Consider the following 57,671-nt stretch of genomic DNA (forward strand, 5'->3'; position numbering starts at 1 on the left):
AGGAATGGTGCAATAACCTGCCCCGCAAGATCTTAGCCTACCACACACCCGATGAATTATATGAAAGAAGATTAGATTGCATCTATCAGATCAAGTAGGGTGTTCAACTTAAAATTGCAATTTTCGATATTTTATTATCAGATTTTGATTCAAGCAAAATTCAGTCAATTATTACTGATAAAATGCCATCTAAAGATATAGCAAACAATATTGTTAATAGTGGAATTGAGCTTATTGTCACTTCAAGTCATTAAAAAAAGTCCTTCACTTTCGAAGGACTTTTTTAATTGGCTAAACTTTGTGCTATTTCATGTAGTTTTTGGAAGCGGTGGTTAGCACCTGACTTGGAGATCGGACCATCCGGCACCTGCTGCGCCACTTCTTTCAAAGATAATTCTGGATTGGCCATACGCAAACGCGCCAGACCCTGCAACTTTTCGGGAATATTGTCCAACCCAAGCTTGCGCTCAATCAGTTCAATATCCTCAACCTGCTTGGCAGCAGCTGTTGCGGTCTTCTTTAAGTTGGCAGTGTCACAGTTGACTAGGCGATTGACTGAATTACGCATGTCGCGCATGATGCGCAAATCCTCAAAAGCCAGCATGGCATTCAAAGCGCCAACAATGTGGAGGAAGTCACCGATCTTTTCGGCCTCTTTGAGATACACTATATAACCTCGCCTACGCTTTGTGCTCTTAGCATTGAGATGGAAGTAGTGGTTCATCAGCTCAAGCAAGTCATCATTATGGTCTTCATATGCTGAATAAATTTCGAGGTGGTAGCGACTAGTTGCCGGATTATTGACACTGCCACTAGCCAGAAAGGCCCCGCGCAAATAAGACATGGCACCTTCACGCGAAGCAGTAATCCGACTAGGTATCCGGGTTATAAGCCCCGAAGAAGGCTCCAATATTTCCAAGTTGCTCAATACCTCACGCACGTGTGTCTGTAACCGCACTAAATACTGGTTATTCTTTTTTAATTTCATCTTACGCGAAACAATTAACAGCGGTTCTATTCGGTAAGCGCTCTTGATCAGCGAAAAGATGCGTCGAGCAATTGCTGGGTTCTCGGTAGTGATATCCAAGCTAAAGTGATGATCATGAAAGTTCAAGACGCCATTCATCCGCAAAAAAGCAGCTAGTTCTGCTTTAGCGTGTTCGGAACTTATTGGTAGTGCCGTCAATTCTTTTTTCACATTGCTTGCATAGCTTGCCATTATTCTTATTCCTTTCTGCGAGCCATTGCGGCAAAAGCCAGGTTGATGATTTCCCGAGCCACCTTTTTGCCATCATGGAATACTAATCCGTTGCGCTGGTCAATAAAGTCATCGGTTATTACCCGACAGCCTTCCGCCCGCAAACCCACAAAGTCATTCTTAACGGGCTCCATGTAGGCATCATAATCATTGGGGTTAAACTTAGACATATCAATCTTGGCCCCATTGACCAGGGTCGTATTGATATAGTGACCACCCAAGTGCTCGTTAATTACTGTAACGTGGTCCCGGTCAGAAAAGTGATCAGTCTCACCTAACTGGGTCATGATATTACAGATATAAATCACTTCTGCTCGGGTTTTGCACACCGCTTCACGTAAATTAGGAATTACCAGATTGGGCAAGATTGATGTAAACAAGCTTCCTGGCCCTAAAACAACGGCATCAGCCTGCATAACTGCATCTATTACTGGAGCTACAGCTTTAGGCTCTGACATTGAATAAGTATCAGTAACCCAAATTCGTTTGATCCGCTTGTCCATGTCCGTGATCTCTTTTTCGCCAGCTTGAATGCTGCCATCAACAAATTCTGCATTTAAAGTCAACGGTTCATTTGAGGCTGGATAAACATGGCCATCAACATTCATCATCTTTGACAAGGACTGCACAGCATCAAAAATGTTGCCATGCATTTCATTTAGAGCAGCAATAATCAAGTTGCCAATCGCATGACCTGAAAAGAAGGCATCCGAAGAGTCAAAACGATATTGAAAGACAGCTTTCTCTTCTTGTGGAATATCACTCAATGAGACTATCACATTACGAATATCACCAGGCGGAACAACGTTAATGAAGTTGCGAATGGAACCAGAAGAGCCCCCGTCATCTGAGACAGTCACGATTGCTGTGATTTCTGCATCCTTATCTTTTAAGGCATTTAAAACTACTGGCAGGCCTGTGCCGCCACCAATAACAACTACCCGGGGGCGTCTGCCTCTAGTTAGCTGCATATTTTCTGCATCCTTATAATTCATCTTTTCACCTTTTTCTAGTGTAGCGCCTAATCTCACGGTGAGTAATATCCACCGCATAACTTTGGGCAAGATCGTGCGCCAACTGCTGTGCAATCGCAACGCTGCGGTGCTGGCCCCCTGTGCAGCCAATAGCAATTGTTAGTTTGCTCTTTCCTTCTTTAATATAGCCTGGCAAGGCACTTTGCACGAGATCAAGCAGCTTTTGATAAAAGCTCCTGGTCTCCTTCTTATCCATCACATAGTCAAAAACCCGCTTGTCTAAGCCAGTGAAGGGGCGTAGTTCAGGAATATAAAAAGGATTGGGCAAAAAACGGACATCCATCACAATGTCAGCATCAATCGGCATTCCATACTTGAAGCCAAAAGACATCACTTCAATCGAAAAGGGCTGCTTGTGTCGTTCGCTAAACTCATCGATGAGCTTTTGCTTCAATTCCTTAGAACTCAAATTGGAGGTGTCAATAATGTCATTGGCCCGGTTCCTGATACCGGTCAAAATGCGTCGTTCATCTTGGATACTGTCAAGGAGGCGACCACCAGTAGCTAGTGGTGGCACCCGCCGCGTTTCCTTATAGCGAGCAACCAGGGTGTCATCAGACGCATCTAAAAAAACAATCCGGGTTTGGACGCTGCCATTATCTTCCAGTGAATTTGCTTCATTGAGCAAGTCTTTGTAAAAACTTTTAATTCGCAGGTCAACCACAACTGCCACTTTGGTAAAATCATCAGAATTGACAATTAGATTCCAAAAGCTCGGAAGCAGTGTCGGAGGTAAATTGTCAACCACAAAATAATTCATATCTTCCAAAGCATGTGCGGCCACAGTTTTACCTGCACCACTCATGCCTGTCACAATCAACAATTGTTTTTTATTTTCAGCCATTTTTCCAACTTCCTATCACCCAAATTATAACATACCGGGCGTTTCTCCAGTTTTTTATGCAAAAAAAAAGCTCTTTTCGAACTTTTGTAATTGCATAATTATTTTTAGCGGTTGAAAAAGGCCGCGATGACTTGGTTGATTCCAAAAATCAATAACCAGAACGAAATTAGCCAAATTAAGGTCAAAGCAGACAAACCTGGGTTGAACATCAAGCTAATCGCAATCAGCAAGCCAAGAACATTCAATATGATATTCATCCATGAATAGAAGCTGGAAACATCCCGCAAGTGCCATGAAAAGATGATTCCTGAGATAGAATCAAACAAGAACCAGAAGGCAAATAGGTACGCGATGGTCAACCCAGCAGTATCATATGAATAAAGGAATAAGATACCTACAAGGATATCTAAAACTCCCGAAACAATTGATAGCCAGCTATTGGGAACCACGTAACGAAAGCGGCTATAAACCACTAACCACACAAAACCCTGCACAATTGATAAGATTGCAAAAAGCAGCACAAATGCGCGCAAGGCCGTACCCGGGTGACGGATTAAGAACAGGCCAGCAATTATCATTAAAACACCAGAGATGAAAGCGGCCCAGTTAAAGCCCCGTTTCTCCCTGTAACTAAAATTATCCATCTTTATTCCTCCTTGTCGACTATTCTACTCTTTATTCCAATTAAATAAATACTATTTGTTTGATTTTTTACCCGTACGTTTAGACAGGGCCGTGTCTCGTTTTAAGACGGGCTTAAGGTACTTACCGGTGTAACTTTCCTTGACCTCTGCTACATGTTCTGGTGTTCCACTGGCCACGATTTGGCCCCCGCCTTCGCCGCCTTCAGGACCAAGATCAATTAGCCAGTCAGCATTCTTAATAACATCCAAATTGTGTTCAATTACCAAAACAGTGTTGCCCTGGTCCACTAGACGCTGCAAGACTTCGAGCAAGCGCTTAATGTCATCCGTGTGCAGACCAGTGGTTGGCTCATCCAAAATATAAAAGTTCTTGCCTGTGGATAGCTTTTGCAGCTCAGCAGCCAACTTCATCCTTTGGGCCTCACCACCAGACAGCGTGGTAGCCGACTGGCCCAACTTGACATAGCCCAGTCCAACATCAACAATCGTCTGCAGCTTGCGCGCAATTTTAGGAATGTTCTTGAAAAAGTCGCAAGACTCGCTAATTGTCATATCCAAAACTTGGGCAATATTTTTCTTGCGGTATGTGACTTCCATTGTTTCAGAGTTGTAGCGGCTGCCATGGCAAACCTCACAGGGCACGTAAACGTCCGGTAAAAAGTTCATTTCGATTTTAATAATTCCATCGCCATGGCAAGCTTCACAACGTCCACCTTTAACGTTAAAGGAGAAACGGGCCTTGGTGTAGCCCCGTAGTTTGGCCTCATTGGTTTGGGCAAATAGAGCCCTGATATCATCAAAAACACTGGTATAGGTGGCAGGGTTGCTGCGGGGCGTGCGGCCGATTGGACTTTGGTCGATGTCAATAATCTTTTCGATGTTTTTATAACCTGTGATGCTCTTGTACTTACCCGGCTTAGTCTGGTTGCGATTCAACTTTTGTGCCAGAGCCCGTTTTAAAATCATGTTGATTAAAGTCGACTTACCAGAACCTGAGACGCCTGACACGACTATGAACTTGCCTAGTGGGAAGTCAACTTTCAGATTTTTCAAGTTGTTTTCGGCTGCGCCGGTCACGGTGATCTTTTTGCCGCTGCCTTTTCGCCGCTTGAGAGGTACCGGGACAAATTTTTGCCCAGCTAGGTATTGCCCCGTCAACGACTTAGCCCGCTCTTCAATCTCTTGCGGAGTACCAGCATCCATTACTTCGCCGCCAAAAGAACCAGCCCCAGGACCCATATCGACAAGATAATCGGCTTGTCTCATGGTCTCATCATCATGTTCGACTACAATCAAGGAGTTGCCCAAGTCGCGCATCCGTTTTAGAGCTGCAATCAAGCGGTCATTATCGCGCTGGTGCAGTCCAATTGACGGCTCATCGAGCACATACATGACTCCAGACAGGTTAGAGCCAATTTGCGTAGCCAGACGAATGCGTTGGGCTTCTCCACCTGACAGAGTGTTAGCAGACCGTGACAAAGTCAAATAATCAAGCCCAACACTGTTTAAAAATGATAAGCGGTCACGCACTTCCTTTAAGATCGGTTTGGCGATAGCTGTTTCCTGGTCGTTGAGCTTGATGGTCTCAAAAAATCCAAGTGAACGGTTGATCGATAATTCAGATGCCTCTGCAATATCCTTGCCCATCACCTTAACAGCTAATGCCTTGCGATTTAACCGCTTGCCCTGACAAGTTGTACAGGTCAATTCTGTCATATACTTGCCCATTGCATCCCGCATGAACTTGGACATGGGGTGCAAGTAGCGACGCTCTACATTTTCAATTACTCCTTCAAAGGGTGCAGTCGTGTCATTAACCCCAAAGTCGCCAGTGACGTGGAACTTGATCTTCTTGGTCGACCCATGCAAGATCATCTCCTGCTGCTTTGTTGTGAGCTTACTAAAAGGCTTGTCTAGCGGAATCTTGAGTGCCTGACAAGCTTGCTCAAGCATGGTGGAATAGTACTTGGAATTTTTCCAGGGTACTAAGGCCCCAGCAGCTAGTGTCTTGTCCTTGTCTGGAATGACCAAGTCTTCATCAACGGCTAATTTGACACCTAGTCCGTCACACTCAGGACATGCACCAAAGGGGGCATTAAAGGAAAATAGTCGTGGTTCCATCTCCCCTACGGTAAAACCACACTTGGGACAGGCATAATATTCAGAGAAATTGAGCGTTTCACCGTCAATGACATCAACGTTCATATAACCATCAGACAGGTGCAGTGCTGCTTCAACAGAATCAAAAAGACGTGAACGAATTCCCTCTTTAACAATCAAACGATCAACCACAATATCAATGGTATGCCGTTTATTCTTGTCCAGGTCAAAGTCTTCCCCAATTTCGTGCATCTTGCCATCGACAATGACGCGGACATAACCAGCACGCTGAACCCGCTTAAATACTTCCTTATGTGCACCCCGCTTAGAGCGGATAACTGGTGCTAGAAGCTGAATTCGGCTGCGCTCTGGCAATTGCAAAATCCGATTAACCATTTGTTCGACAGACTGACGCTCAATCGGCGTGTTATCGTTAGGGCAGATTGGATGGCCTACGCGGGCCCACAACAAGCGCAGATAGTCGTTGATTTCCGTGACAGTTCCTACAGTAGAACGGGGATTGTGTGAGGTTGTCTTCTGGTCAATCGAAATTGCTGGATTCAGTCCGTCAATTGCATCAACATCGGGTTTGTCCATCTGACCCAGAAATTGTCGAGCATAGCTCGATAAAGATTGAACATAACGTCTGCGCCCTTCGGCATATAAAGTATCAAAGGCAAGAGAGCTCTTGCCAGAACCTGACAAGCCAGTAATTACCACCATCTTATCCTTGGGAATGGAAAGGTCAATATTTTTCAAATTATGTTCACGTGCACCACGAATTACAATCTTATCATTTACCATTTAGTGTTTTACCCTTTTTCTTAATCGGTTTACGCGTGGAGCTTTCAAGCTCCATAATCGCATCACGCAGCGTGGCTGCACCTTCAAAGTCCAGTTTCTTAGCTGCTTCCTGCATTTGCTTGCGCAGGTCTGAAATCATTTCCTTCTTCTGCTTGGCAGTCAGCTCATCAAAGTTCAGGTCTGCAAAGCTGTCACTGGTCAAATCGTCATCCACTGCTTTGGTTGCTGAAATAACGTCTCGAATCGGCTTAACAATTGTCTTGGGCGTGATCCCATGATCCTCATTAAACTTAAGTTGAAGCTCGCGCCGTCTTTGCGTTGTCTCAATCGCTTTACGCATCGAGTCTGTGATGGTGTCAGCGTACATGATTACTTGGCCATTAGCATTACGTGCGGTCCTACCCATTGTCTGAACCAGCGGCCGATATGCACGCAAAAAGCCTTCCTTGTCTGCATCAAGAATCGCTACCAGCGAAACCTCTGGCACATCAATCCCTTCACGCAGCAAGTTGATGCCAATCAGAACATCATACTTGCCCAAACGCAAATCACGCAAAATCTGCATCCGTTCCAATGTTTTAACATCTGAGTGCAAGTACTGTACCTTGATGCCAAGATCCTTGAGGTAGTCGGTCAAATCTTCGGACATTTTTTTCGTCAGCGTAGTGATGAAGACCCGCTCATTGCGTTCAATCCGCTTATTAATCTCGCCCACCAGGTCATCAATCTGCCCTTCCACCGGTCTAACTTCAATCTTAGGGTCCAGCAATCCAGTTGGCCTGATAATCTGCTCCACCTTGTGGTCTGTCCTAGCCAGTTCGTAGTCCCCAGGCGTCGCCGAAACATACATAATCTGATTGACATGCTGCTCAAACTCCTCAAGCTTGAGTGGACGGTTATCAAGAGCCGATGGCAAGCGAAAACCGTAATCAATTAAAGTCTTCTTCCGGTTACGGTCACCATTATACATGGCCCGAATCTCGGGCATTGTGGCATGGGATTCGTCAATCAGAATCAAAAAGTCATCTGGGAAGAAGTCAAGCAGTGTATAAGGTGGCTCGCCCTCTTTGCGACCTTCCATATGACGAGAATAGTTTTCAACCCCATTGGTATAGCCTACTTCACCCATCATTTCCATATCAAAGGTTGTTCGTTGCTTAATCCGCTCGGCTTCAAGCAACTTGCCTTGGCCTTCAAAGTCCTTCACCTGGATTTTCATCTCTTGCGCAATGGCTTTGAGGGCGCGGCGCAATTGATCATCATTTGTCATAAAGTGTGTCGCAGGAAACAAGGAAATGCTTTTGCGCTCGCCAATTACTTCCCCGGTTAGCGAGTCCACCTCAACGATTCGATCTATCTCATCACCAAAGAATTCAATCCGGTATGCATGGTTTGAATTGCCAGCTGGAAAAACTTCAACCACATCTCCGCGCACGCGAAAACGCCCCCGTTGAAAGTCAATGTCATTGCGGTCATATTGGATATTGACCAGGTTGCGCAGCAAGACATTTCTGCCATAGTCATCACCTTCATAGATGGTAATCACACTTGCGGCATACTCATGGGGGTCACCCAAACCATAAATACAAGAAACAGAAGCAACGACAATAACGTCATTTCGTTCCATAAGATCACTTGTTGCCTGGTGACGCAACTGGTCGATCTCATCATTAACTGCCGAATCCTTTTCAATATAAGTATCGGACTGGGGCACATAAGCTTCAGGCTGGTAGTAGTCATAGTAGGAGACAAAGTAGTCAACTGCATTGTTGGGGAAGAATTCCTTAAACTCGCCGTACAATTGGCCAACTAATGTCTTGTTATGCGAAATAACCAGCGTCGGCTTATTCAAGCGGGCAATAACATTGGCCATCGTGAACGTCTTGCCCGTACCGGTGGCACCTTCAAGAATCTGTTCCTTATAACCCTTTTTAAAGCCGTCTGTCAGTTTGTCAATCGCCTGTTGCTGGTCACCAGCCGGTTTATACTTGGATACAAGCTCAAATTTGCGTTTATCTTGTCGTTTAATCATAGATTGTCTCCTCGTAAAAAAGTTGGACAGATCGCCCAACTTTTAATTCACAGGTATATTTTACTCTATCGAACGTATTTTCGCATAATTTTTGCTTTATTTCAACAAATTAGCTAGTGCAACTTGATAATCTGCGGCTGCTTTCTTAGCAGTTCCAATATCTGGCTTATTAACTCCAACATACGCCTTAATAACTGGTTCGGTTCCTGATGGCCTAAGAGCAAGCCAGGTCTCATCTTCCAGGAAGTATTTCAAAACATTGGACTTGGGCAGGCCAGTATGTGGCATGCTTTGACCAGCGACTATTTCTTCTTGTTTTAAAAAGTCTTGCACCTTGACCACCTTGACGCCTGCAATCTCGCTTAGGTTAGCAGAGCGCAAGTTGGCCATAATTGTTGCCATCTTTTTTTGGCCACCAATGCCAGGCATCTCAACCGCTTTGGTAAGCTCGTATGAAGTGCCATACTTTTGCCAGATTTCTTGCAAGCCATCAAAGACGGTCATGCCTTGCACAGCATAATAAGCGGCTACTTCTGCAAACATGAGCGCTCCCTGCATTGCATCTTTGTCACGGGCAAAGGGCTTGAAGAGGTAGCCATAGCTCTCTTCAAAGCCCATCAAAAACCGGCCATCGTGTTCTTGGTTCATGCGGTCGATTTCTTCCCCAATAAACTTAAAACCAGTCAGAACAGACTTAGTTTTGATGCCAAAGTCCCGGGCAATTTTAGCCGGCATGCTGCTGGAGACAATCGAAGTTATGAGCTCATAATCACCTGTTAATTGGCCACTATTTTTTAGATTTACCAACAAGTAGTAAATCATCAAAGTGGCAATCTGGTTCCCTGTCAAAACCTGGAAACTGCCATCCTTGGTCTTGACACATGCACCCATGCGGTCAGCATCTGGATCTGTTGCAATAATAAGGTCTGCTCCCTTGGCGTTAGCCAATTCAATGCCTGGGTCAAAGACATCGCGGTACTCAGGGTTAGGTTTCTTGGTAGTGGGAAATTCTGGGTCAATGATTGACTGACTTGGAACTGGAATCACATTAGTAAAACCACCCTGCTTAAATGCACGTTCATAAAGCATCTTGCCTGTACCGTGAAGTGGCGTATAAATGAGGGTTAGCTGGTCGGCGTTTTCTTTAATTAGTTGCGGGTTAACGTTAACTGTAGCCAGCTGAGCCAAATATTCCTCATCAAGGTCTTCACCAATTAGCTCCAAAAGTCCACTAGCACGCAATTGTTCAACTGGTGCGGCTTTAACGTTGAAAATATCTTCAACTTTTTGCATATAGTTAAAAACTTGGTCAGCGTTTTCCGGTCCCATTTGGGCACCATCTTCACCATATACCTTGTATCCGTTGTATTGCTTGGCATTGTGCGAGGCCGTAATGTTGATGCCTGCATAGGCATGCAGATGACGCACAGCATAAGACAATTCTGGCGTTGGGCGCAGGTCATCAAAAAGGTAAACGTGAATGCCATGGGCCCCCAGAACACGTGCTGCATGTTCAGCAAATTCTCTTGAATGATAGCGTGAATCAAAGGAAATAACTACGCCCCGTTTTTGAGCTTGGGAACCTTGCTGGTCAATTAAGCGAGCCAGGCCCTCGGTTACCCGACCAATTGTAAACAGGTTAATCCGATTTGTGCCTGGTTCAAGCTGTCCCCTCATTCCTGCAGTACCAAAGTTGATATCTTGACCAAAGGCGTCTTTGACCCACTCCTGACTTTGACCCAGTTCTGCTAGTTGGCTCTGTAAATAGTCTGGCATCTTAGCCTCTGACTGCCATTTTTGAAATAATTCTTCTGCATTCATTTGTTGCTTCGTCCTCTATTCTTATGATCAATTTTCCAGCATAAATTTGTTTTTATAATCTTTATTCTAGCATTTATCATCCCTGCTATCTGCAAAATAAAAAAGAATCCAACCTTCAAGCTGAATTCTTTTTTTCTTAATCATTTAATTCTTGCAAATAGTTATATGCTTCTTGACCAGCAATACTGCCATCACCAACTGCATTAGCAATTTGACGCAGGTCCTTGGCTCGGACATCGCCTAAAGCAAAAATTCCATCTACCTTGGTGCGCATATGTTCATCCGTTGGGATCCAACCCTTTTCGTCAGTAATGCCTAAGTCTTTAAACGGCGTAGTCTGTGGCAGCAGTCCGACATAGATAAAGACGCCGTGAACAGCTAGCTGCTTTTCTTCGCCAGTTTCCTTGTCCTTATAAGTAACTCCAGTTACCCTCTTGTCATCACCATCAACTGTTTCAGTTAGAGCATTCCAGATAAAGTGCATCTTTTTATTTGCAAAAGCTCGCTTTTGCAGTGTCGGTTGTGCCCTTAATTGGTCGCGACGGTGAATCACTGTGACGGACTTGGCACTTTGAGCCAAGTAGATGCCCTCTTCAATAGCTGAATCACCGCCACCGATTACTGCAATATCTTCATCTTTGAAAAAGGCTGCATCACAAACGGCACAATAAGAAACGCCCTTGCCAGAATACTCCTCTTCACCAGGAACACCTAAGTGGCGGTGGTCAGACCCACTTGCAATGATCAAGGCAGGCGTACTGTATTCTCCTGTGTCAGTCTTTACTATCTTGTTGTTGCCAGCAAGCGTAACTGTTTGGACATCGCCATATTCAAATTCAGCTCCAAAGCGCATGACCGAGTGGTACATTTTTTCACCCAAATCTGGCCCTTTGATTTCGTCAAAGCCGGGATAATTGTCGATCATGTCAGTATTGTTCATCTGGCCACCGTAAAGACCACGGTCAAGCAGCAAAACTGATAGGTTGGCCCGTGAGGCATACAAGGCAGCAGTCAACCCGCCAGGACCTGCACCAATAATGATTACGTCATAACTTTTAGTCATCTTTTCACCCTATATTCCTTCTTATTTTTAGTAAGTACATATTACAATGAAAAAGGACTAAAGTCTAATTTCCTGTTTAGGACTTCTGCCCATCATCTGGGTAATCTCATCATCAACGTTAGTATTCTGGTACATGACCCGGTAGATTGCTTCACTAATTGGCATGTCAATATGCTTTTCGCTGCATAACTCATGAACTGCCTTGACTGTCGTTGCACCTTCTACTACCTGACCCATATTTTTGAGGACATAATCCAAGCTCTTACCTTCACCCAACTGCTTACCACAGCGCCAATTGCGCGAGTTAACAGAAGTACAGGTTACAATCAAGTCGCCAATACCGGCCAAGCCACTGAAGGTCAGCGGTTTAGCCCCGAAATAATTAACGCCAAGGCGGGTAATCTCAGCTAATCCCCTGATCATCAGTGCGGCCTTTGCATCATCGCCATAGTGCTTGCCAACCAAAATGCCCGCTGCAATAGCAATGACATTTTTGACTGCGCCAGCAACTTCCACTCCCAGCAAGTCATCATTGGTATACAAGCGGAAGTAATCATTAGAAAATAGTTTTTGTACATGCTGGGCATTGGCCATGCTGGTTGAAGCACAAGAAATAGCGGTCAAATCCTTTTCAGCAACGCTTTCCGCGTGACTAGGACCAGATATGGCCACAATTTGGTCTGGATCATTAGGGTAAATTTCCTCTTCCAGAATCTCAGAAATAAGCTTTTTAGATCCCGGTTCAATCCCCTTGGTCGCTGTCACCAAAAGTGGCTTTTGCCCGCTTTGCGCAATGATTGTCCCAACGTTTTGGGCCACGCTGCGAATAGCCTGGGTAGGCAAAACAAAGAGGATAATTTGCGCGTCCTGCAGTGCCTTGGTCAAATCTTCTGTTGCATGAACTTCTTGGTTGACATTCCAATTTTTCATGTAGTGGCTATTGGTATGGTGGTCATTGATTTCGCGGTTGACTTTTTCGTTATTGCCAAACAACACAACATCGTTACCATTGTCAGCGAGCATTGAGCCTAAAACAGACCCCCATGAACCCGCTCCTAAAACTGCAATTTTTGTCATTTTCTACCAGACTTTCTTTTACTAACGTATTTTTTCTAATCTCTAGTATAGGGATACTTTAAACCACTGCCATCAAGGTACCACTTCGGTTTGACCACAAGCCTGCGGTAAGTGAATAATACCAAAACACCAATTAACAAAAGCAGGCTCACTAATTGTGAAACCCGGATAACGCCACCTAAGTACAAGCTATCTGTCCGCAAGCCTTCAACGAAAAAGCGGACAACTGCATACCAAGCAACATAAAACATACAAACCTCGCCCTGCTTGAATAAGTGCTTGCGATGACGAAGGCACAAAATAATTATTAAACCGAGCAAGTTAAAAAATGACTCGTACAAAAAAGTAGGTTGGTAATATACTCCGCCTATCTTCATTTGACTGATAATAACTTCCGGCAGGTGCAGGGACTGCAAGAAGTGCAATGTGGTTGGTCCGCCATGCGCTTCCTGGTTAACAAAGTTGCCCCAGCGCCCCAAAATTTGGGCTGCCATAACTCCTGGTGCAATCACATCCAGCATCAAAGAGGGTGGCAACATCCTCTTGTAACAAAACACTAGTAAGACTGCCAAGCCTGCTAACAAGCCGCCATAAATGGCAATGCCGCCATTCCAAATGGCAATGATTTGATCGGGATGCTGGGAATAATAGCCCCATTCAAATACTACATAGTAAATACGGGCACCAACATAGCCAATAGGCACCTCCCACAAGAGCAGGTCTAAAAAATCGTCGCTCGCAATTTGCCTTTTGCGTCCCTCAACGATTGCCATTGAAACCGCTAGAACAATTGCAGCAGCCATAATGATGCCATACCACTTAACGCTCAAGCCACCTAAATTAAATGCAACTGGGTTGATTGTTAACATCATTTGCTCTCATCCTTTTCTGTATCAGTGTGGGAATTCTGGGCAATTAACTTGCTCAGATTGTGGTCAAAGGTCTCAGTTGCATTGTAGCCAATTTGTTTTGCGCGGAAATTCATCACCGCAATTTCAATGATGTCTTCCATATTGCGCCCTACTTTAACTGGGATTGTAACCTGCGGCACCTCTACGTTACAAATATCTCTCTTGCCTTCTTCAAAGCCAAGGCGGTCATAATTAACTTTGTTATCCCAATTAACCAGCTTGATGACCAATTTGATACTTTCGCGGTTCTTCACGGCACCAACACCAAACAAGTCCATAACGTCGATGATGCCAATACCACGAATTTCCATCAAGTGCTTCAAAATTTGGGGAGCTTCCCCCATCACGGTCTCAACGTCTTTTTGGTAGACGTCAACCCGGTCATCAGCAATCAAGCGGTGACCGCGATGAATCAGGCCTAACGCAGTCTCAGACTTGCCAACGCCTGAGTCCCCTGTTATAAGGACTCCCAGACCCTTAACTTCTACTAAAACGCCATGGACAGTATCACGAATTGCTAAGCGTTCACGCAAGTATTCAGTCAGAATACTAGAAACGTAAGTTGTCGATTCACGAGAAGATAAGATGGGGATTTGGGCCTTGTCTGCTGCTTGAGCCAATTCTGGCGGTACCCGAAGTGAGCGTGAGACAAAGAAACAAGGCGTGTCCGGCGTGCACAACTTGCTAAAGACATGTACTAAGCTTTCATGGTCCAGTCGAGCCGCGTAGGAGATTTCCGTTCGCCCAAGAAGCTGAATCCGTTTTTGCGGGTAAAAATCAAAGTAGCCCGTCAATTCCAGCCCTGGCCGATAAATATCAGAAACCAATATTTCCTTATTAGATATATCTGCCTTGCCCTGAACAACGTGCACAATTTTATTGTCGCGAATTAAGTTTTTTAGCTTGACTGCATTTGCCATATTCTGCCCCTTAGACTACTTATCTACATCCTTGGTTTCAGCATCCCGAACCTTCTTGCGCGGTGGTCTTGATTCAGTCCCACCCCACGTTCTGGTCCAATTGTCCGCTTTGAAGTCTGACCCGCTTGCTATATTGTTATCATCATTTTTAGTGAAACGATTAATCAGCCAAATGATCACTGCAATCACGATAAGAGCAGGTAACAACATGAATAAAATATGAAAGATTGCAAAGATGATACTCAAGATAATTCCTGCAAGTAAAACAATACCAATAATTCCCCAAAAACTCATTTTCTCACCTATTCTGGATTATTCTGGCTGAGCAGCCATTGTAAGTAACTATAAACAAAGGGCTGCAGCTTTCCATCCATTACACCACTTGTATCAGACGTTTCATAGCCTGTGCGCAAATCTTTAACTAAATTATAAGGGTGAAAGACATACGACCTAATCTGGGAACCCCAGCCAATTTCTTTTTGATCACCCTTCAATTCCTGCTTGTGCTGCCGCTTTTTCTCTTCTTCCAGGTGAAAAAGCTTTGCACGCAGCTCATTCATTGCTGTTTCCCGGTTTTGCAGTTGCGACCGCTGCGCCTGCGATGTAGTAACAAAACCCGTTGACAAGTGGGTTATCCGGACTGCACTTGATGTCTTATTGATGTGCTGGCCACCAGCCCCGCTTGAGCGGTATACATCAATCCGTAGATCCTTGGGGTTAATATCAATCTTGATACTGTCGTCAACCTCGGGAATAACTTCTATAGATGCAAAAGAGGTGTGCCTTCTTTTGGCTGAGTCAAAGGGTGAAATTCGCACTAACCGATGAACGCCATTTTCAGACTTTAGTAATCCGTATGCATTCTTCCCAACGATTCGCGCACTAACACTTTTGAGTCCAGCTTCTTCTCCGGGCTCATAATTGTTGATTTCAAACTTGAAATCACGGCTATCTATATAGTGCTGGTACATCCTGAACAGCATTTGGGCCCAATCCATGGCTTCAGTACCGCCAGCTCCAGGGTGGATTTCAAGCAGTGCATTGTGCTGGTCATACTTGCCAGATAAGAGCAGGTCCATTTCATAGTCGTGAAAGGCTGTCTGCAACTTCTTTAAATCCAGCTCAACTTCTTCTTGCAAGTCTTGGTCTGCCTCTTCACGAAGCAATTCTAGTGCCGTTATCTCATTTTGGTAGTTTTCTTCTAAGCTTACGAAAGAATCACGCTTTTCCTTTAGCAAATTGTTTTCTGCAATTAATTTTTGCGCTTGCTCTTGATTTTCCCAAAACGATGGCTCTTGCATCTTATTTTCATTGACTAAGATGCTTTCGTTAATAGATTCAAGGTCAAAGAGACCCCCTAAAGTGATCTAGACGCTTTTTTAAGTTGTCCAGTTCGCTTTGAATTTCGCTTACTTCCATTGAAAATATTCTCCTTATGCTTCTCAAGCAAAAAGGGAAAGCTGCTGCTTTCCCTTAATCTTAACTTTACCGGGTAAGATTTTGCCTGATCTCAGCTTTCATGAACAGACGGGTTACGTCAAACTCAATATTGGAAACCATTTCTTCAAACATGCTATAGCCTGAATCCTGGTACTCAACAAGCGGGTTGAGTTGACCGTATCCACGCAAGCTGATTGACTGACGTAATTGGTCCATTGCATCGATATGGTCGGTCCAACGATCATCAACCACTCGCAGAATAACAACCTTTTCAAACTCAAGCATTTCAGACGGATCAGCCAGGATCGCTTTCTTTTCCTTGTAATTCTGGTCAACAATCTCATACAATTTCTGCTTTAATTCAGGAACTGTAATAGTCTTGAAGTCAATTGCATCAGCAGCTTCTTCAGTGGTTAAACTCGAGCTGATGAAATCTCGCAGTGAGTCTAGCCGCCAATTGCTGCGGTCACCTTGAGTGAACATATCTACCTGACTGTTAATAGTGCGCCGGATCATCGGAATCAGAACATCCTTGAGCGAATTCTCCTCACCGATGACTTGCATCCGTTCGCCATAGATGATTTCACGTTGTATCCGCATCACATCGTCATATTGCAGGGTCTGCTTACGCGTGTCGTAGTTGTTGCCTTCAACACGCTTTTGAGCAGACTCAACTTGGCGGGTGATGAGCCGACTTTCAATAACCTTGTCATCATCATTATCAGATAGGCGATCCAAAAAGTTCTTGACCCGTTCGCCACCAAAGCGCTTCATCAAATCATCTTCAAGCGAAAGGTAGAACCGTGTTACGCCAGGATCACCTTGTCGGCCTGACCGGCCTCTAAGCTGGTTATCGATTCGTCGTGATTCATGTCGTTCAGTACCGATAACCGACAATCCACCCAGTTCCTTAACACCAGGCCCCAATTTAATATCAGTACCACGACCAGCCATGTTGGTGGCAATCGTCACAGCACCACGTTGGCCCGCATTCATGATAATCTGGGCTTCCTTGGCGTGGTTTTTAGCATTTAAAACGGCATGCGGTATGTCTTCTTGGTTTAGCAGGTTGCTCAACCTTTCTGAGCTTTCAACTGCAACGGTACCAACCAAAACCGGTTGTCCCTTTGCATGACGCTCCTTGATCTCATCAACAACTGCGGCAAACTTGGAGTCCAAAGTCGGATACAGCATATCTGGCCGATCTTTTCGAATTTTTGGGCGGTTGGTTGGGATAGTAATAACCTGCATGTTGTAAATTTCTCGGAACTCTTCTTCTTCTGTCTTGGCAGTACCAGTCATTCCGGACAATTTCTTATACATTCTGAAGAAGTTTTGGTAGGTGATTGTAGCTTGGGTTTTAGACTCTTCTTGAATCCTAACCCCTTCTTTAGCTTCAATCGCTTGGTGAAGACCATCAGAATAGCGACGTCCCTTCATTACCCGGCCGGTAAATGAGTCAACAATCATAACTTCGCCATCTTGAACCACGTAGTCAATATCTTTAAGCATGATGTAGTTGGCCCGAAGAGCTTGATCAAGGTGGTGGACTAACTTTTGGTTCTCTACATCGTACAAGTTCTTCAACCCAAAGTGGTCACAAGCCTTTTGAATGCCGGTCCTAGTTAGCGAAATTGTCTTCGTTGGCCAGTCAATCTTGTAGTCGCCATGGTCCTCGTTGTCATCAACATCATCATCGCTCTTGTCCTCTTGCAAAGTTTTAACAAAGCGGTCAGCCCGAATGTAGTCACCATTAGCCTGCTCTGCTTCTCCAGAAATGATCAACGGAGTTCTGGCTTCATCAATCAGGATTGAGTCAACCTCATCAATGATTGCGTAGTTAAGTTCACGTTGAACCATTTGTTCTTTATAGACAACCATGTTGTCTCGCAGATAGTCAAAACCCAATTCAGAGTTAGTCGAATAGGTAATGTCAGCATAATAAGCTTCCCGCTTTTCATCTGGCGACATTGAATTGAGATTCAAACCAACCGTTAAGCCAAGCCACTTGTATAGTTGTCCCATTTCTTCAGCATCCCGGCTGGACAAGTATTCATTAACAGTAACAACGTGTACGCCTTTGCCCGTCAGTGCATTTAAGTAAACCGGCATTGTCGCAGTCAGTGTCTTACCTTCACCAGTCATCATCTCAGCAATATTGCCAAAGTGCAGAGCAATCCCACCTAATATTTGTACATGGAATGGGTACAGGCCAAGCACTCGTTTAGCACCTTCACGTGCTGCGGCAAAAGCTTCAGGCAAAATAGCATCTAGGGTTTCCCCGTTTTCCAAGCGTTCCTTGAATTCAGGCGTCTTGGCCTTCAATTCTTCATCAGAAAGTTTGCTGTATTCATCAGCATGACTTTCAACTTGATTTGCAATCTTTTCGAACTTCTTTAGTTCTCTTTTATCGTTGTTGTATAGCTTCTTTAAAATGTTTACCATTTAATCGATCCTTATATGTAGTAATGTATAAAAACACATGATAATTTTAACATGATTAGCCGTAAATGAAAAATAAACAAAACAAAGACCTCACACTTCAATGTGGGGCCTTACCTAGACAGCACTTTTTATTTTGTTTCAATCAAGCCGTAACGGCCGTCATTCCTTCGGTAAACGATGCTAGTCCCATCAGTTTCGGCATCGCGGAAAACAAAGAAATCATGTTCCAGCATGTTCATTTGCAAAACCGCTTCTTCTGGACTCATCGGTTTCAAGCCAATATGCTTGTTGCGCACAATGGCAAACTCATTGCTGCTATTGCTCTTTTCTTCATCTTGCTCTTCTGCAGCGTCAACAAAGAAGTCATTCATGCCCTTTTCGCGACTCTTCCGGTTGACGCGCGTCTTGTACTTCCTAATCTGTCTTTCCAACTTTTCGGAAACAAAGTCGATGCTGCGATACATGTCATCAGTTGTCTCTTCAGCTCTCAATACCAAGTATGGCAGTGGAATGGTAACCTCAACCTTGGCCGTGTGGTCACGATATACCTTCAAGTTAACGTGAGCAAGCATATCTTGGTTCAGTTCGAAATATTTTTCCAATTTCTTTAGGCGCTTTTCAACGTAACTCCTTAAAGCATCAGTTACCTCAATATTTTCACCACGAACATTATACTTTAACATATGAGACTCTCCTTTCAACTGCTTGTGCAGCTTTTGTTACTTATATTATAGCAAAACTTAAAAGCACTGAACAAGGATTTATCCTACCTGCAAATGGAGAAACTCATTACTTGGGCTTTAGGAAAAACCGCCAAGAGCGCATCTCGTGCGTGGTACAGCGTGCGCCCTGTAGTATAAATATCGTCTAAGAGTAAAACCTTGCGATTATTTAGATCAAAATTAAGGTTTTCTTTAACAAAAAAACTCTGTTTGCTTTGCAAGCGATCATTTCTGCTTTTTTCACCCTGTGCACTTGACCCGGTTTTTTTACCCAAGATTGGGCTTAAATTTACCAAGTCACCATAAATAGCCGCAATCGTATCAAATTGTCGCCTGGCAACATGTTCAGGCGAGGTCGGTACAGGCACATAATAATCTGCTTTAGTCTTTTCTAGTTCGCGATAGGACAATTCTTGGAGAACATGGCATAAAACATAGTCACCATAGCGTTTATAATTGACCATCAGATCATGAAAGACTGCGTTATACTGGTAGATTGCACTGTTATACAGTAAATTGGCACCGTAAATGCGCTGCCACCTCATGCAGTCGGTGCAGATCTTTTTTTGGCCTTGGCCAAGTGGACCAGAACAGACCTGACATCTGACTTGGGACAAGCGTTGAAACTGGGCTAGGCAGTGGTGACACAAGCATGAGGGACGACCTTTTTGCCAAGAGAAAAGGCGTAAAAACGAGGTCTGCGGGACAAAGGTTTGCCCGCACAGTAGACAGTCACTCATCTATTCATCATCCTAATCTGCCGCATCGCCTGCCGAATACTATTTGTGTACTTGCGGTAACAAAATAAAACTAGACCCCTTTGATCATCCGGTGCACGACCAACGCGTCCCGCAATTTGAACAAGACTTGATGCAGTATAGATCTGGTCATCTGCTTGGACGATAATAACCCACACGTGTTTAAAGGTGACACCACGTTCTAAGATAGTTGTCGTAACTAGCAACTGCAGCTTTCCTGTACGAAATTGGGTTACTTTTTCCAACCTTTGGGGATCTTTGGCATGAACTCCAGCAATTGCGACGCCTTGCAGCTCTTTTTCTTGTTTTAAAGCGGTCAAGTAAAGCGGGATCTGGTCAATTCGCGGAACAAATACCAGCAAGGGATGACCTGCCTGAATGACAGCGATGATTTCTTTTAACAAGCGTACATTAATTTGACCCTTTTGCAAAAAAGGACGCAGGAAAAAGCGCTCTTTGGGTTGGGGCAAGCGACCACCATGAAAGCGGCGATTAAGCTGCAAGACCTGTATTTTACCCTTCTGGGCCTCCTTTAGCAGGTTCTCAGTTGGCGTTGCAGTCAAATAAATGCGCATGCCAGTAGTTTTTACTGCATTACGGGCACCAAAGTGAAGCTGCAAGTCGCCATCATAAGGAAAGGCGTCAGCCTCATCAATCACAAGTAAGTCAAAAGCCCGATAGAATTTGAGCAACTGGTGAGTTGTACAAATAGTTAATTGCTCAAGTCCAGGTTCCTTGTATTCCCGTCCATGGTACTTGCCGATGGTCAAACTGCTAAAGGCTTCTTGAACGCGTGGATACAGTTCATTAACCACATCAATTCGGGGCGTGGCGATACAGCAGCGGCCACCACGGGATAAAGATGCTGCCAGCACGGGAAAGAGCATTTCCGTCTTACCGGCACCAGTGACCGCATGAACTAGTGTACTTTGCTTATTGTCCCAGTTTTTAACGAGACTAGTGGCAATTGCTTCCTGCCGGTTAGTCAACTTGCCTTGCCAGGTCAACACTCCGTTTTTAAGGTGGGGAAAGGAGACGGTCCCATCATTGCGGACCAAAAAGTCGCCCTCAACTATCCGGCCAATTCCGATACAGGCCCTGCAATAGCTTTTTCCATTTGGTAACTTTGCTGCAACACTAGCACCACAACGGCTGCAATGATTATTGATAATCGCATTGATTTTGGTTAACCCCGCTCTTGTGCTAAAATCCTCTTGATTGCTAATCCACTGGCGACCAGCCAAATGTGATAAATTTTCCATTTTTCACTCTCCACTAGTAATTACGCAAAAAGGAGGCAGATTTTTGTTAAATACGCAAGATTACTTAACAATTAAAGAAAACGGCAGTCATGAACTCATCATCAAAAAGAGTCGCTTTATTGCGACCCTTGTGCGCACTACTACCATTTTAGAAGCTGAGCAAGCAATTGCTGCAATTAACAAAAAGTACCGCGATGCAAGTCATAATACTTATGCTTACACAATTGGTCTGAATGATGAGCACGTCAAGGCAAGCGACAATGGCGAACCATCAGGTACCGCGGGCGTACCTGAACTTAAGGCACTGCAGCTGATGAAATTAAAAAATGTGACAGTTATCGTCACACGCTACTTTGGTGGCATCAAACTCGGCGCAGGCGGATTGATTCGTGCATATTCTAATAGTGTCACTAAGGGCGTCGAAGCAATTGGCGTCGTTAAACGGGTTCTGCAACAAGAATGCAGCTTTCACATAGCATACAAGCGCTTAGACGAAGTTGAACACTTTCTCAGACAAGAGCAAATCTTTATCGCAAAGATTGATTATGGTGTTGATGTGACTATCCATATCTATACTGAAGAAAAAACTCAACAAAAAGTTGAACATGAGCTGACCAACCTTTTGGCTGGCAAAGTTGAATTTACTCTCGGGCAAAAACGCTATAATGAGTTGCCTATCAGCAAAACCAACTACCATGAGCAATAAAAATCCATATCGAAAAAGGCTGATACTTAATGCTTTAAAAAGCAAAATCATCAGCCTTTTCCTATACTAAATTTATTTATCAAAATCTTTTTTAGTTTTTTTCTTTAACTGGTCTGGCTTTTCTTGACCCAGATGCCAAACCTGAACTGTTGGATCATTTTTGCTGCGCGCATTAATCATTTTTTCGGTCAAGCGCAGAAGTGGTTTATATTTCTCCCCTAACAAGCCAATTGACTCAACGAAGAGTTCCAGTGCAAGCACTAAACCAGCAATCAACAGCCACATTCCCCATACCGGCGAAAGCAAAAACAGCAAAGAGATAAACGAAAAGATCAGTGAAAGTGCATAAATTGCCAAAACCGACTGGCGGTGCGTCAAGCCCATTTTCATCAGTTGGTGGTGGAGGTGGTGCTTGTCAGCTTCAGAAACAGGTCGGTTATTGAGCTTACGTCGAATCATTGCATAGATGGTATCTGTGATTGGCACACCCAAGATCGTGACTGGTACTAATAATGAAATGAATGTGACGTTTTTAAGACCCTTGAGTGAAAAAATAGCAATCATAAACCCTATATAAAGGGCTCCAGTATCACCTAGGAACATTTTTGCTGGGTGGAAATTATAAGGTAAGAAACCAAGCAAACAGGCTGCCAACATAAAACAACTAATTGGAATATACAACTGACCTGTATGCAAGAAAAAGTATCCTACAATGCCCATCGTAATCAGAGAAATCATCGATACGCCATCAGCCAGACCATCGAGTCCATCAATTAAGTCAACTGCATTGGTTAAGGCCAAAATCCAAAAAATGGTGATTGGCAGACTCCACCAGCCCAGGTCTATCTGCTTATTGACAAAGGGCAGGTTAAGCACATTCATCTTAATCCCACCCAAAAAGTAGATGACTAGAGCTCCAACAAGAATACCAAACATTTTTTGGCGCGGCTTAAGCTCTAAAATGTCATCAATGATGCCAGTTAAGATTATTACACTAGAAGCTAAAAGAACGCTAAAAGCCTCATGAGTGGGAAATTGTTCCCGCAAGAGGACGAAAACGCCGATATTAAAAGTAACAAAAATGCCTAATCCGCCTAAAGTGGGCATGGGCTTAGTATTAATACGACGCTTATTCGGATTGTCGACTGCCCCCAAAACAAAGGCCAAACGCCTAATAAAAGGTGTAATTGCAGCTTGAATAATCACTAGAAAGAATAATTCAACAATAATTTTAAACATAGTGGGCTACTTTCATAAATTACTTGTCCTAATTATACAGGGTTGGGCAAAAATGCACAAATTCATTCACAGACCAGCAGTGGTGATTAATTGATAATTACCAGGCAACTTGCAGAGCATGGGCAAATTATCTTTTTTACCTTAAATAAAAAGGTTGAATTAAGAAATTCAACCTTTTTGGCTATTTTGCAACTGCAACTACTCTTTTTTCCCGAATGACAGTAATTTTGATATTACCTGGGTAATCCAATTCCTTTTCAACTTGATTACGAATATCTCGGGCCAAAACAGTTATGCGATCATCTGAAATCTTTTCTGGTTCTACCATGACTCGGACTTCACGTCCAGCCTGGATGGCATATGCTTGCTTGACTCCATCATGCCGCTTGGCAATTTGTTCCAGCTCAGTTAACCGTCTAATATAGTTTTCCAAACTTTCACTTCTTGCTCCTGGCCGAGCAGATGAAATTGTATCTGCCGCAACGACCAGTTCAGCAATAAACGATAACTTCGGTACATCCCCGTGGTGTGCCGCAATTGCGTTAACAACTACATCTGATTCATGGTGCTTTCTGGTTAATTCCACGCCAATTTCAACGTGTGAACCTTCAATATCATGATCGATGGCTTTTCCAATATCGTGTAATAATCCCGCGCGAACCGCTAATTTTTCATTTAAACCGAGCTCAGCTGCCATTGTGCCAGCTAATTTGGCAACTTCAATCGAATGTCCCAAGACATTTTGTCCATAAGAAGTCCGATATTTGAGTCTGCCCAAGACCTTAACCAGCTCAGGGTTCATCCTGTGAATCCCAAGTTCCATTAAGGCGCTTTCACCAGCTTCGTAAATATCATCGTTGACTTCCTTGCGTGCCTTATCAACCATTTCTTCAATGCGGGCTGGATGAATCCGGCCATCTTTAATTAAACGCTCCATTGCCCGTTTAGCAATCTCACGTCTAATCGCATCAAAACCACTAAGGGTAACTACCTTAGGTGTATCGTCAATGATTAAATCAACGCCAGTGAGGGCTTCAAAGGACCGAATGTTACGGCCTTCACGTCCGATGATTCGGCCCTTCATCTCTTCGTTGGGAAGGTCGACTACTGAAACGGTGGTCTCAGCAACTGTATCTGCAGAACTGCTTTGAATCGCATCAATAATCACCTTGCGAGCATAATGATCAGCTTTAGCTTGAACTTCTTCATTGCTGCTTCTAATCATTTCAGCCCGCTCCTTGAATAAGCTCTCAGACAACTGGGTCAAGACCAGCTTTTTAGCCTGCTCCTGGTCTAACTGGGCAACTTCATAGAGTTTTTGCTGACTTTGGTCAACTAAATCATTTGCCTCCTGAATCTTTTGCTTAAGTTCAGAATGTTCCTGCTTTAATTGGTCCTCCTTCTTGGTTAGTTCACTTTCATGCTCTACCAGCAAAGCGTTCTTGTGATCAAGTGTATCTTCACGCTGCTTTAAGCGGTTGTCGTCGCGTGCAATGGCATCACGTTTGACGTTTAACTCATCCTCAACTTTTTGCCGGTAGTCCTGAATTTTTTCTTGAGCTTCAAGAATTTTTTCTTTCTTTACGTTTTGCGCACTCTGCTCAGCTGCCTGCTTTTCAGCCTTAACTTCGGCCTTGGCTGCAGCTAGCTGTGCTTTTGCTTCGGTTAAAATATGGTTGGCATCGTTTTGCGCATTTCGCGCCTTCTTTTCCCATATATCCTTGCGGATAATGTATCCAATACCTATGCCCAATAAAATTGAAATTATAGCAATCGCGACGGGAATCAAAATTTTATTTGTCATGATTACTATCGCCTTTTTTTGTTTTTAAGATTATTTACACAATACTAATGATAAAGAAACGTGGGGATTATGTCAATTAATAGCAAAAAACCTTGACCACTTTACAGGTCAAGGTTAATTTCTTCAACTTTAATTGCTTTTGTTATTGGCTTCCTTTTTGTCAGAAGCCCCCTTTTCTACGGACTTGGCTGCTTGCGCCTTCTTTTCCTTTACCTTTTCTGGGTCTTCCCGATCAGCAATTGCATCTTCATCAATGCCAAAAGCATGACGAACTTGCTGTTCGACGTCCTCATAAATGTCTGGATGCTCTTCCAGGTACTTCTTCGCATTTTCGCGGCCCTGGCCGATTCGTTCATCATTATATGAGTACCAGGAACCTGCCTTGTCAACAATGCCCTTTTCAGCAGCCATATCGAGCAGCTCGCCGCTTTGAGAAATCCCTTTGCCGTACATCATGTCAACTTCTGCAACTTTGAATGGCGGGGCAACCTTGTTCTTGACCACCTTGATCTTAACGCGATTGCCAGTAATTTCGCCACCAGTCTGCTTGATCTTTTCTGCCCTTCTAATCTCAAGACGGACAGTGGCATAGAACTTAAGCGCACGTCCACCTGGCGTAGTCTCTGGGTTACCAAACATAATACCAACTTTTTCACGAATTTGGTTAATGAAAATCGCAATTGTTTTAGTCTTATTGATATTACCAGATAGCTTGCGCAGTGCCTGGCTCATTAACCGTGCTTGCAGGCCCACGTGACTGTCACCCATTTCACCATCGATTTCAGCCTGTGGGACTAAGGCCGCAACTGAATCGACAATTAAAATATCAATTGCCCCACTAGTAATCAAGGTATCAGCAATCTGGAGGCCCTCTTCCCCTGTGTTAGGCTGCGACAGAATAAGGGAATCAACGTCAACGCCCAAGGCTTCAGCATAAGCCGGGTCCATTGCGTTTTCAGCGTCAATATAAGCCGCTGTGCCGCCCCGTTTTTGGACTTCAGCTACCGCATGGAGTGCAACTGTAGTCTTACCGGAAGATTCCGGCCCGTAAATTTCAACTATTCTTCCGCGGGGGTAGCCACCCACACCAAGTGCGGCATCTAGTGCAAGTGAACCTGACGGGATAGTTGAGATCTTGGTATTTGCCTTATCGCCCATGCGCATAACGGCACCCTTGCCAAAATTCTTCTCAATCTTCTTCAGTGCCGCGTCTAATGCAGCCTTCTTTTCATCTTTGGCCAAGACTTTTTTTCCTCCTCTAATAATCGTTAATTAATACTCATTAATTATACTTTGATTCAATTGCTATTTGCAAGAAAAAGCGAACAAACGTTTCAATTTCTTAACCTGTATTATTAATTACGCAAAAAAGCCCCTTTTACTTTAAAATTACTTTCTCAGCCCTCTTGGCTGCAGCCACTTTTGCACAAAGTTCAAGAAGAGATCAGCAAAGATCGCCATCAAAGCTGTTGGTAGAGCCCCTGCTAAAATAATCGCACTGCCATTCGTGGCATTAGTGCCACGAATAATAATATCGCCCAGTCCACCAGCTCCCACAAACGAGCCAATAGAGGTGATGCCAATCGCAATCACTAGTGCATTTTTTAGCCCTGCAATAATTACAGACATGGATAGAGGCAGACGAACCATGTACAGTATCTGCAACTTGGTCATGCCCATCCCCTTGCCGGAATCAATGACATCCTTGTCAACGTTGCGCATACCTGTATAAGTATTCTTGATAATCGGCAGCAGGGAATATAGCGTTACGGTCACAATAACGGTCATAACGCCAAGACCCAGTCCAATCATGATAATTGATAGTAAGGCAAGCGAGGGAATAGTTTGGATAAAGTTGGCAATTTCTACTACAAAATCGCCTAAGTGAGCATTACGGGAAATAAAAATACCAATTGGAATGCCTATGATTGCAGCAATCAGAACCCCATAAATTGAAATCAAGAAGGTACGGTTAAACTGTTCTAAAACATAAGAGCCATTATGCTGGTAATAATAGATAAACTGCCGCCATAAAGATAAGTTTGCCATTATTTTTCCCCCTTAAAGTAATTATGCTGCTCCAAAAATTGGTGTGCAACTGTTGCTGGTTCCAGCAGCTTGTCATCAACTTGAAAGTTCATTTTACGAATGTCATGCACGCTAATATTGCCAACCAAGCGCTGCAACAGCGGTTTAAGCTCGGGATGCTCACGCAGCAAGTAGTTATTGATCAACATGCCACAGTTATACGGTGGGAAAAAGTGCTTGTCGTCTTTAAGCAGCTGCAACTTGTAACTGTCAATTCGACCATCAGTTGAATAGCCCAAAATGACATTCATTTTCCCGCTCTTTAAGGCGGAGTAAACTAACCCAATGTTCATGGGGTGCGCCTTGGTAAAAGTCATCCCATATGCCGACTGAAAGGCTGGGTAGCCCACTCCTGGAGCATTAACCCATTCAGATGCGACTCCAAAAGAAAACTTGTCCTTTACCTTTTTCAAGTCAGAAATCTTATATAAATGATATTTTTGCTGGTCTTTTTTACCCACCATGAAGGCATAGTTGTTCGCAAAGCCATAAGTAGGCAAGTAGGTTTGATCCCAGCGCTTTTTAACTTCGCGACGAACTGTGTCATTGGCTTTTTGGGAGTCTTTAATCGGTGCTAGCAGCAAGTTGGCTGTCAGTTCTCCGCCATCATAAGCAGCAGCCTGAATATCAGCATCATGACGAAGCAAGGCTTGGTGCTGCATAGGCGCTGAACCCAAGTTGTTGATAATCGATGCCTGGTAAGGTGTTTCATGTTCAATCAACTGGGCAATAATATTGGCAACAATTTGCGATTCCGTAGTTGTTAGGGCTGTTATGCGGATATTCTCACTACTTCCCTGAGTATCTGCTAATCCGGGCAAGCCACATGCACTTGTGACTCCCATAACCAAGAAGACCAGGAACAATAATAACAACTTTTTTAAGTGTTTTCTCATCATATAATCCCCTTATAGCCCCTTTGGCGTAATCTTGCGCTCAAGTTTACCTAACAGGTAGTCTACTAACAACGCCAGGATGATTACTGGAATCGTTCCACCCAAGATCAAGTCAGGCTGGTACAAGCTGAGGCCATTAAAGATAAAATCGCCCAAGCCGCCTGCTCCCACGTAAGAGGCTAAAGTTGCCCAGGCGATAACATAAATCGCTGACAGCCGAATACCAGCCATAATAACAGGCATTGCTAGTGGGATATCAACTTGCATAATCAACTGCATATTGGTCATGCCAAGTCCGCGAGCCGAATCAATCGTATCAGGATTAACACCAGTCAAGCCAACATAGGTGTTGCGCAGTATTGGCATTAGGCTATACAAGAAAAGTGCAATAATAGCTGGTATTTGACCAACCCCAAAAAAGGGAATCATTATTGCTAAAAGTGCAAGAGCTGGAATAGTTTGCAACATGCTGGCGATGGCAATTACCACCTTAGCCGTTCGCGGAAACTTTAGTAAAACAATGCTGAGCGGAATAGCAACAATAATGCCTAAAGCCAAAGAAATGGCTGCAATGTATATTTGCTGCCAAGTTTTGACAATCAATTCTGAACCATGCTGAGCTAAAAAGACTGACATTTTAGTTCGCCTCTTTTTGTGAATGGTCACTTGCAGAGCTTTTATCGCCCCATATTTTTTCATATACCACATTTACTAAGCTGGACCTAGTCACAATTCCCACTAGGTGCTGATCACCATCAACCACTGGAACATACTGGCCAGTCCGACTTAAAATGCGGCGAAAATTATCGCGTAAGTACTCATCAGGAGCTACTGCAGCAAAGTTGGTAATGAGAATATCGCTAACACTGCGCGACTTCAGGTACTTGCGTTGCAAATCATCAATCGAGATGTAGCCCTTTAAGTGGTTATCGTCATCAACAACCAGTAAGGTGTCAACGTGGTGTTCTTTCATCATGGTCAAAGCTTCAGTCAAAGACGCTCCCAAATTAATCTTAACTGGAGCAGTTGACATCACATTTTTAACCTTAACCGTATCGTATCTTGCCTCAGATAGGCGCTCTTCGCCGATTAGGCTCTTAACAAAGTCGTTTGCCGGGTGATGCAAGATATCGTCAGCTGTACCAACTTGAATTAACTGACCGTCATGCAAAACAACAATCTTGGTAGCAAGTTTTAACGCTTCATCCATATCATGAGTGACAAAGACAATTGTTTTGCCTAATTGCATCTGCAAGTTTTGCACAAGATTTTGCAAGCTCTCACGAGTGATGGGATCAAGAGCTCCAAAGGGTTCATCCATTAAAATCAATTTTTGATTGGCAGCCAGGGCCCGGACTACGCCAATACGTTGTTGCTGGCCACCTGATAATTCTGCTGGGTAACGATCAAGGAAGGAATCAGGAAGCTCTGCCAGTTTAATCAGCTTATGTGCTTCACTGTCCAACTTGTCCTTCGGCCACTTCAATAATTTAGGAACAAGGACAATATTATCCCGAATCGTCATGTGCGGCATCAGTCCATTGCTCTGAATAACATAGCCAATGCGGCGGCGCAGGTCCACTGGATTAAACGACTTAACGTTCTTGCCTTCAACCAGCACTTCACCCTTGGTCACACTATTCATGCGGTTGATCATCCGCATTAATGTAGTCTTGCCAGAGCCCGAAGTGCCAATAAGACAGCAAAATTCACCTTGTTCTATTTTGAAACTGACATTTTCAACAGCTGGTTTTTTCATCTTGGGATATAGTCTTGTGACATCCTTAAATTCAACCATTGGTAGCTTTTTCACCATAAAATTCCCCCTTTTTCACTAATTGTCTAATTTTATCTTAACAATGCTGTAGGTCTTAAGCAAACTTCTCCGTTTGCCAAAAGACCTCTCGCTAAAAAGAGCAAGCAAAAAACACTAACAGAGTTAGTGTTTTGCAGGTTAATTTTAAAAGAGGCTACATTGAACCCTTAAAAATATCCCATGAACTATGGAAGTAGTCCCAACCAGAGTAAATGGTAAAGATTAGGGCAATATACAGTAAGATCGTTCCAATATTATAGAAGTTGCCAATCAATAAAAAGATAATTGACAGCATCTGGGATGTTGTCTTAATCTTGCCTGGCATTGCAGCGGCCATAACCTGGCCTTTGTTTTCAGCCAAAATCAATCTAAGGCCGGTAACAGCTAGCTCACGACAAATAATGATAGCAACAACCCATGCTGGCGCTAAATTAAGCGAAACCAACATGATGAATGCCGTCATGGTGAGCATCTTGTCTGCTAAGGGATCCGCAAACTTGCCAAAATTAGTTACCAAATTATTAGCCCGGGCAATATGTCCATCAAACCAGTCCGTGGCAGAAGCAACTGCAAACACTATTGCTGCAATCACCAATCGCCAGTATACTGTACTCCCAGCAACTTTAATACTGGCATCTCCACCAAAAATTACAATCAAAATGAAGACTGGAATCAGTAAAATTCTTAAAACCGTCAACTTATTAGGTAAATTCATTCTTAACTTTCTCCTCTATACAGTGTTTAGTTATGACCGCCATTATTGCCAGACGATGAGCTTCCAGAATGATTGCCCTGTCCGCTACCGTTGGTCTGACTAGTATCGTGACCAGTTTGACCATTATTTTGGTTAGACTGATTAGTCTGGCTTGTTTGTTGGCTATTGTTTGTGCCGGAATTGTTATTAGTGCCATGGGTTTTGTTTTGACCCTGATTTTGCCGGTTGACGTGATTAGTCCCAGAATTGTTAGCAGTAGAACCAGAATGATTCTGCTGGTTATTGGTATTTTGATTAGACTGAGTCGTGTGGTGGTTGCCAATAAAGAAGGTCAATGTAAGACCTGCACTTTGGGCATTATAAGGAACCTTGCTGCCCCCAATAGAAATTGAAGTACCCAATGCATTACTGAAGGTAACAACGACAGACTGAGCTGTTTTTGGAATGCTCAGCGTGTGCTTAAGCCCAGCTGCTAAAGTTTGACTATCCTGGGTAACACCATTCATTGCAATAGAAACAGTGGTAGCCTGGTCACCAGCACGAACTACCAAGTTACGGTTCTTCTTCAAACCAGTAACTTGGTACTGGTTGACGGCTAGCTCCTTGATTTTTACTGGATTCTTCTTAACTTTTTTAGCTTTCTTGCGCTTGTGTGAATTTTCAGAAGAAATGGCCACATCACTTGCAGAGTTATTGTTTTGATTATTATTGGCGGAAAAATGCGCATAAACAACATAGCAACCCAACACAACAACAATGATTCCTACGCCAACAAAGATCCGCGGCAGATAATCTTTCCAGATCTTCTTCTTGCTGCTGGTTGTCTTGCGTACTTCTTCACTTTTGTTGTCAATCGAGTCTTTGACATACTCTTCTGGTTCAGCCTTGGGAATTTCCTGATGAAATTCACTGAGCAACTCCTTGCCATCCAAGCCGACAATTTGAGCATACTGTCTAATAAAAGCTCGAACATAAAAGTCGCCCGGAAGCTTGTCAAAATCATTCTGTTCAATTGCTGTCAGATATCTACTCTGAATCTTAGTTGCTTTTTCAATATCCTCAATTGAAAGGCCTTTTGCCTCTCTGGCACTGCGTAATTTCTCTCCGATATCCGCCATAATTACCCCTTTAATTCTCTATTTTCTACATTGAGTATATCACATATTTATAATTAATTTTAGCATTATTTCAGCCATCCGCCAGTCACATAAATTGTTTGTCCCGTTAAGTAAGCTGACCGCCTATCGAGCAGCGTTGTAACCCAGTAAGCAACGTCGCTGCCTTCAGCTAAACGTCCAGCTGGAATTTCGCCTCTGACTTCTTCCATTGTTTCAGCAGCAAACAGCAAATTCATTGCCGTATTAACTGCCCCAGGCGCAATCACATTGACTGTCAAGTTAGTTGAAGCCACCTCACGGGCATAACTTTGGCTAAAACGTGAAAGTCCGGCCTTGGCCGAACTATATACGGCTTCCATGGCACTACCATTTGCACCATAGACCGACCCAAGATAAACAATCCGGCTGAAGTCGTTTTTAACCAGTTGTGGCTCTAATAGACTGGTCAGTTTGATCGGCGTTACAAGGTCAACCTGCATAATCTCTGCAATCTTGCCCATATCTTCATTGTTAACAAAGTTATAGTCTGTTATCCCTTGGGCAAAAATAGCGGCATTGACAGGCAAGAGCCCTGCAGTGAATGCCGCCAGGTCATTATCTTGAGCCAGGAAATCAAGCTTAACTGGAATAAAATCCTGCTGGGGATATTGCTCGCTGAAGCGTTGACTGAGATCACGGGCTGCAGACCAATTATGACTGCAGTGAAGATAAAGTGACCAGCCTGTCCGTGCCAAATCGGCACAAATCGCTTGGCCAATTCCGCCAGTAGCGCCAAAGATAATCGCTCGCTGCATGATCTTTCCTTTTCTGCTTCTAACCATTAATTAAGTAAAGTATGTTGCTCTACTGCTAATGCTTTTTCCAAACATATGATTCGGTTTAATTTTACCATTATTTTTGGTTAAAGCAGTATAAAACACAGACATGCTAAACTTTCTTAAAAATTAACTGCCCTCTTCGCTTTTTGGTGGGGGCAAAAGAACCTGGCGGGGCTTTGAACCTTCTGATGGTCCCACTACACCCTTTTGCTCCATATCATCAACCATTCTGGCTGCTCGGTTGTAACCAATTCGAAACCGCCGCTGCAGCATCGAAACGCTAGCTGTCTGCTGGCGCCTGACTAAGTCAACAGCTTGGTCATATAACTCATCTTCTGGTTGTTCTTCTGCACCAGTAGTTTCTTCACCCTTTTGCGGAATCATTTCCTTGTCATACTCAGGCTTTTGCTGGTCTTTGACCCAGGAAATAACTTTTTCGACTTCGTGAGAAGCTATGTAAGCACCCTGGATACGCTCTGGCTTAGAAGCACCAACCGGCATGTAGAGCATGTCGCCTCGTCCAAGCAGCTTTTCTGCCCCGGTTTGGTCCAAAATCGTCCGCGAGTCAATACCACTAGAAACAGCAAAAGAAATCCGCGAAGGCACATTGGCCTTGATCAAACCGGTAATGACATCAACACTTGGTCGTTGAGTAGCTAAAATCATATGAATGCCAGCAGCACGTGCCATTTGACCTAGGCGGACAATTGCGCCTTCAACGTCATGGCCACCAACCATCATCAAGTCGCTCAACTCATCAACAACGACTAAAACATAGGGGAGAGTTGCCATGACGGGTTTGGTCTTGTCTTGGTTATTGATTCGCACTTGTTCATTATATTCATCCATGTTACGCGCACCACTTGCGGCAAATAGCTTGTATCGTCGCTCCATTTCTTTAACGGCCTTGCCTAAAGCATTAGCTGCAAGTTTGGCATCAGTGACAACCGGAATCAGCAAGTGGGGCACCCCATTATAAACAGACAATTCGACCATCTTTGGGTCAATCAGGATTAATTTTACTTGGTCTGGCATCGACTTCATTAATATACTGGTCAAAATAGTGTTAATTGCAACCGACTTGCCTGACCCAGTTGATCCTGCAATCAGCAGGTGGGGCATTTCAGCCAAGTTAGCTGACACAATTTGCCCACTGACATCTTTACCCAGAGGCACTTCCATCGGATCCTTTTTGGCACTGGCATCCTGATTTTGAATCACATCTTTAAACGCAACAACCGAAGTAGCCCGGTTAGGCACTTCAATCCCAATAAAGGGCTTGCCTGGAATAGGAGCTTCAATTCTAATATCCTTAGCAGCAAGGGCCAATGCTAAATCATCAGCGAGGTTGACAATTCGACTCACCTTAACGCCGACTGCCGGTTGAATCTCATAGCGCGTGATCGTGGGACCAAGAATTGCTTTTTTAATAATTACATTTACGCCAAAACTCTTAAAGGTTGACTGCAGAGTCTGGGTATTCTTTCTAATCAGAACCTTATCCGTTGATTGGTCAACATTTTGCACATGATCGAGCAGCCTTAAGGGCGGCTTGTGATATTCAGAATTCGCCTTGGTGGTTTGCTTTAATTCCCCATGGTCTATCTCGCCTAATTCTTGCAGCATCTTCTTATCTTCATCGGCAAAAGAGTGCGCCTTAGGCAACTGGTCAGCAGAAGTAAGCGAATCTGCTGAACTTGGTTTTTCTTCTGTGTCAGCATATTGAATCTGAGGCTCAGCACTTTCGTCTTTTTCACTATTGTTTGCATTAGAAGACATAGCAAAATCAGCAGACTCATCTTCTGTGACCTGCTCGTCCCCACCGGTAAAGTCATCAACGTCAGGAAAGACTGGTGACTCGCCTGAAAGCGGGTCCTCCAGATCTTGCGCTCTTTTTTCTTCCCGCTTTTGTTCTTGCTGCTCACGCAAAAGGCTGTATTTATCCTTTAGTTTGCTGCCAGCTTCCTTGTTTTTAGTGATAAAAAGCTGGCTAAATGATTGAAACTTACGAATAACATCAGCAAACTTAACATCAAAGAACATTAAAATCCCGATTGGAATAAATAAACAAGCAAAGACTCTGAGACCAATATGTCCTAGGAGTGGGTAAAACAGTTGGTAACAAAGCGCACCAATAATACCGCCACCAACAGATTCCGTAATGGCACCGCGTGCAAATTCAGCGCTCATTTCGTGCCAAAAGGCATTCATAAAGGCGCTGTTGACCAGTTCCCGCTCAAAGTAGAGACCGCTTTGGATAATCAAGAAGCCAAGAATGGCTAAAAACAGGCCACTGCCACGTTTAAACTTAAAGTGCAAAGGCTTATTGTAAATTACCATCACTAGCCCAAAAACAGCACACAAACCTGCTGCCAGCATATATGAGTTGCCAAAAAACAAGCGAAAGACATTGGCAATTTGCTTGCCTAATATCCCAAATCTGGCAAATGCTAACAAGGCAATAATTAATTGGACAAGACCAACAATAGCCCACGTTAAGCCAGTATTTTGGGCCTTCTTACGTGCTTTAGTGGTTTTTCTTTTTTTCTTAGGCATAATTTCACCTAATCAAAAACTAAAAGTTGGCTTGGAAGTTCAAATTAACCGGCTCATCCAGCGTAATTTGGGTAACTTCATAAGTTAGGGTTTCAATATACTCAACTAGTGGTCGACTAAGCAGCTTGTAATCATTCTTAGATAAGTCACTGCCATCGCCAAAATAATCCTTAAGCTGGACAATCTGACTGATCATCCCACTGACAGAGAATTGTCCTGGAGCCGGTGCCACATCAAAGACAACAGTCACTTCAAAGTAGTTGCCGTCCTTACCTTCATCCGTTGTGCCATCCTCGTTTTGCTTTTCCACTTTTTTCAGGCCAAAGTTAACCTGGTCCTTAGTTTCTGCTTCTTCATTGATATCATAATGAAAATTCTTGACCATTACTGGTGTTTCTTTTGTAAAATCCATTTTTATTCTCCTTTTAAGTTGCGTTCATAGCGTCCTGGCCGCTCATAATTATCTTTCAACTTGTCATTTTCATAGTGATGGTCAGTCTCCATATTGGGAAAGCCTTGCTGACGCAGCGCTTCAAGCAAGACTATTGCCACCGAATTGGCCAGGTTGTAGCAGCGGATGTTGTCTGACATAGGAATCCGCAAGTTCCGTTCATAATATTCTCGCATAAACGTTTCCGGTAGACCAGTTGTTTCCTTGCCAAAAATAAAATAATAATTCTTACCGTGTTCAGTATAGTCAACTTCAGCATAATTTTTTGATGAAAACTTAGAAATAAGGTAGAGTTCGTCTTGCGGCCCCAGCTTTTCCAAAAAAGCGGCCAAATCAGCATGGCGACGGACATCAACCTTATCCCAATAATCAAGCCCTGCCCGCTTCATCTTCTTATCATCAATCTGAAAGCCCAGTGGCTCAATCAAATCAAGTACTGTATTAGTGCCTGCACAGGTGCGGGCGATATTGCCTGTGTTGGCAGGCATTAATGGTTCATATAAAACAACGTGATTCGTCACTTTTTTCTCCTTAATATAAAAAGTGTGGTACTGCGTGACCACACTTTTTTAATTCTTCGTCACTCCTGGTCGTTGCCAGTGTTCTTAGTGGTCAAAGATGTACTCTCATCCTCTCCAAATACTTTGGAAACCTTACGGTAGTAGTTATAAATACGCAGGGTAATGATCTTCAGGATGGCATAAATAGGAATGCCGAAAATAACGCCCCATAGTCCACCAACTGCACTGGAGCCAATCAGCACCAATATCGTAGTCACTGGGTGCATCTCCATCTTGTTGCCCATAACCAAGGGACTGATAATCCGTGACTCAATGGTTTGCTCAAGTACAAAGACAACCAACACCTTGATGACCATTGGTACTGACATCATGATTGCAATCACAATTGCTGGAATAAAGGCAATAAAGGTGCCAAAGTAGGGAATCAAGTTCAAGAAAGCACTCAAAACTGCCAATGCAATTCCATACTGCAGGCCTATTAGACTATAGCCTATAGCAAACATCACACCGACCCAAAAGGCAACTGTAATCTGACCCCTAATGTAGGAAGCTAAAGCAGTGTTTATTTCATAAAGCAGCTCACTAAAACCATTTTGCCAGCGTTTTGGGGCAAATTGAGTCAGGTACGGACGCAAGTTGTGCGCATCTTTTAACATGAAGAACAAAATAAAGGGTGCAGTCACAACTGTCATGAAGATGATCGTCACAACACTAATTGCAGAAGAGATATTAGTCAATGCTGCATTGATTGTATCTTGTCCAGACTTGAATAAGGTGTCTTGGGCCCGCGTAATTACATCATTAATATTATTCTTAACGCTGTGCAGCTGCGGACTTCTCAATGTGTTCTGGATTGCAATTGATGCATCCTTCCAGATGTGTGGCCAGTGCTCAATGAGAGAATTAACCTGGCCTTGGACCACCGGCAGCAACGTATTGATAATCCATACTAGCAAAACCGCAACTAAGAGGAAAAGCACAAGAATAGTTATCAACCGCGGCACCTTAAACTTGCGTTCCAAAGTGTCTACCAAAGGATTCATAATGTAGAACTGAATGAGGGCCAGCATCAAAGGCGGCAAGACCGCGCTGACAAACAAACGTGCAGGGTTCAACACAAAGGAAACCTGGTTGAAGAGCCAGATAACTACAAGGAACAGTAAGATATTAACTAGTGCAATACTAAAGCGGTTGTTCAAAAACCATTTTCGAAAAACCGTTTGCTTTTTATGCTTGTTTTCGTAATCCATCATCTCATCCTAAATGTGTTCATAAATAATGTCATCGCCAACATTAAATTCTGGTAGGGTCTGCTCAAAAGCAGGTTCCAAGTATACCGCATTCGCCAAAGGATTGCGGGGCTTTTTGGAATTGAAAAAGAGCGTCATATGGCCCAAAGCCTTCATGTCACTTTCAACCATGGCACCTACATAACTTGCCACATAGGTCTGCCCATCAATCGTAATTGTGTCACCCTGCTTGAAGACAAAGCCGTTCAAGGGCGTTTCATCTGCAAATTTCTGCATGACCGCTACATCAGCTAGGTCATGGGTGACCTTCTCACCAAAAAGCAAAACCATGTTGCCCTTGGGTTCAATTGCCTGTTTGCCTATCCTTGCAATCGTTGAAATCCACTTCATTTTTTGTGCTCCTTATACAAGCTCCTTAAGACCTAATTTTAGCATAACAAAAACTGCTTAACTAATATATCGACGGTTTTCTTTGCTAGATCTTTATTTTTGGGATCACAGTAACACGGCCCAACTAGTCCATTTAAGTCGTGCTATACTGGTTAGTAAACAATATCTTTAGAGTAATGGAGGCTTAATAATGAAAGTATTGATCGGCGGCTATACCAAAAAGAAGGCTACGGGAATTTATGAACTGCCTGTGACCCAAGCAAAAGATGGTCAAGTACAGTTAGGGGCAGCCCATGAAATAATTAAAATTGGCGGGCCCACTTATTTTGTAATTGATGGCGACTTGCTTTTTGCTATTACCAACGCAGGCGATCAAGGCGGAATCACCGCCTTTAAGCAGAGCGCGGGACACTATACAGAAAAATCGTCCTACTTGACGCCAGGTTCATCGCCTGCTTACATCGGCATCAACCGTAAGCAAAAATTGCTTTATACGGCCAACTACCACACTGCGGTTTTAGCTGTTTTTTCTTATACCGTCGACGGTGAGCTTACCCTAGTGGATTCCGTTACTCATACTGCAGACACCATCGGACCCCAGCCTGAACAAGCTGACGGACCCCATCCCCATTTTTTTGATGAAACACCTGCAGGCAACCTGGTCAGTTGCGATTTAGGCAATGACCGGGTCGACTTTTACCGACTTGAAAACAATCATTTGCTTCACCTAGCTAGCTACCAAAACGATGCTGGCTTTGGCAGTCGGCACATCGTCTTTAGTCCCGATGGACATTACTTCTATGTTGTGGGCGAACTGGCCAGCAAGGTCAACCTGGTTAAGTTCAACGAAAAAGATTGGACTTTTACCAGCATTGCAACCTACGACACTATTCCAAATGAATTTACTGACCACAATGGTGCTGCTGCCATCAGAATTTGCCGTGATGGCAAGTTCATCTATATTTCAAATCGCGGTCACGATTCTATCACTGTCTTTGCAGTGAATGATGACCACACGCTGCAGCTACGCCAACGAGTGTCAACTTGCGGTGAATTTCCACGCGACTTCAACTGGGACCCGTCACAACGATACGTGGTCGTTACCAACCAAAATACAGACAACGTCACGCTGTATTCGCGAAGCTCAGAAGACGGCTGTCTGACCCCAATTCAAAAAGATACCGCTGTTCCTGAAGGCACTTGTGTCCAATTTCAAGAATAAAGGGGAAAACAAAAACACTTGAGAAATTCTCAAGCGTTTTTTTATGGCTTAATTTAATTATTTAAAGTTTGCTGCCTTCACATAACGGTTATTATCAATAATGTAATACTTGCTGCCCTTAATCTTAACAGCATTGCCGTATGTTCTGACCTTTTGGTTTTTCTTAAGTACCTTCTTACCGCGGCGTTTGCCAAACTGGTTGTACAGGTAGGAATTGTGCGTAAGCTTCATGCTTGTACCGTCAATGTTGCCCGCAGCAATAAACATATCGCCCGGTAGTTCATAGTAACCCTGACCACTTATTACCTTCTTGCCTACTGCCTTTACAACTGAGCCAGCAATGACACGTGCATCATCAATGCGCTGACCTTGCTTGTCGTATAAGTATGCGTTGTGTTTCACGGTGACTTTTTCAGTCTTAGCTGGTACAGTCAGGTTATTATTGCTTGCGGGCTGCATTACTACTACCGTTCCACCACTAGCAGAATTGAGATTAGGAATTGCTTGATAGGAGACAAGCTGTGGTGAAACCACATAACTGTCTGCTGTAATTATTTCTGCAGGTACTTTGGCTAAATTCGGCAAATAACCTGCTATTTCAGGTGATTTCACTTCTTCTAAAATATCGTTGGCCTTATCCCAGTTGCCATATGAAATCACCACTCCAGTTGCAGCGTCAATCGCGGCTGTTCGCGAAAAAGTTTTAGACTGAGTAACACTGCTAATTGGCCTTGGTGCGCCGGTATAGTTGATTTTCCGCTTGATTTCCCTGACCGTATCAAGCCTAATGCTAGGATCTACTGGGTTAGGATCACCAGGGTTGACCGTAATTTGACGAACAGTTTCATCAGTTAAGGATGTAATTTTAATCGACTGCACGGTTGGCAGATCCCCAGAAGTAGAAGAAACGGTAAAGTAATAGAACGGATGATCCGTGTCAAAGGTAATCTGCTTGGAAGAAGTAAACGTCTGCTCATTAGGCATGCCCTTATTAATGGTCAGCTTTACCGTCATTGTTCTGTCTGCGCCTGTATACTGAAAGGTTATTGGATTATCTTGCGCTTGGTTGAGGCTCACAAGCGGAATCATCTTGTGATCAGGACGTGGTTCACTAGTAGCATTACCCTGATTATCAGTAGTAATAAAGAAAGCATGTGCATCCATTGCATCATTATGGTCATACCAAGTAGCTATGTGCCAATAAGAGAATCGTTCTTTAGGATTGTCATCCTGCCCCTGCTTCTTTACGAAACCAATATCCATTCCATTGGCAATGCCTTTAGCCCCATTAATTTCACCATATGTACCAAGATTAATAGAACCGGTAAAACTGAAATTGCTGTTCAGGTTAACCATTTCGCTGGAATAAATTTTGGCAACCTTACTGGAACCACTGGTCATTGTTTGAACATTGGTATTCGGGTCATATCCGTTAACAGCATCATTAGTTTGGGTGAAATATTGATTATAATTGGTGCCATCGATTGCGACTGTGCCTGATCGCACAAGGTCGTTAGCAGTCTGACCAACCGCTGGAGATATTGCCTTAACTCCTGCGCGACTTTTACCTGTCCTTAGAGTAACTTGCTTGGTCTTGCGGATACCCTTTTTTAGTGCAACTGTTTTCTTGACAGGCACCTTAGCTGCATTGACTGTTGTCTGGTTTGCCATTGCTAGCAGTCCTAATGCAGCTACAATAACGCTAGTAACTAGCAACTTCTTATTACCTTGGTATTTATTCATGTTTATCCCCTTATAATATCGATAGTTATCAAATATGTTTTAAGTATACTATATCATTACTGCTACTATCAATCTTTTTGATTTAATGAAATATTTTGGGGGCAAATTTTCGTTATTTAATTAGTTTTATCAGCCACTAAAAGTGTTGTTTTTATCCAAAATTTACTTAGAATTAAGCCACAAGGTCTGCATATCATGTGGATCTGGCACTGCCACTTCCACTGGCCTACCCTCATCGAAGGGATCAGGAAATGCTAAATAAAAGCAATTAAGCGCTTGTCTACTAAAGCTGTCTGAAATGCCATAGAGTGGATCGCCAAATAGGGGATGACCGACATGCTGCATATGCAAGCGAATCTGGTGGGTGCGGCCCGTGTACAGTCGCAATTCAACCAGGCTAGCGTTTGGCACTTGTTCCAGAACTTGATATGCAGTAATGGCGGTCTTGCCGTGGGAATCAATCGAGCGCACCACTGCATTTCCAACCCGACCAATTGGAGCATTGATGACTCCCGATAGTTCATTGTCCGCAAAATTTCCGTGCACAATCGCATGGTATTTTTTGACAAAGTCATTCTTTTTCAACTTGCTAAAGCGTGCATGTGCAATTGCATTCTTTCCGATCAAAACCAGTCCTGACGTATCACGATCTAACCGCGTTACTACATGAGGCTTAACGTTAAGCAGCTTTTCTTGGGCAAAGTAACCCAGCACCCGATTAACCAGTGCATTATCGTCATAGCGCGATGGAATTGAAAGCAGTCCGGCTGGCTTATTCACCACCAGGTAATTCTTGGTCTCTTTAATTATTGTCAAAGGCTCAAAAGATGGTTTAAGCCAGGGATTAGGCTTTTCTTTGCCCGGCACGAAAATTACCTCATCGCCTTGATGAAGCTGATAGTTTGTGTAGCGCCGGCGGTGGTTGACCAGGAGCAAGCCGCCACAATTCTTGGCATCGTTCACCGCCTGCTTGGAAAAACCATTTTTCATTAAAAAAGTCCCCAATCGCAAGGGGCCTTGTCCGTGAACTGTGAGTTTAAATAGGGTCATTGTCATCTCCAATAAAGGCGCTCTGGACGCGGGACCAAAAATGGGTGTGGCCGAAACGGTCAAAGCGGATCGCCTTGGTAGAAATACGGTAGTTAATCTTCTTGGCATTGCGCACGTTAATGCGGTTACCGTCGACAGTCATTACAAAGTGATCATTTTTAGGCACAATCGTAATTTGCTGCTGGGGCGCAATTACGATTGGTGACGACAGCGTACGAAAGACCCGGTTGTTAATCGATGCGATTTCAGCCATTTGCAAGGCCTTAAGCTGCGGATGAATCACGGCACCGCCCAAAGACTTATTGTAGCCTGTTGACCCAGTTGGGGTAGAAACACAAAGGCCATCACCGCGAAAATTTTCAAAAAAATTGCCATCGATATAGACATTAGCTTCCAAGGTATGCGAAACGCACTTGACTGCTGACTCATTCAGCGCCAAGCGGTATTGCTTTTCTCCTGCTTCTGTCACTAGTTCCACTTCAAGCAGCGGATATCTCGCCGTTTCCGGTTCATGCAAAAAAAGTGCATCAACCATCTTGTCCACACCGTCACTGCGCCAATCAGTATAAAAGCCCAAGTGGCCAGTATGAATACCAATAAAACGGATGGTGCTGATCTGACTTTCATAGCGGTGAAAGGCGTTAATTAATGTGCCATCGCCGCCGACAGTAATCACAACATCAGGGTATTTGGCATCAAAGACAACGCTCTCCTTATCTTCCAGCACCTTACGAAGATGTGCCACCACCTTCAACGTTTCCGCATTTGTGTTGTGGGCGATTGTGATCCTCATTATTTTTCCTTGCCCTTGTTTTTGGTAAAAATCTTCTGCGCTTCTTGGACTTCGTCCTTGATTAGCGACATCTCCTCATCCAGCTTGTAGGCAGATTCTGCAGTTGACTTTAATCGTTTAGAAATGTCATCAGGATATGAACCCTGGTACTTGTAACTCAATGTATGCTCAACCGTTGCCCAGAAGTTCATCGCCAGTGTCCGAATTTGAATTTCAGCCAGCAGCTTTTTGGGGCCATCTGGCAAATAAACTATGTAAGAAATCACCATGTGGTAGGACCGGTAGCCCGACGGTTTTGCGTTTTGAACATAGTCCCGCTCCTCAACCACTTCCATGTCTTCACGAGCATGGATCAAGTCCACCACCTTGTATATGTCATCGACAAATTGGCAGACAATCCTAATTCCCGCTATGTCTTGCATGTCAGTTTCGATCACGTCTGAGCTAATAACGCGTCGCTTCATTTTTTCTTTAATTGAATCAACCGCCTTTACCCGTCCGACCACAAATTCAATTGGTGATAGTTCCCCTTTAGTCAAAAAGCTCTGCCTCAGGGAACGAAATTTGACCTTTAATTCTCTAACGGCCTCGTCATAAGGCCATAAAAAATTATCCCAGTCCATTTTCATAGAAATAGTTCCTTTCTCAAACAGCATACTTATTTTAACATAAAACCTATGATAGCAATTTCATTGTGCAAGCAGAATATTAAATGTCTTGCCCTTTTCTTTAGGCAATTAGGCATCTTTCCTTGCCATTTAACGATTTTTGTCCAGCTTGATTTTTCGGATAAAATAACAGCTATTTCAAAATATGATAAGCTAATTAATTTTGCCAAGTCAAGTCCTATAGCAATCCTCCGGTTTTATTGCTTTTTTATCCTTAATTATCAAAAGCAAGCTAGGATATTTTCATGTTTTCATAAGCTAAATTTTTGACTAATGACCCAACCTTGACCGAAAATGATAAGTACTACGCTGTGAAAGCAGAAACAAACTGCTCAAAAATTCGGACCAATAGTAATTTATGACAGGCTATTTAAGAAGTACTTTGACTGTCTTTAAAGGCATGCTAAAACTAGAAAGGAGTAAAATCAAATGGCCCAAAATACTGAAATTGAAGCCAAAATCATATTGCCACAAGCAATTTACCAGAAACTGCTTGCTGACTTTCCTACTAAAAGCAGCTTTAGCCAAGCCAACTACTACTTTGACACTGATGATGGTGTTCTCAAAAGAGCTCGCACAAGCTGTCGCATTAGGATATTCAGTAGCAATGCTGAACAAACTTTGAAAGTACCCAATCCTAGTCCCATTCAACAAAACTTTCACGAGGCCATCGAGATTAATGATGCCTTGCCTCATAAAAGGGCCCAAGAATTAGTTGAGGGCAGTCAAAAGCAGGTGGACTTTAGCTTCCATGGCAATGTTGGCAGCTATCTTAAAAAGCATTTTCCCCCAACTATCCAGCTACACTTGCAGACTTATAGCAAGACGCAGCGCACACTGGTTACAGGCCCTAAGAGCTGCGAATTAACGCTTGACAAGAGTACTTACCCTGACGGCTATGCAGACTATGAACTTGAAATTGAAAATTCCCAGCCTGACTTAATCAAAAAAGTTTTAGCGCAACTAAAAGAAGATTACCATTTCACTTCAAATGCCAGTACCAAAAACCAAGCAAAAATTGCGCGCGCTTTCACTCATCGTGCTAAAATGTGAATACGTAAGTATCCATTTTCAACCTACGACTAGGTATGCAGTAAAATAAATCAGTTAATCACTTATAAAGGAGCCTGATCATGTTTGAGATTTTTCTCTTTGTTAATCCCATTGGCATATACTGCTATGATACAGAAATCTTGATTCAAAAAGCGGTCGATGAACTCAATATCAACACCTGCCTCCACTTTGTTCCTATCACCAATCCGAAGGTAATTAAGGAAGATATTATTCGACGCAAAAAGAACTGTCAACAGATGGGCAATATTTCGCAATATACAATGGCTTCTTACCAAGCTCTGCGCAATTACCATGCTATTAAGTTTGAATACGGCAACAAAAAAGCACGCTCATTTTTAGTGAACATGCAACGCGCAGTCAGCAAGAACTTCTCCCATTATTCACCTGACTTGCCTGAAAAAATTGCCCAAAAGCTAAATCTGGACTACAGCCAAATTACCAACCCTGGAATTAGCAACTATATCGAAGATTCAATTCAACTGGACAAAAATTTGGCCCGTCAATTCAACGTTCACAACATCCCTACCACCATTATTTTTAATGATACGGACAACTACAATGGTATCTTGGTTGAAGGCGCAGTGGCACATGACAAGCTCATTGCCCTGTTTAAGAGCGAAGGCTGCACCCAAAAAGAAGAATACTACCCAGCTAAACGCCTGCGGTTGATTTAAGATAGGCGCTTGCATTATTAGCCGAATTTACGTGACGCATCCTGCTGAACACCCAAGCGGGAAGGTCATTAATGCTTAAATGTTGGTCATAGAGCATAGTCGCAATTTGCATCCCCTTATTTGTCTTTTGGGCCAAATTTACTTGCAGGTATTGGCGCTGCTTAACCGCATTAACCTGGTAATTTTTTAATTTTGGTTGGAAATGCCACAATTTGCTCAAGCCTGATGCATTCAAAGCAAAAGAGGCTGCTTGATAATGGACTTTCTGCGTTAGTGGCTCAAGCATAACATTATACTTAAGCCGCAATTGTTGGTCATAGGGGGCAATTTCTAAATAATAGTCATGCCACAACTTATTTTCACAAAAGAAAATGAGTTGTGTTTTTTTGATGTGCTGGCGCAAGTAATGGCGCTTCCCCACTATCCAGATATCCTTGATGCCAATCTGCTGGTAAAGTAAGTGACGGTGACTAAACTCACTCTTGCCCAAAGGCGCACACTGGACTTCAAAGGCTAGCTGCGGACTGGCTAAGACATCGGCACGTAATTGACCAGCAGCCAGTGCAACTTCAACACGGGCAGCAAAATTGGCCTCTAGTAGCGCATTATGCAGCAACTGCTTACTCAAGGCATGTTCTTCTTGCTCATTAATTGCTGTCCCAACCCGTCTTTCATGCTTGAAGTAAGATCCATTAGCCCTAACAATCAATTGCACTTTCCTTTGACAATGCGGACATAAAAATTTATGTCCTTGCAAGTTGGCTTTCTTAGTCCATTTCGCTGCAGTTGTAGCCAATATCAGCTGATTATTTAAAAGTGCTGCGTACATAATTATCTCCCAGTAATTAAGTACGCAAAAAAGGACAAGTTTTCCCTGTCCTTTTTTAGTATTACCGTTTAGTTTTAGTGAAATAATGCCGCAATTGCCCCAGAGCATCACGCTCAATCAAGCATTTGCCTGCTGTTCTAATCCGGGCCATTTCGCTGCGCTTAACCTTAATGCCATATTCGTTGGCAATCGCCCAGGCATCATCTGGCTTCAACTCTGCATAGTTTTCATCTTGAAAGATTAAGTCCAGGTAGAACTTGCCACGTTCAAAGTAAAGACTTGAAGAAAGATCGCAAGCTTGTAAACTATCAGCCAATTCTGTTACTCGGTCAATATCGCCAAAACTATAGGCTTGATCCTTTTGAAACTTCTTCAGCGACTTTTCCATTCGTGACTTGGCTGCATCTTCGTCAGCATCCTCATCTTCTGTATCTTCATCATCTGCTTCAAGATCCAAAAATGATTTGCGCAGATTGTTGGCCGCTGAACTGCTTTTAGCCTTAGACATTTCCAGATCACTATCAAACAATTGTGATAAATTATCCTGATCTTTTTTTGACACCTTGGTAATGAGCAGGTCTAGACCACCATTATTCGGCATTACTTGAAAGGTAACCGGCGCATCCTGACTAAACGAGTGATCAGTATCGATTTCATCTAAAATTGAGTAGAAAAAGTGTTGAATCTTGTTTTTGTCGCCCAGCAGGTCCAAGACCTTAAGTCCCCGCCTTGCCAATTCATTCTTATCGATTCTCACGCGAATAGTATTCTCGTTAATATGATCTACTTGCACGAGTTCTCACCTCCATCGGTCCTTTCAACTATTGTAGCGTATTTTGCCGATAAAATAAAAGCGTTAGTTCGAAAACCAACGCTTTTTCAAAAAATTTCTTATTTACAAGTCTGCAATCTTTTGCATTTCTTTAAGCTCAAGCCGACGAACCTTCCGTGGTAGGAACCGTCTGATTTCGTCTTCATTATAACCAACTTGCAAGCGCCGATCATCCATGATAATTGGTCGTCTTAGCAAGCTCGGGTTTTTCTCAACCAAGTCGAGCAGTTGATCGATTGATAAATCATCAAGGTTAATTTTTAGTTGTTGAAATGCTCTTGAACGCGTAGAAATAATTTCTTCCGTGCCGTTCTCAGTCATCCGCAGAATCTGAATAAGTTCTGCCTTGGTGAGTGGCTCTGAGAAAATATTTCTTTCTCTGAAAGAAATATCGTGTTTCTTTAACCACGCTTTAGCCTTGCGACATGAGGTACAACTCGGAGATATATATAAATTTACCATATATTTCACGCTCCTTTTACAATACTATTTCCTTACAAGAAATAGTATAGCACATTACTTCCTTTTTGTAAGTATTATTTTTAAAGTATATATTAAAAAAGACACATTAATTTTCATTAATGTGTCTTTTTCTATTTTACTTGTTAACTTTTGCCATTAAGTCCTTAACAAGCTGTTCATTTTGTTCTGCCGTCTCAGAAATAAAGCAGGCTTGATTAGCCAATTCCTTAATGTCTTGCGTATTTAGTTTCTTCATCAGGCTTCTGATCCGCAAGATTGAGGTAGCACTCATTGAGTACTCATCTAATCCCATCGAAAGCAAAATTGGGAACATTGTACTGTCACCTGCAGCTTCACCGCACATGCCACACCAAATGCCATTTTCATGCGCTGCATCAATTGTGTGCTTAATCAAGCGCAATACTGCTGGATTGGCTGGTTGATACAGGTAAGAAACATTGTCGTTGCCACGATCAGCTGCCATAGAGTATTGAATCAGGTCATTGGTACCAATAGAGAAGAAATCTACTTCCTTGGCGAATTGATCAGCTAACACTGCTGCTGCTGGTACTTCAATCATCATACCTACTTGCAGATCTCCGCCTACCTTTACGCCCTTTTCAAGCAGCTTAGCCTTTTCTTCAGCTAAAATTGACTTGGCCTTGCGTAATTCGGCTAGCGTACCAATCATTGGGAACATAATACCCAATTTGCCATAGGCCGAAGCCCGCAGAAGTGCACGCAATTGTGTCCGGAAAATTTCTTCATTCTGCAAGGATAACCTGATTGCACGCACACCCAAGAATGGGTTCATTTCTTCAGGTAAATCCCAGTAGTCCAGGTGCTTGTCGCCTCCAATGTCCATGGTCCGAATAACAACTTGCTTGCCATGCATCCCTTCGATAACTTCTTTATAAGCTTCGAATTGATCTTCTTCGGTTGGGAAGTTTTTAGAATCCATGTACAAGAACTCAGTTCTGTACAGACCAACTGCTTCTGCACCATTGTTGTTTACACCAGCCATATCGCTAGGCGTACCAATGTTTGCTGCAATCGTAAATTGCTTGCCGTCTGCAGTTACTGAAGGTTCATTTTTCAATTTCTCCCATTCAGCTTTTTGCTGTAAGAAGGCGTCACTCTTTTGCTTGTAGTCAGCAATCTGTTCCTGGCTAGGTTCAACTACTGCGTCTCCATTTAAGCCATCAACAACAAGTGTTTGGCCATTTGCAACGTCCTTTGTAATTGAATCAGTACCAACAACAGCTGGCAGTTCAAGTGAACGAGCCATGATTGCTGAGTGGGCAGTCCGACCACCAACATCAGTGACAAAGCCCTTAACAAATTGCTTGTTTAACTGAGCTGTGTCACTAGGAGTCAAATCATGGGCCACAACAATTACTTCGTGGTCAATCGCTGCTGGATTAGGCAGTTCCTTACCCAGTAAATGGGCCATAATCCGCTTTGAAACATCCCGCACGTCAGCTGCACGTTGCTGCATATATTCGTTATCGGTCATACTCTCAAAAATACTAATAAATTTTTGAGCAGTTTCGTCAAGCGCAGCTTCGCTGTTGACTTTTTGCTCCTTAATTTCATTTTCAATGGCTCCAGTAAATTCGGGGTCATTTAAAATCATTAAGTGGGCTTCAAAGACCTGCGCTTCGTCTTCGCCTAAGCTCTCTTTGGCATCATCACGAATTTTTTCAACTTCTGTAGTTGATGTCGCAATTGCATCCTTGTAACGAGCGAGTTCACTATCGACATCGCTAACGTTGCTCTTTGAAAAAGAGAGGTCTGGTTCTACCAAGAGATAGGCTGGTGCTACAGCGATACCATCACTTGCAGCAATTCCTTTTAGTGTCTTGGTCATTATTCAGCTAAGCCCTCTTTTTTCATTGTTTCAGAAATAGTGATAATTGCATCTTTTTCGTCATCACCATCTGCACTGATCGTAACATCTGCATTCTTGCCGACGCCAAGTGACATTACGCCCATGATTGACTTCAGGTTAACTGACTTGCCGTTGTATTCTAAGTTAACGTCTGAACCGAACTTAGAAGCAGCTTGTACTAACAAAGTTGCTGGACGAGCATGAATACCTGTTTCTGCAATGACATGAAAATCGCGTTTTTCCATTATAATATATCTCCTTTGAATTGAATAAATCAAACCGGTAGTAACTACCTATTCGTGTATTAGGTTATCATTTTTTTGTGAATTAAACAACATAAATGTAACAGTTTACATCACTAAAATTCAGTCTTAGACTGCGAATAAACGATTTTACCACCACGCAGAGCCCTACCAGTTATATTCTGCCTTTTACCATAAGATCTCAAGGCAGCTTGGAAGGCAAAGGCTTCCTTAGGCTCAACTTCATAATGGTCAAGTTCGCCGCTTGCCAGCTGCTCAAGAATTATCTTGTAGTCCAAATATACCACCATTTCTTTCAAACTAAAACCAACTTTTACCTGCCTTAGCAAATTTTTCAATATTGCTCAGCTGTATTTTAGCATACCGTATATGCTTACAAAAAATAAGTTTTCGATACTTAGCACTTGATTATGGCGAGTGCTAATTATATAATTTAGTAAATGCAAAATATGATGAAAGGCGGTATCAAAATGCTTTGTCAAAACTGTCAAAAACGGCCCGCTTCCATTCACCTCTTCGCAAAGGTTAATGGACAAAGCCGCGAAATCAACTTATGTGGACAATGTTATCAAGAATTGAAACAACAAGGAAATATTAACATGAATAATGATAATAATGGCTTCTTCGGTGACTTTAACGATCTTTTCAACAGCTTTAATAATGGAGGCGTAAGCAATCCTGGTGAGCCTCGAATGAGCAATGGTGCAGGCAACACTACTAATGGGGGCAACGGCAACTCTCTACTGGGTCAATACGGCACAGACTTGACTGCTCTTGCAAAAAAAGGAAAGATCGATCCAGTTATTGGACGAGATAAGGAAATCGCCCGCGTCATTGAAATCCTAAATAGAAGAACCAAGAACAATCCTGTTTTAATTGGTGAAGCGGGCGTGGGTAAAACTGCTGTAGTCGAAGGACTCGCCCAGCAAATTGTGGATGGGTCAGTACCGGCAAAATTACAAGACAAGCGCATCATTTCACTTAACGTGGTTTCACTGGTTCAAGGAACGGGCATTCGTGGTCAGTTCGAACAGCGCATGCAGCAACTGATTAAAGAACTGCAAGACCATGACGATATCATCCTATTTATTGATGAAATTCATGAAATTGTCGGTGCAGGCAATGCTGAAGGCGGCATGGATGCAGGCAACATCATCAAGCCCGCCCTAGCCCGTGGTGACCTGCAGCTAGTTGGTGCAACCACCTTAAAAGAATACCGGGAAATTGAAAAAGACTCAGCCTTGGCCCGGCGTTTCCAACCAGTTGACGTTAAGGAGCCTTCAGTTAGCGAAACTATCCAGATTTTAAAGGGTATTCAAAAACGTTACGAAAGCTACCACCACGTTCACTACACCGATGATGCCATCAAGTCTGCAGCCGAACTATCTGAGCGTTACATCCAGGACCGCTTCCTGCCAGACAAGGCAATCGACCTGCTGGATGAGGCTGGATCGCGCATGAACCTTACTATTCCTATTGTTGATAAAGAAAAAATGAAGGAACGCATTGAAGCAGCCCAGCAGCTAAAGCAAGAGTCGCTCAAAAATGAAGACTACGAAAAAGCCGCATACTACCGCGACCAAATTGAAAAATATAATGAGATGAAGGATCAAAAAGTTGATCCTGACAAGTCGCCAGTAATTACCAATAAGATCATGAACAAGATTGTTGAAGAAAAGACTGGCATCCCCGTAGGTGATTTGCAAAAGCAGGAAGAAAACCAGTTGCAAAATCTGGCCTCTAATTTAAAGGCACACGTCATTGGCCAGGACAAGGCCGTTGACAAGTTAGCCCGGGCAATTAGACGCAACCGGATTGGCTTTAACAAGTCTGGACGGCCTATCGGCTCCTTTCTCTTCGTTGGTCCAACTGGTGTCGGCAAGACCGAACTAGCTAAACAACTGGCCAAGCAGATGTTTGGCTCTGAGAATGCCTTGATTCGCTTTGACATGTCCGAATACATGGAATCTTATTCTGTTTCCAAGTTGATCGGGTCTGCACCTGGGTATGTCGGCTACGAAGAAGCAGGCCAACTTACTGAACAAGTTCGCCGCCACCCTTACAGTTTGATTTTGCTGGATGAAATTGAAAAGGCTGATCCTGCTGTCATGAACATCTTTTTGCAAATTTTGGACGATGGGCGGCTGACGGATTCACAGGGACGGACTGTTTCCTTTAAAGATACAATCATTATCATGACGTCCAACGCTGGCCAAGGAATTAAAAATACTAGCGTGGGATTCACGGCGGAAAATGACCATGAAAAGCCTGATTCAGCTAGAAATTCAATGAGTCAATTCTTTAAACCTGAATTTTTAAACCGGCTGGATGAAGTGATCAAATTCAACGAATTAAGCAAGGAGGACCTGCTCAAGATTGTCAACTTAATGCTGGATGAGGTCAATGAAATGGTTAAGACTGAGGGCCTGCACATTACGGTTACTGATGAAGCTAAGGAAAAACTAGTCGAAGAAGGCTTCAATCCAGCAATGGGGGCTCGTCCACTGCGCCGGACGATTCAAGAAGAAATCGAGGATAAGGTAGCTGACTTCAAGCTCGACCATATGAATGCGAAAAACCTTTTGGCAAGCGTAGTAGACAAGCAGATTGTGATTGCAGAACAAGAAACTGCTCCGGTAGCTACTGATGGTGCAGAAACTGACTAACTTGGCCTTTAGGCACACATATTATTTTTAAATTAGTTGGTTTTTAAACCGAGAAAAATATTAACAATAGCGGTATACTTAATATATAGAACTACTAGAAGAAACGGGTGAAATCCATGCATTTGATAGATGTAACCAATAGTTATAGGGACCTAGTTCATAACCAGCTCAATACCACTAACGTTAACTACGTCAAGGTATACTCCTTGGGCAACACTTCCGTAATCTACACCGAAAGTGATGAGGCCATCGGTATTGTTTTAGAAAACCACAATCGGCGCATCCGCAAGGAAGAGACTGATTTTGTCATTGAACGATTAATCAAGGATCAGGATCCATCATACACGTTAACGGTTGATAGCAATCGGCGCGTCATCGAGATCCATATTGACAAGTAAAAAAGCTGGCATTTTTGCCAGCTTTTTTGTTTGCTTAAAATTATAATTTCTCAGTTAGTTTGACATTAGGGTACTTGTCCTGGAAGAAGCGTTCCGCAAACTGATTTTCAAAGAGAAAGAGTGGCTGATCATAGCGGTCCTTGACCAGCAAGTTGCGACTGTTTGACATCGCCGGATCAAGTTGGTCTGGATCAATCCACCGAGCCACGCGATGACCAATACTGGTCATTTCAACGTCAGAGTTATACTCATTCTTCATTCTGAATTTAAACACTTCAAACTGTAACTGGCCCACGGCTCCCAGAATATATTCATCGGTCTGGTAGTTGCGGTAGAGCTGAATTGCACCTTCTTGAACTAGCTGGGTCATTCCCTTATGGAAAGATTTCTGCTTCATCACATTCTTGGCGCTTACCCGTACAAACAATTCAGGCGTGAACTCTGGCAGTGGCTGGTAAACAATTTTGCGCTTGCCAGCATAAATACTGTCGCCAATTTGGAAATTGCCCGTATCATACAAGCCAACAATATCGCCGGCAACCGCATCTGTTACTTGAACGCGTTCACTGGACATGAATTCAGTTGCATTGTTCAAGCGGATTGGCTTGTCAGTCCGTGCTAGCGTCACATCAAGACCGCGCTTGAACTCGCCACTTCCCACTCTCACAAAGGCTATCCGGTCACGGTGGTGGGGGTTCATATTCGCCTGAACTTTAAAAACAAAACCGGAAAATTCAGGATCCTCAGGACTCAGTTCCTCTTCTTCATTCACTATATGACTTGCAGGTGACGGCGCTAACTTAACAAAACTTTCTAAAAAGGTCTCAACCCCAAAATTGGTCAAAGCCGAGCCAAAGAAGACGGATGTCTGGTCACCCTTAATGATCTTATCTTTGTTAAAGGTGTTGCCAGCTTCCTTGATTAATTCAACCTCAGCCAAGGTATCTTGAAATTGTAGATCCTGACTAAAAGGCTCGCTAGCAGACAAGTTGCCTTCTTGGTCTAATGGTAAAAAGCGGTCTGACCCATCCTTGTGGTAAAGCTCAACCCGATTGTTAGCCAAATCATAAAGACCCTGCAGAGTTTGACCTGACCCAATCGGCCAATTCATCGCCACACCTTCGATTCCAAGCAAGTCTTCCAGTTCGGCAATTAGGTCTAAGGGCGGTCGACCGTCACGGTCAAGCTTGTTCATGAAAGTAAAAATCGGAATACCGCGCTGCTTGACCACCTTAAATAATTTCTTGGTCTGGGGCTCAATCCCTTTGGCCGAGTCAATTACCATGACAGCTGAGTCCACAGCCATCAACGTTCGGTAGGTGTCCTCAGAGAAGTCCTCGTGGCCGGGCGTATCCAGAATGTTAATTCGTTTGCCCTGGTATTCAAACTGCATCACCGAACTGGTAACTGAGATACCACGCTGCTTTTCGATTTCCATCCAGTCACTTATGGCATAGTGACCCGTTTTACGTGCTTTAACTGTACCAGCACTCCGAATCACACCACCAAAAAGAAGCATTTGCTCTGTGATCGTCGTCTTCCCTGCGTCAGGATGCGAGATGATAGCAAATGTTCTTCGCTTATTTACCTTGTCAATAAGTTCTTCACCCATTAATTACTCTGTTCCTCTTCCTTATTTTCTTTTTCAGGAATTGTCAACAAGACTGTCAGTAGTCTTGACCGCATCATCCTGCGCGTGGTCAAAACCATGCCATTGTCCAATGTAACTGATAGCTTTTCACCCTTGGCCGGAATGATGCCCAGCTTGGTGATCATATAGCCAGCAATCGTATCGACATCTTCCATTTCTAAGTCGGTGCCGAATTCTTCGTTAAAGTCATCCAGCGGCATCTTGCCATAGATCACATACTTGTCTGGTGCGATCTTCTTTGACAAGACTTCGGTTCGGTCAACCTCATCGTCAATATTGCCCACAATTTCTTCGATTAGGTCTTCAATAGTGGCAAGGCCAACAACGCCGCCATATTCATCCGTCAAAACAGCAAGCTGCTGCTGAGTTTGCTGCATTTCAACTAGCAACTCGCCCAAGTCTGTTGTTTCGGGGGCAAAAAGGGGCGGATTCATCACATCTGCATAGTCAATCTGGTCAAAGCCCTTTTCTCGGGCCTTGCGCAAGACGGTCCGGATATGAATTATACCCACAATCTTGTCCTTGTCTTGCTGATAAACTGGGATGCGCGAATATGGCTCACGCAAAATTTCGTCCAGGTTATCCTGCAAACTATCATTGCAATCAACCATGAAGGCATCAATCCGGGGTACCATTACCTCTCGGACCATCCGTCCCTGGAAATCCAAAACTGCATTTAACATCGAAAACTCAGTATCACTAATCTCTTGTTGATCATGCAAGGCCGCTATTTCTTCGGTTAAGTGCTCTTTTGTTTCTTCATCGCTTGAAGGGGAAAATTTATTTTTAAATCGTTGAAATAAATTCCCCTCAGCAGGGTCGCTAGCCATATCTTTTGCTCTCTTTCTAAAAAACCAACTTAAGTAATAACATTATATCATGTACTTGCTTGATATGTTAGAATAGCACGTAAGAAATGAGGTCTCCCCATGAAAAAAAGTCATGTCTTACTTGTATTTACCTTCTTGCTGCTTATTCCCTACATCTGCAGCCTTACTATCATTGGCATTGGCTATGATGCACTTGTCTTGCACTCAGCCGACCTGTTCAGAACGACAATTGGCGCACTGGTTGGTGCGTTGATCATGTTTGCAATCAAGGCAACTATCCAGCGACCAGTCGACCTCTTAGCAGTAAAGGTTGATGATGGTTTGTTTAAGCAGCTTCTGCGCTTTTTCAGTATCAGAAGACGTCCTCTCTTGCAAATAACCAATGTATTCCTTGACTTTGTCTTGTGCTTTGCCGCTACCTTTGTTGTCCGAGAATTTCTCACATTGGACCAAATTGTGGGCCAGTCGGTTGGCATCGTCATGTTGGTCATGCTCTTGTCAACTTGCCTTGGAGCATACGTTGAATATGACAACTTATCCATTGATCCTAGACAGCACTAGCCCTTTTATTTAGTGGCCTGGAGGTATAGCCTCTGGGTCAATTTTTTTGTCCTCAAGTCCAAATCTTGCACGAAATATGGCGTTGGGCTATCGCCAGGATTTTCATAGACAGCTATGCCGTCTTCTGCAACTTCTGCTAAGAATGTTGATACAACCATGTTTAATGGCTGACTAAAAAAGGAAAGACTGGGCTGCGTACTCTCTTTTACAGCAACTTGCGCCTTAGGCAAGACAAAGCGTAGCAGGCCTTGTGGCACCTTAACTTGCACGGGCACAAGAATACCGTACCAGTACATGAAATTTTCTGGCCCGAAAACTACCATGCTGCTGCGTTTTTGACTTAACTGCAGGTCTGCTAAAAAGTTCTGAAAGACAGGATTTTGTTCCATTTCCAAATTGCACTTGCTAAAGGTCTTTTGCTCGTCCAGGAATTGGTCTGCAAAGGGCCGACCAACAAAAACTGTTTCTTCTTGTATTTTTTTCATTAATAGCTCCTAATATTCTGCCAACTCGCCCAAGGGAATAACTTCCCCCGCCAAAAAAGAATCGATTTCATTACTGCTAAACCCATGCGTATACAAGTAGGTGCGCATCTTTTGCTGGCGCTGGCTTTCAGGCAAACGTCGAAATCGTTTATAAGCCTTCACTCCCTGCTTTTTGAGGGCTTCTACTTGCTCGTCTGCATCTGTTTGTAAGTCCGCCTCCCCGATAATCATATCAGCAAGCGCACCCGAAAAGCCATGGCTCATGAGCTTGGTGCGCATCTTGCGCTCAAGTTCGCGCTGGGACAAGCGGCCTACCTTGCTCTTCATTGACTTAAGGACCCGCAGCCCGGTATCAAGCCATTCCTCATCAGCCACACTTTCAAGTTCCACCTGTACCAGTTCAGGTGCCACCCCCTTTTGGGCCATCTTGCGACTTAAGCTGAGCGGGCCATCCGTTCCGATTCGCAAACTTTGCTTAATTGCCAGGTCAACGTACTTGCGGTCATCCAAAAAGCCCATTTCAGTCAATTGAGCAACAGCATTTTGGGCTGCTTGTTCATCTATTTCATGCTTGTTTAAGTACTGCAGGACTTCAAAGACCGTTCGCGGCTCATAGCTCAAAAAGCTTGAAGCTATGTTGGTGGCCTTGGCATCAGCGTCAAAAGACTTGACTTGTGCCACTTTTTCATCTGTTAACTCCTGCCCCTTGAGCAGGACAAATTCAGCCACCGTCTGTTCACTAGCCGAAAATGCGTACTGGTCATCCAAAAATATGTTATAGCGACCGGGGCGCTTTTGGGCGCTTACTTTAGTAATAATTGGCATCTTGGTCCACCTTTCTATTTGCTTATCTTTATGCTAGCAAATTTCTTTCCTTCTTGCTAAAAAGTTTTACCAGGGAGTACAATAAATTATTAACCTTTAACCTTTTATTATTGTAGAAAGAAAAATTATGGCAAGAAAATTTAACCATCAGGAAACACGTGAAAAAGACGTTATCATTACGATTAAACGCATCGGCATCAATGGCGAGGGCATTGGCTACTACCGCAAAAAAATTATTTTTATTCCAGGAGCCTTGCCCGGAGAAGTTGTCGTAGCCAAAATCAACGAAGAATTTCCCCATTATATCCAGGGAGAACTAATTCGGATTAAGGAAAAGAGTCCCGATCGGGTACCCTTCCCCCGCGGTGTTGATCCAGCTATTGGCGGCTTGGAATTAGCCCACCTATCCTATGACAAGCAACTGGAATTTAAACGTGACAATGTGCTTGAAGCCTTGAATAAGTTCCGCCCCCGCGGTTTTAGCAAGTATAAGGTTAAAAAGACCATTCCCGCACCAGATCCGTGGCACTACCGTAACAAGGCCCAGTATCAAATAGAGCAAGATCACGGCCAAGTCAAGCTGGGGCTTTTTGCACCAAATTCGCATGAGTTGTATGACCTGCCTATAATGCCGACGCAAAGTAAGGCAACCCAGGAAACTGAACGGCACATCAAGGAATTGGTTGAGCACTTGCACGTCCCGATTGCTGACCCCTACCGTCATTTTGACGGCTTAAAAACGATTGTCGTGCGTCAAGCAGAAGCAAGCAAAGAAATCCAAGTTACACTCATCACTGTGGGGCGGATTTTGAAAAACTTGCCCGCACTTAGCCGCGAAATCATGAAGCTGCCTAATGTTGTCAGCCTTTATCAAAACGAAACCGATTGGCGCAATCCGCAAGTCTGGGGCAACAAGACTGAAAAACTGGCTGGGCAAAATCAAATTATTGATGATATCTTGGGAAAGAAGTTTGCCTTGTCCCCACGTGCTTTCTTCCAGCTTAACCCAGTTCAAACTGCCACCCTTTATTCACGTGCACTCAAGTTTTTGGACTTGTCAGCTGAAGACACGCTGATTGATGCTTATAGTGGGGTTGGTACGCTCGGAATTCTGGCTGCTGACCACGTCAAGCAGGTAATCGGCATCGAGACAATTCCTGAAGCAGTTGAAGATGCCAAGCACAATGTCCAGCTCAACCATATTAGGAATGCTGATTATATCCAAGGCAGCGTTGAAAAGGTGCTGCCTGA

Annotated in this window: 54 protein-coding genes (1 of these 54 running past the window's edge); 8 read left to right on the forward strand and 46 right to left on the reverse strand. The window is 43.5% G+C overall.

The features are described from left to right. Positions 1 to 283 precede the first annotated feature (283 nt). The 17 genes from whiA to AC2JF7_RS03510 all read right to left on the reverse strand — a co-directional run bounded on the left by whiA (position 284) and on the right by AC2JF7_RS03510 (position 21,135). On the reverse strand, positions 284 to 1,219 hold the full coding sequence (gene whiA, locus AC2JF7_RS03430; RefSeq protein ID WP_500727142.1) for a DNA-binding protein WhiA: 936 nt from the start codon (positions 1,217 to 1,219) through the stop codon (positions 284 to 286). A gap of 5 nt (positions 1,220 to 1,224) precedes the next feature. Beyond that, a complete protein-coding gene (locus tag AC2JF7_RS03435) occupies positions 1,225 to 2,253 on the reverse strand; it encodes a gluconeogenesis factor YvcK family protein (RefSeq protein WP_500727144.1) in 1,029 nt (342 codons plus the stop codon). A gap of 4 nt (positions 2,254 to 2,257) precedes the next feature. Then, a complete protein-coding gene (rapZ, locus tag AC2JF7_RS03440; RefSeq protein ID WP_500727146.1) occupies positions 2,258 to 3,136 on the reverse strand; it encodes an RNase adapter RapZ in 879 nt (292 codons plus the stop codon). Between the two features lie 104 nt (positions 3,137 to 3,240). Beyond that, on the reverse strand, positions 3,241 to 3,780 hold the full coding sequence (locus AC2JF7_RS03445; protein WP_500727148.1) for an HdeD family acid-resistance protein: 540 nt from the start codon (positions 3,778 to 3,780) through the stop codon (positions 3,241 to 3,243). Positions 3,781 to 3,831: 51 nt separating this feature from the next. Then, a complete protein-coding gene (uvrA, locus tag AC2JF7_RS03450; RefSeq protein WP_500727149.1) occupies positions 3,832 to 6,684 on the reverse strand; it encodes an excinuclease ABC subunit UvrA in 2,853 nt (950 codons plus the stop codon). Next, positions 6,674 to 8,716, reverse strand: coding sequence for an excinuclease ABC subunit UvrB (uvrB, locus tag AC2JF7_RS03455; RefSeq protein WP_500727151.1), 2,043 nt, complete (start codon positions 8,714 to 8,716; stop codon positions 6,674 to 6,676). The genes uvrA and uvrB overlap by 11 nt, the downstream gene beginning before the upstream one ends. Before the next feature lie 96 nt (positions 8,717 to 8,812). After that, positions 8,813 to 10,537 carry a phospho-sugar mutase gene (locus AC2JF7_RS03460; protein WP_500727153.1) on the reverse strand — a complete coding sequence of 575 codons (1,725 nt, stop codon included), beginning with the start codon at positions 10,535 to 10,537 and terminating at the stop codon, positions 8,813 to 8,815. A 136-nt stretch (positions 10,538 to 10,673) separates the two neighbouring features. After that, on the reverse strand, positions 10,674 to 11,600 hold the full coding sequence (gene trxB, locus AC2JF7_RS03465) for a thioredoxin-disulfide reductase (protein ID WP_500727155.1): 927 nt from the start codon (positions 11,598 to 11,600) through the stop codon (positions 10,674 to 10,676). Positions 11,601 to 11,657: 57 nt separating this feature from the next. Continuing rightward, on the reverse strand, positions 11,658 to 12,677 hold the full coding sequence (locus AC2JF7_RS03470; protein ID WP_500727157.1) for an NAD(P)H-dependent glycerol-3-phosphate dehydrogenase: 1,020 nt from the start codon (positions 12,675 to 12,677) through the stop codon (positions 11,658 to 11,660). Positions 12,678 to 12,712: 35 nt separating this feature from the next. Further along, a complete protein-coding gene (gene lgt / locus AC2JF7_RS03475; protein WP_500727159.1) occupies positions 12,713 to 13,549 on the reverse strand; it encodes a prolipoprotein diacylglyceryl transferase in 837 nt (278 codons plus the stop codon). Continuing rightward, positions 13,546 to 14,508, reverse strand: coding sequence for an HPr(Ser) kinase/phosphatase (hprK, locus tag AC2JF7_RS03480; RefSeq protein ID WP_500727161.1), 963 nt, complete (start codon positions 14,506 to 14,508; stop codon positions 13,546 to 13,548). The genes lgt and hprK overlap by 4 nt, the downstream gene beginning before the upstream one ends. Positions 14,509 to 14,523: 15 nt before the next feature. Then, a complete protein-coding gene (locus AC2JF7_RS03485; protein WP_500727163.1) occupies positions 14,524 to 14,802 on the reverse strand; it encodes a hypothetical protein in 279 nt (92 codons plus the stop codon). Positions 14,803 to 14,810: 8 nt separating this feature from the next. Beyond that, a protein-coding gene (prfB, locus tag AC2JF7_RS03490) for a peptide chain release factor 2 (RefSeq protein ID WP_500727165.1) occupies positions 14,811 to 15,927 on the reverse strand; the annotation gives its coding sequence in 2 pieces (ribosomal slippage) (positions 14,811 to 15,854 and positions 15,856 to 15,927; 1,116 coding nt in all). A gap of 66 nt (positions 15,928 to 15,993) precedes the next feature. Continuing rightward, entirely contained in the window at positions 15,994 to 18,393 is a 2,400-nt protein-coding gene (gene secA, locus AC2JF7_RS03495) for a preprotein translocase subunit SecA (protein ID WP_500727167.1), read from the reverse strand. Positions 18,394 to 18,521: 128 nt separating this feature from the next. Beyond that, on the reverse strand, positions 18,522 to 19,076 hold the full coding sequence (gene hpf / locus AC2JF7_RS03500) for a ribosome hibernation-promoting factor, HPF/YfiA family (protein WP_500727168.1): 555 nt from the start codon (positions 19,074 to 19,076) through the stop codon (positions 18,522 to 18,524). 83 nt (positions 19,077 to 19,159) lie between these two features. Next, positions 19,160 to 19,855: a ComF family protein gene (locus AC2JF7_RS03505; RefSeq protein ID WP_500727170.1), complete on the reverse strand. Its 696-nt coding sequence runs from the start codon at positions 19,853 to 19,855 to the stop codon at positions 19,160 to 19,162. Continuing rightward, positions 19,852 to 21,135, reverse strand: a complete 1,284-nt coding sequence (locus AC2JF7_RS03510; RefSeq protein WP_500727172.1) for a helicase-related protein — start codon at positions 21,133 to 21,135, stop codon at positions 19,852 to 19,854. The genes AC2JF7_RS03505 and AC2JF7_RS03510 overlap by 4 nt, the downstream gene beginning before the upstream one ends. A gap of 43 nt (positions 21,136 to 21,178) precedes the next feature. On the opposite strand from AC2JF7_RS03510, the gene AC2JF7_RS03515 reads away from it, so the two are divergent. Further along, positions 21,179 to 21,841 carry a YigZ family protein gene (locus tag AC2JF7_RS03515; protein WP_500727174.1) on the forward strand — a complete coding sequence of 221 codons (663 nt, stop codon included), beginning with the start codon at positions 21,179 to 21,181 and terminating at the stop codon, positions 21,839 to 21,841. A gap of 72 nt (positions 21,842 to 21,913) precedes the next feature. On the opposite strand, the gene AC2JF7_RS03520 is transcribed toward AC2JF7_RS03515, so the two are convergent. The 15 genes from AC2JF7_RS03520 to AC2JF7_RS03590 form a co-directional block, all read right to left on the reverse strand. Further along, entirely contained in the window at positions 21,914 to 23,080 is a 1,167-nt protein-coding gene (locus AC2JF7_RS03520) for a glycosyltransferase family 4 protein (protein WP_500727176.1), read from the reverse strand. A gap of 181 nt (positions 23,081 to 23,261) precedes the next feature. After that, positions 23,262 to 24,884: a ribonuclease Y gene (rny, locus tag AC2JF7_RS03525; protein WP_500727178.1), complete on the reverse strand. Its 1,623-nt coding sequence runs from the start codon at positions 24,882 to 24,884 to the stop codon at positions 23,262 to 23,264. 129 nt (positions 24,885 to 25,013) lie between these two features. Continuing rightward, a complete protein-coding gene (recA, locus tag AC2JF7_RS03530) occupies positions 25,014 to 26,126 on the reverse strand; it encodes a recombinase RecA (protein WP_500727180.1) in 1,113 nt (370 codons plus the stop codon). Positions 26,127 to 26,273: 147 nt separating this feature from the next. After that, entirely contained in the window at positions 26,274 to 26,933 is a 660-nt protein-coding gene (locus tag AC2JF7_RS03535; RefSeq protein ID WP_500727182.1) for an ABC transporter permease, read from the reverse strand. Next, on the reverse strand, positions 26,933 to 27,868 hold the full coding sequence (locus AC2JF7_RS03540) for an osmoprotectant ABC transporter substrate-binding protein (RefSeq protein ID WP_500727379.1): 936 nt from the start codon (positions 27,866 to 27,868) through the stop codon (positions 26,933 to 26,935). The genes AC2JF7_RS03535 and AC2JF7_RS03540 overlap by 1 nt, the downstream gene beginning before the upstream one ends. A 12-nt stretch (positions 27,869 to 27,880) precedes the next feature. Beyond that, positions 27,881 to 28,504: an ABC transporter permease gene (locus AC2JF7_RS03545; RefSeq protein WP_500727185.1), complete on the reverse strand. Its 624-nt coding sequence runs from the start codon at positions 28,502 to 28,504 to the stop codon at positions 27,881 to 27,883. A 1-nt stretch (position 28,505) separates the two neighbouring features. Next, positions 28,506 to 29,684, reverse strand: coding sequence for a betaine/proline/choline family ABC transporter ATP-binding protein (locus AC2JF7_RS03550; protein WP_500727187.1), 1,179 nt, complete (start codon positions 29,682 to 29,684; stop codon positions 28,506 to 28,508). Between the two features lie 154 nt (positions 29,685 to 29,838). Next, complete coding sequence (gene pgsA / locus AC2JF7_RS03555) at positions 29,839 to 30,399, reverse strand: CDP-diacylglycerol--glycerol-3-phosphate 3-phosphatidyltransferase (RefSeq protein WP_500727189.1); 561 nt, start codon at positions 30,397 to 30,399, stop codon at positions 29,839 to 29,841. Positions 30,400 to 30,425: 26 nt separating this feature from the next. Next, the gene (locus AC2JF7_RS03560) at positions 30,426 to 31,517 is read right to left on the reverse strand and encodes a helix-turn-helix domain-containing protein (RefSeq protein WP_500727191.1); all 1,092 of its coding nucleotides are present in this window, start codon (positions 31,515 to 31,517) and stop codon (positions 30,426 to 30,428) included. A gap of 65 nt (positions 31,518 to 31,582) precedes the next feature. Next, positions 31,583 to 32,311 carry an elongation factor P 5-aminopentanone reductase gene (ymfI, locus tag AC2JF7_RS03565; protein ID WP_500727381.1) on the reverse strand — a complete coding sequence of 243 codons (729 nt, stop codon included), beginning with the start codon at positions 32,309 to 32,311 and terminating at the stop codon, positions 31,583 to 31,585. A gap of 150 nt (positions 32,312 to 32,461) precedes the next feature. Then, positions 32,462 to 34,891, reverse strand: coding sequence for an FtsK/SpoIIIE family DNA translocase (locus AC2JF7_RS03570; protein ID WP_500727193.1), 2,430 nt, complete (start codon positions 34,889 to 34,891; stop codon positions 32,462 to 32,464). A 19-nt stretch (positions 34,892 to 34,910) separates the two neighbouring features. Next, positions 34,911 to 35,303, reverse strand: a complete 393-nt coding sequence (locus AC2JF7_RS03575; RefSeq protein WP_500727195.1) for a DUF1149 family protein — start codon at positions 35,301 to 35,303, stop codon at positions 34,911 to 34,913. A 2-nt stretch (positions 35,304 to 35,305) separates the two neighbouring features. Next, positions 35,306 to 35,863: a tRNA (cytidine(34)-2'-O)-methyltransferase gene (locus AC2JF7_RS03580; protein WP_500727196.1), complete on the reverse strand. Its 558-nt coding sequence runs from the start codon at positions 35,861 to 35,863 to the stop codon at positions 35,306 to 35,308. Between the two features lie 59 nt (positions 35,864 to 35,922). Beyond that, positions 35,923 to 37,113 carry an AI-2E family transporter gene (locus AC2JF7_RS03585; protein ID WP_500727383.1) on the reverse strand — a complete coding sequence of 397 codons (1,191 nt, stop codon included), beginning with the start codon at positions 37,111 to 37,113 and terminating at the stop codon, positions 35,923 to 35,925. A 9-nt stretch (positions 37,114 to 37,122) separates the two neighbouring features. Next, the gene (locus AC2JF7_RS03590; protein WP_500727198.1) at positions 37,123 to 37,503 is read right to left on the reverse strand and encodes a PTS glucitol/sorbitol transporter subunit IIA; all 381 of its coding nucleotides are present in this window, start codon (positions 37,501 to 37,503) and stop codon (positions 37,123 to 37,125) included. Between the two features lie 190 nt (positions 37,504 to 37,693). Between AC2JF7_RS03590 and AC2JF7_RS03595 the strand changes: the two genes are divergently transcribed. Next, positions 37,694 to 38,725 carry a lactonase family protein gene (locus AC2JF7_RS03595; RefSeq protein ID WP_500727199.1) on the forward strand — a complete coding sequence of 344 codons (1,032 nt, stop codon included), beginning with the start codon at positions 37,694 to 37,696 and terminating at the stop codon, positions 38,723 to 38,725. A gap of 57 nt (positions 38,726 to 38,782) precedes the next feature. Here AC2JF7_RS03595 and AC2JF7_RS03600 read toward each other — a convergent pair whose 3' ends face one another. The 4 genes from AC2JF7_RS03600 to yjbM all read right to left on the reverse strand — a co-directional run bounded on the left by AC2JF7_RS03600 (position 38,783) and on the right by yjbM (position 42,940). Continuing rightward, positions 38,783 to 40,468, reverse strand: a complete 1,686-nt coding sequence (locus AC2JF7_RS03600) for an SLAP domain-containing protein (protein ID WP_500727201.1) — start codon at positions 40,466 to 40,468, stop codon at positions 38,783 to 38,785. A 162-nt stretch (positions 40,469 to 40,630) separates the two neighbouring features. Continuing rightward, complete coding sequence (locus AC2JF7_RS03605) at positions 40,631 to 41,518, reverse strand: RluA family pseudouridine synthase (protein WP_500727202.1); 888 nt, start codon at positions 41,516 to 41,518, stop codon at positions 40,631 to 40,633. Further along, on the reverse strand, positions 41,505 to 42,311 hold the full coding sequence (locus AC2JF7_RS03610) for an NAD kinase (protein WP_500727204.1): 807 nt from the start codon (positions 42,309 to 42,311) through the stop codon (positions 41,505 to 41,507). Before AC2JF7_RS03610 ends, AC2JF7_RS03605 begins: the two co-directional genes overlap by 14 nt. Next, a complete protein-coding gene (gene yjbM / locus AC2JF7_RS03615; protein WP_500727206.1) occupies positions 42,311 to 42,940 on the reverse strand; it encodes a GTP diphosphokinase in 630 nt (209 codons plus the stop codon). Before yjbM ends, AC2JF7_RS03610 begins: the two co-directional genes overlap by 1 nt. A 468-nt stretch (positions 42,941 to 43,408) precedes the next feature. On the opposite strand from yjbM, the gene AC2JF7_RS03620 reads away from it, so the two are divergent. Together AC2JF7_RS03620 and AC2JF7_RS03625 are read left to right on the forward strand one after the other, a co-directional pair. Beyond that, positions 43,409 to 44,032, forward strand: a complete 624-nt coding sequence (locus AC2JF7_RS03620; RefSeq protein ID WP_500727207.1) for a CYTH domain-containing protein — start codon at positions 43,409 to 43,411, stop codon at positions 44,030 to 44,032. Between the two features lie 80 nt (positions 44,033 to 44,112). Beyond that, positions 44,113 to 44,727 carry a DsbA family protein gene (locus AC2JF7_RS03625; RefSeq protein WP_500727208.1) on the forward strand — a complete coding sequence of 205 codons (615 nt, stop codon included), beginning with the start codon at positions 44,113 to 44,115 and terminating at the stop codon, positions 44,725 to 44,727. On the opposite strand, the gene AC2JF7_RS03630 is transcribed toward AC2JF7_RS03625, so the two are convergent. The 6 genes from AC2JF7_RS03630 to ykzS form a co-directional block, all read right to left on the reverse strand. Beyond that, positions 44,705 to 45,556, reverse strand: a complete 852-nt coding sequence (locus tag AC2JF7_RS03630; protein ID WP_500727210.1) for a competence protein CoiA family protein — start codon at positions 45,554 to 45,556, stop codon at positions 44,705 to 44,707. The two genes, AC2JF7_RS03625 and AC2JF7_RS03630, sit on opposite strands and share 23 nt — an antisense overlap. Before the next feature lie 61 nt (positions 45,557 to 45,617). Then, complete coding sequence (locus AC2JF7_RS03635; protein ID WP_500727211.1) at positions 45,618 to 46,349, reverse strand: adaptor protein MecA; 732 nt, start codon at positions 46,347 to 46,349, stop codon at positions 45,618 to 45,620. A 102-nt stretch (positions 46,350 to 46,451) separates the two neighbouring features. After that, positions 46,452 to 46,850, reverse strand: coding sequence for a transcriptional regulator SpxA (gene spxA, locus AC2JF7_RS03640; RefSeq protein ID WP_500727213.1), 399 nt, complete (start codon positions 46,848 to 46,850; stop codon positions 46,452 to 46,454). 136 nt (positions 46,851 to 46,986) lie between these two features. Continuing rightward, positions 46,987 to 48,720 (reverse strand): phosphoenolpyruvate--protein phosphotransferase, encoded by a 1,734-nt coding sequence (gene ptsP / locus AC2JF7_RS03645; protein WP_500727215.1) that lies wholly within the window; start codon positions 48,718 to 48,720, stop codon positions 46,987 to 46,989. Beyond that, complete coding sequence (locus AC2JF7_RS03650; RefSeq protein WP_500727216.1) at positions 48,720 to 48,986, reverse strand: phosphocarrier protein HPr; 267 nt, start codon at positions 48,984 to 48,986, stop codon at positions 48,720 to 48,722. Before AC2JF7_RS03650 ends, ptsP begins: the two co-directional genes overlap by 1 nt. Positions 48,987 to 49,099: 113 nt before the next feature. Then, positions 49,100 to 49,282: a protein YkzS gene (ykzS, locus tag AC2JF7_RS03655; protein ID WP_500727385.1), complete on the reverse strand. Its 183-nt coding sequence runs from the start codon at positions 49,280 to 49,282 to the stop codon at positions 49,100 to 49,102. A 192-nt stretch (positions 49,283 to 49,474) separates the two neighbouring features. Between ykzS and AC2JF7_RS03660 the strand changes: the two genes are divergently transcribed. After that, a complete protein-coding gene (locus tag AC2JF7_RS03660; protein ID WP_500727218.1) occupies positions 49,475 to 51,670 on the forward strand; it encodes an ATP-dependent Clp protease ATP-binding subunit in 2,196 nt (731 codons plus the stop codon). Positions 51,671 to 51,786: 116 nt separating this feature from the next. Further along, complete coding sequence (locus AC2JF7_RS03665) at positions 51,787 to 52,068, forward strand: DUF1827 family protein (protein WP_500727220.1); 282 nt, start codon at positions 51,787 to 51,789, stop codon at positions 52,066 to 52,068. A gap of 40 nt (positions 52,069 to 52,108) precedes the next feature. On the opposite strand, the gene AC2JF7_RS03670 is transcribed toward AC2JF7_RS03665, so the two are convergent. After that, positions 52,109 to 53,680: a peptide chain release factor 3 gene (locus AC2JF7_RS03670; protein ID WP_500727222.1), complete on the reverse strand. Its 1,572-nt coding sequence runs from the start codon at positions 53,678 to 53,680 to the stop codon at positions 52,109 to 52,111. After that, positions 53,680 to 54,549: a hemolysin family protein gene (locus AC2JF7_RS03675; RefSeq protein ID WP_500727224.1), complete on the reverse strand. Its 870-nt coding sequence runs from the start codon at positions 54,547 to 54,549 to the stop codon at positions 53,680 to 53,682. The genes AC2JF7_RS03670 and AC2JF7_RS03675 overlap by 1 nt, the downstream gene beginning before the upstream one ends. A 99-nt stretch (positions 54,550 to 54,648) precedes the next feature. Between AC2JF7_RS03675 and AC2JF7_RS03680 the strand changes: the two genes are divergently transcribed. Next, on the forward strand, positions 54,649 to 55,110 hold the full coding sequence (locus AC2JF7_RS03680; RefSeq protein ID WP_500727225.1) for a hypothetical protein: 462 nt from the start codon (positions 54,649 to 54,651) through the stop codon (positions 55,108 to 55,110). Positions 55,111 to 55,115: 5 nt separating this feature from the next. On the opposite strand, the gene AC2JF7_RS03685 is transcribed toward AC2JF7_RS03680, so the two are convergent. Both AC2JF7_RS03685 and recX read right to left on the reverse strand, forming a co-directional pair. Further along, the gene (locus tag AC2JF7_RS03685; RefSeq protein ID WP_500727227.1) at positions 55,116 to 55,595 is read right to left on the reverse strand and encodes a hypothetical protein; all 480 of its coding nucleotides are present in this window, start codon (positions 55,593 to 55,595) and stop codon (positions 55,116 to 55,118) included. Between the two features lie 9 nt (positions 55,596 to 55,604). Next, on the reverse strand, positions 55,605 to 56,420 hold the full coding sequence (gene recX / locus AC2JF7_RS03690; protein WP_500727229.1) for a recombination regulator RecX: 816 nt from the start codon (positions 56,418 to 56,420) through the stop codon (positions 55,605 to 55,607). Positions 56,421 to 56,547: 127 nt separating this feature from the next. Here recX and rlmD point away from each other — a divergent pair, with 127 nt between their 5' ends. Next, positions 56,548 to 57,671, forward strand: partial view of a 23S rRNA (uracil(1939)-C(5))-methyltransferase RlmD gene (gene rlmD, locus AC2JF7_RS03695; RefSeq protein WP_500727231.1) — the 5' portion only. 253 nt of this gene lie beyond the right edge of the window; 1,124 of the gene's 1,377 nt are visible here — the first part of the coding sequence; it begins with the start codon at positions 56,548 to 56,550; its stop codon lies off the right edge, out of view.

It is taken from the genome of Lactobacillus sp. XV31L, from assembly GCF_059900865.1.

Coding starts and splice junctions, on each gene's coding strand:
- whiA (WP_500727142.1), bottom strand. CDS start 1,219: ATGGCAAGCTATGCAAGCAATGTGAAAAAAGAATTGACGGCACTACCA.
- AC2JF7_RS03435 (WP_500727144.1), bottom strand. CDS start 2,253: ATGAATTATAAGGATGCAGAAAATATGCAGCTAACTAGAGGCAGACGC.
- rapZ (WP_500727146.1), bottom strand. CDS start 3,136: ATGGCTGAAAATAAAAAACAATTGTTGATTGTGACAGGCATGAGTGGT.
- AC2JF7_RS03445 (WP_500727148.1), bottom strand. CDS start 3,780: ATGGATAATTTTAGTTACAGGGAGAAACGGGGCTTTAACTGGGCCGCT.
- uvrA (WP_500727149.1), bottom strand. CDS start 6,684: ATGGTAAATGATAAGATTGTAATTCGTGGTGCACGTGAACATAATTTG.
- uvrB (WP_500727151.1), bottom strand. CDS start 8,716: ATGATTAAACGACAAGATAAACGCAAATTTGAGCTTGTATCCAAGTAT.
- AC2JF7_RS03460 (WP_500727153.1), bottom strand. CDS start 10,537: ATGAATGCAGAAGAATTATTTCAAAAATGGCAGTCAGAGGCTAAGATG.
- trxB (WP_500727155.1), bottom strand. CDS start 11,600: ATGACTAAAAGTTATGACGTAATCATTATTGGTGCAGGTCCTGGCGGG.
- AC2JF7_RS03470 (WP_500727157.1), bottom strand. CDS start 12,677: ATGACAAAAATTGCAGTTTTAGGAGCGGGTTCATGGGGGTCTGTTTTA.
- lgt (WP_500727159.1), bottom strand. CDS start 13,549: ATGATGTTAACAATCAACCCAGTTGCATTTAATTTAGGTGGCTTGAGC.
- hprK (WP_500727161.1), bottom strand. CDS start 14,508: ATGGCAAATGCAGTCAAGCTAAAAAACTTAATTCGCGACAATAAAATT.
- AC2JF7_RS03485 (WP_500727163.1), bottom strand. CDS start 14,802: ATGAGTTTTTGGGGAATTATTGGTATTGTTTTACTTGCAGGAATTATC.
- secA (WP_500727167.1), bottom strand. CDS start 18,393: ATGGTAAACATTTTAAAGAAGCTATACAACAACGATAAAAGAGAACTA.
- hpf (WP_500727168.1), bottom strand. CDS start 19,076: ATGTTAAAGTATAATGTTCGTGGTGAAAATATTGAGGTAACTGATGCT.
- AC2JF7_RS03505 (WP_500727170.1), bottom strand. CDS start 19,855: ATGAGTGACTGTCTACTGTGCGGGCAAACCTTTGTCCCGCAGACCTCG.
- AC2JF7_RS03510 (WP_500727172.1), bottom strand. CDS start 21,135: ATGGAAAATTTATCACATTTGGCTGGTCGCCAGTGGATTAGCAATCAA.
- AC2JF7_RS03520 (WP_500727176.1), bottom strand. CDS start 23,080: ATGTTTAAAATTATTGTTGAATTATTCTTTCTAGTGATTATTCAAGCT.
- rny (WP_500727178.1), bottom strand. CDS start 24,884: ATGACAAATAAAATTTTGATTCCCGTCGCGATTGCTATAATTTCAATT.
- AC2JF7_RS03535 (WP_500727182.1), bottom strand. CDS start 26,933: ATGGCAAACTTATCTTTATGGCGGCAGTTTATCTATTATTACCAGCAT.
- AC2JF7_RS03540 (WP_500727379.1), bottom strand. CDS start 27,868: ATGAGAAAACACTTAAAAAAGTTGTTATTATTGTTCCTGGTCTTCTTG.
- AC2JF7_RS03545 (WP_500727185.1), bottom strand. CDS start 28,504: ATGTCAGTCTTTTTAGCTCAGCATGGTTCAGAATTGATTGTCAAAACT.
- AC2JF7_RS03550 (WP_500727187.1), bottom strand. CDS start 29,684: ATGGTGAAAAAGCTACCAATGGTTGAATTTAAGGATGTCACAAGACTA.
- pgsA (WP_500727189.1), bottom strand. CDS start 30,399: ATGAATTTACCTAATAAGTTGACGGTTTTAAGAATTTTACTGATTCCA.
- AC2JF7_RS03560 (WP_500727191.1), bottom strand. CDS start 31,517: ATGGCGGATATCGGAGAGAAATTACGCAGTGCCAGAGAGGCAAAAGGC.
- ymfI (WP_500727381.1), bottom strand. CDS start 32,311: ATGCAGCGAGCGATTATCTTTGGCGCTACTGGCGGAATTGGCCAAGCG.
- AC2JF7_RS03570 (WP_500727193.1), bottom strand. CDS start 34,891: ATGCCTAAGAAAAAAAGAAAAACCACTAAAGCACGTAAGAAGGCCCAA.
- AC2JF7_RS03575 (WP_500727195.1), bottom strand. CDS start 35,303: ATGGATTTTACAAAAGAAACACCAGTAATGGTCAAGAATTTTCATTAT.
- AC2JF7_RS03585 (WP_500727383.1), bottom strand. CDS start 37,113: ATGGATTACGAAAACAAGCATAAAAAGCAAACGGTTTTTCGAAAATGG.
- AC2JF7_RS03590 (WP_500727198.1), bottom strand. CDS start 37,503: ATGAAGTGGATTTCAACGATTGCAAGGATAGGCAAACAGGCAATTGAA.
- AC2JF7_RS03595 (WP_500727199.1), top strand. CDS start 37,694: ATGAAAGTATTGATCGGCGGCTATACCAAAAAGAAGGCTACGGGAATT.
- AC2JF7_RS03600 (WP_500727201.1), bottom strand. CDS start 40,468: ATGAATAAATACCAAGGTAATAAGAAGTTGCTAGTTACTAGCGTTATT.
- AC2JF7_RS03605 (WP_500727202.1), bottom strand. CDS start 41,518: ATGACCCTATTTAAACTCACAGTTCACGGACAAGGCCCCTTGCGATTG.
- AC2JF7_RS03610 (WP_500727204.1), bottom strand. CDS start 42,311: ATGAGGATCACAATCGCCCACAACACAAATGCGGAAACGTTGAAGGTG.
- yjbM (WP_500727206.1), bottom strand. CDS start 42,940: ATGAAAATGGACTGGGATAATTTTTTATGGCCTTATGACGAGGCCGTT.
- AC2JF7_RS03620 (WP_500727207.1), top strand. CDS start 43,409: ATGGCCCAAAATACTGAAATTGAAGCCAAAATCATATTGCCACAAGCA.
- AC2JF7_RS03625 (WP_500727208.1), top strand. CDS start 44,113: ATGTTTGAGATTTTTCTCTTTGTTAATCCCATTGGCATATACTGCTAT.
- AC2JF7_RS03630 (WP_500727210.1), bottom strand. CDS start 45,556: ATGTACGCAGCACTTTTAAATAATCAGCTGATATTGGCTACAACTGCA.
- spxA (WP_500727213.1), bottom strand. CDS start 46,850: ATGGTAAATTTATATATATCTCCGAGTTGTACCTCATGTCGCAAGGCT.
- ptsP (WP_500727215.1), bottom strand. CDS start 48,720: ATGACCAAGACACTAAAAGGAATTGCTGCAAGTGATGGTATCGCTGTA.
- AC2JF7_RS03650 (WP_500727216.1), bottom strand. CDS start 48,986: ATGGAAAAACGCGATTTTCATGTCATTGCAGAAACAGGTATTCATGCT.
- AC2JF7_RS03660 (WP_500727218.1), top strand. CDS start 49,475: ATGCTTTGTCAAAACTGTCAAAAACGGCCCGCTTCCATTCACCTCTTC.
- AC2JF7_RS03665 (WP_500727220.1), top strand. CDS start 51,787: ATGCATTTGATAGATGTAACCAATAGTTATAGGGACCTAGTTCATAAC.
- AC2JF7_RS03670 (WP_500727222.1), bottom strand. CDS start 53,680: ATGGGTGAAGAACTTATTGACAAGGTAAATAAGCGAAGAACATTTGCT.
- AC2JF7_RS03675 (WP_500727224.1), bottom strand. CDS start 54,549: ATGGCTAGCGACCCTGCTGAGGGGAATTTATTTCAACGATTTAAAAAT.
- AC2JF7_RS03680 (WP_500727225.1), top strand. CDS start 54,649: ATGAAAAAAAGTCATGTCTTACTTGTATTTACCTTCTTGCTGCTTATT.
- AC2JF7_RS03685 (WP_500727227.1), bottom strand. CDS start 55,595: ATGAAAAAAATACAAGAAGAAACAGTTTTTGTTGGTCGGCCCTTTGCA.
- recX (WP_500727229.1), bottom strand. CDS start 56,420: ATGCCAATTATTACTAAAGTAAGCGCCCAAAAGCGCCCCGGTCGCTAT.